Below are 57,671 nucleotides of genomic sequence, written 5' to 3' on the forward strand. Positions count from 1 at the left end.
GGACCGCACCCACCCCCACTACGCATGTTGGCCCGCCACTGGGGGGGGCCGCCCCTCCTCATGAGATCAACGGGAGATCAACCGCGGCAGGACGCGCCTGCCGCCGTGATCACAGCGCGCGGACGCGCGAAGCCTGCGGGCCCTTGGGGCCCTGCACGACCTCGAACTCGACGTGCTGGTTCTCCTCCAGGCTGCGGAAGCCCGAGCTGTCGATCTCCGAGTAGTGCACGAAGACGTCCGGTCCGCCGTCGGCCTGGGCGATGAAGCCGAAGCCCTTCTCGGCGTTGAACCACTTGACGGTGCCCTGAGTCATTGCTGCTCCTTACAGGGGCTGGGTGAGGACTCGCACCGTGCGAGATCCCCGGCCGGTTAACGACGCGGCTGCTCCAGTTCCCTGGAAGACAAGCTTCGCGCCCGCAACATCGTTCTCTGCGAGCATGCGACTGACACAAACACACACATAAAACTACGACCACCTGCTACAACCGAGCCGCTGCCGGATTCATTCCCGCCCGCAGGATCAATGTTCGCGCCAACTTGATCCGTACACCCACACCCGGGTCAGACCGACAGGCCGTGGGTCCAGGCGCCGGCGAGCATGGTAGCGTACACCGGCATGTCGCGCAGGCTCCGGGCGTCCGCGGTGAGCGGGTCGGTGTCGGTCACCACCAGGTCCGCCCGGTCGCCGACCCGGATCAGCCGGCGACCCTGGGCGGATCCGGCGAGAGCGGCCGCCACCGGTATCCGCTGCTCCGGATGCCAGGCCGGGCGCTCGTCGCCGGTCCGGGTCACGGCGGAGGCGATGGTCAGCCAGGGGTCGAGCGGCGCCACGGGGGCGTCGGAGCCCAGTTCCAGGACGGCTCCGGCGGCGAGCAGGTCGGCGAAGGCGTAGGCCCGGTGGGTCCGTCCCGCCCAGTGACGGTCGGCGACATCCCGGTCCTCCACGGCGTGGGTGGGCTGGATCCCGACGGTGACGCCCAGCTCGGCGAAGCGCGGGATGTCCTTGGGGGCGAGCAGCTGGCCGTGCTCGATCCGGCCGTGGCAGCGCACCGCCTCGAAGGCGTCGAGGGCCATCTCGTTGGCGCGGTCCCCGATCGCGTGGACGGCGGGGACCAGTCCGTGGGAGGAGGCCCGGCGCAGCAGGGAGACCAGTTGCCGAGGAGTCAGCTCCTCCAGTCCGTGGGAGCCGGGGTCGCCCGGGACCGAGCCCGGATACGCCTCGTGGCACAGCGCGGTGCGGGTGTTGAGCGAGCCGTCGGTGAGCAGCTTGAACGGTCCGACCTCCAGCAGCCCTCCGGGAGTGTCCAGTATCCGGCCGGTCCGCAACCCGCCGCTGATCGCCGCCTCCAGGTGCGCGGGCCAGATGGCGGCCGCCACCCGCAGAGGCACGGTCCCGCCGGCCATCCGGCGGGTCCAGTCCGCGATGTTGTCGGCGTACTCGAAGTCGACGATGCCGGTGATCCCCCGCGCGGCCGCGGCGGTGCAGGCGTCCCGCACCCATTGGTCCGTCAACTCCGCCGGCGCGGAGGGCAGTTTGACCATGGCCTCGATGCACTCCTGCTCGCGCAGCAGGCCGGTGGGGTGGTCGCCGCGTTCCACCAGCGCGAGTCCGGCCGAGTTGAGCCAGGCGGAGTGCAGGTCCATGCCGATCAGCAACGCTGGGCGGTCCGGGACCACGGCGTCCAGCAGGTCCTTGTGCGGCGCGTCCGGCCACAGTCCGTCGCGGAAGCCGAAGCCGATCATCGCTTCGCCGGTCGGCAGGGCGGCGGCCCGTTCGCCCGCCGCCTGCGCCGCGGCCCGCGCCGAACCGGCTCCGGATACGTCCAGCCTGCGGCGCATTCCGGCCCACTGGACCATGTGTACGTGCGAGTCCCACAGGCCCGGCAGCAGGGTACGGCCGTCGAGGTCGAGGCTCTGTCCGTCGGCGCGGGGTGCCTCGCCCGGCGGGTGGACGGCCGTGACGAGGCCGTTCTCGATCCGGACGTCGCTCAGTGGCCCGCCCGCGCCGAGGTGGACCCGGCGCAGGGTGGTCGGCGGGGCGGTGGCGAGGGCGGCCGTCGTGGTGGTCGTCATCGCGGTGGTCACGGTGCTCACGGCTTCCTCCGGATGTCGCGCATGGCGCGGGCTAGGTCGGGATGGGCATACGGGTGGTCGGATTCGAGGACCTTGGTGAGCCGGATGACGGTGTCCTCGCGCTCGTCCTGGCTCAGCTCGGCCTTGACCGTCACGCGCGTGGCGGGCAGCCGGAATCCGGTGACGGCGGCGGCGATCCGGTGCGCGCAGGTGTCGACCCGGGCCGACCGCCACGGCTCGGGGCAGGGGTCCTCGAAGTGGTCGACAGTGGCGCACAGCACGTCGTAGGTGTCCGCCGGGTCGAGGACTTCGCGGCGGCCGTGGACGTGCGGGACGGGGAAGTTCCAGGTCGGGACGTGCGGTGTGGCCTCGTGCCAGACAGGCGAGAGGTAACCGTGCGGGCCCTGGGGTACGACGACGACCCCGTGGGAGCCGAGTTCGTGCGCCGCCGCGTCGGTCCGGGCGAGGTGGCCGAGCAGCGTGGGAGCGGCGCCCTGTTCTGCGTCGTCCACCAGAACGGGCAGGTGGGAGACGACCGGTCCGCGGTGTGCGGTGTGACTGATCAGGGTCGCCCGGGGACGGGCCCGCGCAAGATCACGGATCGCCCCGGGGCCGTCCACCCGGAAGATCTCCTGCTGCGGCATGTGCGCTGTTCCGTTCCGTCAGGTCTCACCGTGAGATCTCGCCGTCAGGTCACGCCGATGGATCTCATCGTCAGGTCACGCTGTCAGATCCCGCTTCAGACCTTTCGGTCAGGTCCCGGGGAAGTGGCAGGAAACCTGACGTCGGCCGTCGGTCGGCGGCACGGACAGCACCGGCCGGTGTCCGGCACACCGCTCCTGACTCTTCCATCAACACATGTGGAAGGCGCAACCGGCGGGTCGGGCTGGGAGGGTCACCCTGCGGCACGATGCGGCCGATGGCCCCGCGTCGGCGCGGATCCGGATCGGGTACGGCGAACGGCAGCGCCCGGCGTGTACGGGGGCGAGGGGCGAGGGGCGAGGGGCGAGCGTAGACGGTGTCCCGGTCGCCGTGCTCGACGATCCGCACGCGGTTCGGGATCTCGCACTCCACCACACACCGGCGCTTCACCGCGTGGAACAGGGCGGACTTCTGGCGGCGCCGGCTCGACGCCATGACCGAGGCGGCCGCCGAGCAAAAGGCCTGACCAAAGGCGCAAAACAGGCGTTCCGATCGCCAGGCGCACGACCCTGGACGCCCCACCCACGCTCGCTTAGAGTGACTCAGTAAGCGCTTTCTGCACGGTACATGCCATTGTCCGCAGAGCCCCCTTGCTCCTCCGTCCCAGCGAGTCACGCGACCAGTCCCGCCGGTGTGCCGCACGAGGAGCCGCCACGGGATTCGGCGCGGAAAGGTGATGTCCCGTGCCGCACACCGAGCCGCACAACGAGTCGAACCGGTGGACCCGGAAGTCGTTCCTGCGAGGCATGGCGGCCGCCGGCGCGGCCCCTCTCCTCCCGGCCGTGCTTCCCACGGCCGCCCATGCCGCGGAATCCGGCAGGGCCGCCTTCCCGCTGGTACGGGACGGTGCCGCGGTGGATCTGTTCGTGGACTCGGCGGACGACCCGGCCGTCGTCCGCGCGGCCGGCGACCTACAGGCCGACGTGGAACGGGTCAGCGGGGTGCGGCCGCGGCTGGTGCACACCGTGCCCGAGAAGTCCGCGTACGTGGTCCTGGTGGGCACCATCGGCGCGAGTCCGGTGATCGACCGGCTCATCGCCAGGGGCCGCCTGGACACCTCCGGCGTGGCGGGCCGCTGGGAGGCGTCGGTGACCCAGGTCGTGGACCGTCCGATGCCCGGGGTGCGCCGCGCCCTGGTGATCGCGGGGAGCGACCGGCGCGGCACGGTCTACGGCATCTACGACACCTCGGAACGGATCGGCGTCTCGCCCTGGTTCTGGTGGGCCGACGTGCCCGTGGCACACCAGGACACGGTGATGGTTCCGGACGGTCCGTTCAAGCGGCAGGAACCGTCCGTCCGTTACCGGGGCATCTTTGTCAACGACGAGCAGAACCTGACGACTTGGTCCCACCGCACGCAGGAGACCGACAAGAACATCGGCCCCGAGACGTACAAGAAGGTCTTCGAGCTGCTGCTCCGCCTGAAGGCCAACTACCTGTGGCCCGCCATGCATCCGTACTCCGACTTCTTCAACAAGCATCCGGAGAACGCCCAACTGGCCGACACGTACGGCATCGTGGTCGGCTCCAGCCACCCGGAGGCCCTGCTGCGCAACGGCGTGCACGAGTGGGCGCCGTGGGCGGCGGAACACCGGAACGCCGACGGGAGCCTGCCGGAGTACGACTACACGGTGAACCCGGACACCATCTCCGACTACTGGAGAGCCCGGGCGAGACAGAACGCCGCGTACGAGAGCAGTTGGACGCTCGGCATGCGCGGCCTGCACGACAGCGCGCTGGAGACGCGCCACGCGACCACGATTCCGGAGAAGGTCGTGGTGATGAACCAGATCATCTCGGACCAGCGCCGAATCCTCTCCGAGGAGGTCGGTACCGCGGCCGAGCCGCAGATCTTCATCCCGTACAAGGAGGTCCTGGACCTCTACAACAACGGCGTCCAGGTCCCCGACGACGTCACCCTGATCTGGCCGGACGACAACCACGGCAACATGCGCCAGCTGCCGGACGCGGCGGAACGGCGGCGCGCGGGCGGCAACGGGATCTATTACCACATCTCCTACTGGGGCCGCCCCAAGAGCTATCTCTGGCTGGACACCACCCAGTTGAGCAAGATCTGGCAGGAGCTGCGCCGGGCCTACGACCACCAGGTCGACCGGATGTGGATCATCAACGTGGGTGACATCAAGTCCATCGAGACCGGTCTGTCCTTCTGCATGGACATGGCCTGGGACGTGGACCGGTGGGACGCCGACAACGTCGAGGACTTCCTGGTCGAGTGGGCCGGGCGCCAGTTCGGGCGCCGCTACGGCACGGAGATCGCCGCCATCCGTACCGAGTACTACCGCCTGGCGGCGCAGCGGCGTCCGGAGTTCATCGACCGGGGCACCTTCTCCCTCGTGCAGCACGGCGACGAGGCGGGCCGTCGGATGGCCGCGTACCGGGACCTGCTGGAGCGCACCAGGGCGCTCGGCGCCAAACTGCCCGCGGCCTATCAGGACGCCTTCTACGAGCTGGTCCAATACCCGGTGCACGGCGCCTACTTGATGAACCTGAAGTTCGACTGGGCGGACCGCAACGCGCTCGCCATCCGGCAGGGGCGGGGCGCCGGGGCCAACCGTTTCGCGGACCTGTCCGACGCCGCCCACGCCGAGGAGGTGGCGATCACCAAGCGGTACAACACCGAGGTGGCGGGCGGGAAATGGGACGGGATCGTCAATCCGTACCCGTCACAGATTCCCAAGGCACCCGGCCGTCCGACCGTTGTCAGGGTCCCGTGGCAGGACACCTCGGGGCTCGCGGTGGCGGCCGAGGGGAACGAGACCGGGGCGGAACGCGCGCTCTCCTTCTCCTCGTACACCCGGGACCGGCGCTTCGTCGACGTGTTCAACACCGGTTTCCTGGCGCTGGACTGGAGCGCGGAGGCGAGCCATCCCTGGGTCCGGACGAGCACGGCGGGCGGCGCGCTCACCGATCAGACGCGGGTGTGGGTGGAGATCGACTGGGAGCAGGTTCCCGAGGGCCCGCACGACGCGACGGTCACCTTCACGGGCGCCGGGCAGACTCTGACGGTGCCCCTGCGGGTGCTCAACGACGGGGAACGGGCGCGGAGACGGGCCCGCGGTTACGTCGAGGCGCACGGCTGCGTCTCGATCGACGCGGCGCACTTCGACGGGCGGGTGTCGCGCAACGGCGCCCGCTGGCAGACCGTGCGAGGGCTCGGCCGACGCACGGCCGCCGTCCAGACTGTGCCGTCGACCGCGGCTCCCCTCACCGCCGACCTCGCCCCGCAGGGACCGGAGTTGCGGTACCGCGTGCTCTTCGTCAGTACCGGCACGTTCACGGTGACGGTCTTTCGCCTGCCCTCCCTCGATGAGCGCGGCAAGCGCCGGGTGGCCTTCGCCCTCGACGACCAGCCGGTCACCGTACTGTCCGGGCAGGCCGTCGCCACCGGAAACCGGGGCGACGCGTGGGCCCGCAACGTGGAAGAGGGCATCGAGAAACTCACCGGCACGGTGACCGTCACCGAGCCCGGCGAGCACGTCCTGCGGCTGCTCATGGTCGACGCGGCGATCGCCGTGGACCAGATCGTCGTCAACACCGGTGGCCTGCCAGCCAGTTACCTCGCTCCCCCGGAGAGCTACCACCCGTCCTTCAACCCGGATCCCGCGACGCCTCGGGACCAATGGTTCACAATCGATTCAGCGGAACTCGAGTAAAGACTGACCGCCAAAGTGATGGTTGGAATTTCATCGACAAACATCGTCCGCCTGTTTACCCCTCGAAGAGCTTGCGCGTGAGCTTCACCACGTTCGCAATGCAGGTCCTGCGCACTGAACTCACCTCCATCCGGAAGGCGGCAGACTACGAATAACCAAATGACAGTTCGGTGACGCCGGGCCATAATCCGAAATCGGCGTCGAAACGGGGGAAACGTCGTGCAGCAGATTCATGAGCATTTAGAAGTCCGAAGTCGGACAAGGAACGTGGGCACGCGGAGTGCCGCGAATCCGATCACCGCCTGCCATGCGGACATGGTCCGCGAGATACTGCGGCAGACGCTGGTCGAACTTCCGCCTTCGCACCGGAGCGTGCGGTTGACCGGCCGTTTCGCCACCGAAACGGTCACCCGACCCGACTCGGACCTGTCGCGCTTCGTGCGCACCGAGGTCCTCGGGCGCGGTCATGGTCTCCGGCTGCTGCTCACCGAGTCCACGTCCCTGGAACCGGGCGTCCGCCCCCGCCTGGCGCGCATCACGGCCGAGGGGGCGGAGATCCGCGTCTCCTCCGGGACACTGCCCGGTCTGGCCCTGCTGGCCACGGAACTGGCCATCGCCGACACGAAGCCCGGCCGGGACCGGCAGCCACAGGTCCTGGTCGTCCGCCGGGAAGCGACCACCGCGCTCTGCCGGTTCCAGCAGACGCTGTGGGACGAGGCCGCGGAACTCGTCCGGCCGCGTCACGCGGACCTCTCCGTGCGGCTGGACCCGGCCAAGTCACAGGTCCTGCGCATGCTCGGCTCCGGGATGAAGGACGACACCGCCGCGCGGCAGATGAACGTGTCCGTCCGCACCTACCGACGCCATGTCGCCGCCATCCTGAGGTCCTTGGGCGTCAACACCCGCTTCGAGGCGGGTCTCAGGGCCGCCGAACTGGGACTGCTGGACGCGGACCGGAGTACCCGGCAGGTCCCCGCGGCCGGTGGCGGCTTCCCGCCGGATCTTCTCTTCGAGGACGCTTGCTGATCCGCCCGGATCCCGCGCGGATACCGTCCCCCTCGGAACCGAACTCGCTCAGACCCCGAGGAAAGGACCGTGATGAGAGCTGACGACCTCGTGCCCCTGGGACGCACCGACCTTCGGGTCAGTCGTCTCGGACTGGGACTGGCCTCACTGGGCGGACTCTTCGCGCCCGTGTCGGAGGAGGCGGCAGCCGCCGTCCTCGACCGCGCCTGGCACCTGGGCGTACGGCTCTACGACACGGCACCCGTCTACGGCTACGGGCGCTCGGAGACCCGTACCGGTGCGGCTCTCACGAGAAGGCCCCGCGACGCGTACGTGCTCTGCACCAAGGTGGGCCGGCTCATCGAACCCGGCGGCCCCGACACCCAGCCGATCTGGGCCGATCCACCGGCGGGTGTGGGGCCGCGGCTGGACTACTCGTACGCCGGAGTGCTGCGCTGCGTCGAGGAGAGCCTGGAGCGTCTTGGACTCGACCGCATCGACGTGCTCCACATCCACGACCCCGACGAGGACTTCGCCACCGCCGTGGGTGAGGCGTACCGGGCGCTGGCCGACCTACGGGAACAGGGCACCGTCCGGGCGGTGTCGATCGGCGTCAACCATGCCCCGGTTGCCGCCAGGTTCCTGCGGGAGGCCGCTCCGCCCGGTCCTGACTGCGTCATGCTGGCCGGCCGCTACAACCTGCTCGACCAGACGGGCCTGGACGAGTTGCTGCCGTTGTGTGCCGAGCGAGCGACGGCCGTCATGGTGGCGGGGGTCTACCAGTCCGGGCTGCTCGCCGATCCGAGTCCGGACGCGCCGCACGGGTACGCCACGGTTCCCGCGCAACTGGCCGATCGGGTACGGGCGTTGCGGAAGGTGTGCCGGGCGTTCGACGTGCCGCCGCTGGCGGCGGCGGTGCAGTTCCCCTTCGGGCACCCGGCGGTCACGAGTGTGGTGGTCGGCGCCCGCGCTCCCGGAGAAGTGGCCGAGACCGTGAAGTTCTTCAACCACCCTGTCCCGCCGGACTTCTGGCCGGCCGTCAGGGCCGCGGGCCTGCTCTCCGAACGGGTCCCCACCCCGGACGCGAGGAGTTGAGCCGCAGAGGGGCCCCGAGTGAGCCCACGGTGCAGAATGACGGCATGGAACGTGTGACGGGCATCGGCGGCGTCTTCTTCCGGTCCGGCGCCCCCGAGGCGCTGGCCGACTGGTACGAGACCCACCTCGGCGTCGGGCGCCCACCGGAGACCTACGAGGAGCGGTCCTGGGAGACGGAGGCCGGGCCGACCGTGTTCGCGCCGCTGCCGAGCGGATCGGAACACTTCCGCGCGCCCGGACAGCAGTGGGCGATCAACTTCCGGGTGCGTGATCTCGACGCCATGGTGGCCCAGTTGCGGAGCGCGGGCATCCAGGCCGATGTCCATGAGCAGGACTACCCCAACGGCCGGTTCGCCGAACTCACCGACCCCGAGGGCACGCCGATCCAGCTCTGGGAACCCGCCGGAGCGGATTCCGTATGAGCCTGGACAGGACCGGCTCCCCGAAGGTACTGGTGATCGGGGCGACGGGAACGGTCGGCACCGCTGTGACCAGGGCGTTGGCGGCCTCCCATCAGGTGGTCGGGGTCTCGCGCGGTGGGCCCGTTCCGGTCGACCTGGAGGATCCGCCCTCCTTGGACGCGCTCTTCGCCGAGGTGCCGGACCTTGATGCGGTGGTGTGCTGCGCCGCCAACGGCCCGCTGATGGACCTGGAGACAGCGGCGGACGAGGAAATCACCGCCGGAGTGCGCGGCAAGTTGCTGGGCCAGGTGGCACTGGCCCAGCGAGCGGTGCGGCACCTGCGGGACGGCGGATCCATCACGTTGACCGGAGGCACCTTCGCCGCTCCGCCGGCCGGCGGATCGCTGGGGGCACTCATCAACTCCGGCCTGGAAGGCTTCGTCCGCAACGCGGCCGACGAACTGCCTCGGGGGCTGCGTATCAACCTCATCAGCCCTGGCTGGATCAGCGAGACCCTGCAGAGCATGGGCGCGGACGGGGCTGACGGCACGCCTGTCTCCGAGGTGGCCCAGGCGTATGTGAAGGCGGTGGAGGGCACCACGACAGGTCGGATCACACGTCCGTGACGGTCGCACGGGAGGTCCCACGGGACGGCCCGCCCCGGCGCCGCGCAGTCGGCAAGCCACGGACGAGCAAAAAGCGCCAGACCTCAGTCCGGATGCGCTTTTCGCGAGACAAGTCGGGTCCGTATCCGTACCGAACGGTGTCAACGGCCGAGCCGCAACAGCGGAAGGAGTGTCCAGGATGGATCCCTTCGCCGCCGTACCGCGTGCCCTCGCGGCAGAAATCACCGGGCACATGCGCAACACCCTTCAAGAGGTCTCCGAGGAGGTGGAGCGCGAAGTCCGCGACGGCGTACCGGAGTACTCACGTCCGTCCGACGACACCTATATGCGCACGCTCAGATCCGGTGTCGTGGGCGCCCTCGCCCTGTTCATCGACCGGATCGCCGAGCCCGGCCGTGACTGGGGCCGCGTCGCCCACACGTACGAGGAGATCGGCCGGGGCGAGGCGGTGGAGGGCCGCAGTCTGGACACCCTGCAGACCGCTCTGCGACTCGGTGGCCGGGTGGCGTGGCGGCGGATGGGGATGCTCGCGGACGAACTGCACCTTGAGCCGAACGTGGTGGCGGCGCTGGGCGAGGCGGCGATCCTGCACATGCACGAGATCGCCGAAGCCGCCTCGGCGGGCTACAGCGAGGAGCGGCTGCGCAACGACGGCGAACTGACCAGGCGCCGCAAGCGACTTCTCGATCTGCTGCTCACCGATCCGTTGGCCTCGCCCGAGGCCACACGGGAACTCGCGCATGCCGCCCGGTGGTCGATACCGCGGCGGGTCGCCGTCCTGGTTTTCGACGACTCCGCGCAGGACGACGACGACCGGCTGCTGCTGCCGGCCGGGGTGCTGGCCGACACCGACACCCGTCCGGCTCGCCTGCTGGTCCCCGATCCGGACCGGTCGGGCGCCTGGTCGGGACGTCCGCCGGTCCTCGCGCTGAGGGACAAGCCGACCGCGATCGGGCCGACGGTCCCGCTCGCCGAGGCCCCGGACTCGCTGCGCTGGGCGACCCGGGCCCTGGATCTCGTACGACGCAGGGTGCTGCCCCTGGAGAAGGGTGTCGTGCGGTGCTCCGATCATCTTCCGACGCTGCTCCTGTACGCCGACGAACCGCTGTTGCTCAGGCTCTCGCGCCGGATGCTCGTACCGCTCGGTGACGTTCAGACACCGCAGCGCGAACGGCTGGCCGAGACGCTGCTCGCATGGCTCCAGAGCGGCAACAGCGTCGCCGACGTCGCGACGCGACTGCACATCCATCCGCAGACGGTGCGCTATCGGATGCGCCAGTTGGAGAAGCTGTTCGGCGACCGTCTCCGCGACCCGCAGAGCCGATTCGAGCTCGAACTCGCTCTCCGGGCGGGGGCCGCGCCCGGTCAGCCGGGAGGCGGAGCCGTGAACGCGTCGGCCGGGCCGCCGCCACCCCCGCGACTGCGGTCCGCCGGCCCCTGACGTCGACGCGCGGCCGGGCGTCGTCTGTCGGACCGACGCCCGGCCCGCTCCGCCGCTGCTCCGAGCCGGTCTGCCGCGTGCCCGTACTCATTTTCGGAGAAAATTGCGGCCGCACACTGTCAATTCCTTCTCTAACGTCACACGCGCACGGCCACTTACGTTCTGGGGGAATCCCAATGGCAGCGCGGCCGCCTCCGCTTCGGGCGGCCGGCCGTGCACGACGTACAGAGGAATCCCCCATGCGTCAGTCCTCATCCCATGGTCGGCGACGACGACCTGCCGTACGCCTCTCGGTGGCGGCCGCGTTACTGGCCGGCGGCGGTGGCGTGGTCGCCCTCACCGCTCCGGGTGCATCGGCCGCCTGCTCCGACGTCGAAGTGGTGTCGGCCCGCGGCACATTCGAACCCGGAAATCTCGGCACGATCGTGGGTGACCGGGTGTTCTCCGCGCTGGAGAGGCGCCTCACCGGAAAGAACCTCACGAGCTACAAGGTCAACTATCCGGCGGACCTGAGCCTCACCTCGAACTCCCAGGGCAACACCGACCTGGTCAACCACGTGAAGAGCCAGGCGAGTTCCTGCCCGACTCAGAAGTTCATCCTGGTCGGCTATTCGCAGGGCGCGAACGTGGTGGACAACTCCATCGGCATCAGCAGCGCGGGCGCGACGGTCGGTGGCCCGATCGTCGCCACCCTGCCCAACGACGTCGAACCGAAGGTCGCCGCGGTGCTGCTCTTCGGGAATCCGATCAGGGCCCAGGGAAAGAGCGTCACCGGCGTATACGCGAACCGCACCATGGATCTCTGCGCGCAGGGCGACCCGGTCTGCGAAAGGGGTGGCAACAACACACTGGCCCACCTGAGTTACGGCAACAACGCCGACGAGGCGGCCCTCTTCGCCGCCGGAAAGGTCTGACGGCCCAGCTCCTGAAGCGGCACTCGAAGGGGCACTGAAGTGCCCGGCAGCCTTCACTGCCGGGCACTTCGCCGTTGCCGTCGTAAACGGTAGCCGAGGTTGGCCAGTCGCTTGCGGTCCTCTTCCGTCAGACCCTGGCTGTCCAGCGAGGGGGAAGAAGCCCCGGCCCGTCAGGCGGTCGCCGCGGCGCTCCGCTCTGCCCCGTCGCGGTGTATGGGTGTCCGCGAGCCGGTCAGTGGAAGGCCTGTCCCGCCCCGCCGGGCGGCGACGATTTCCGCCGCGATGGACAGGGCGGTCTCCTCGGGCGTTCGGGCGCCCAGGTCGAGGCCGATCGGCGCACGCAGTCGGGCCAACTCCTCGTCACTCAGGCCGGCTTCGCGCAGCCGCCGGTCGCGGTCCGTCTGGGTGCGGCGTGAGCCCATCGCGCCGACGAACGCGACCGGCATCCGCAGGGCGACCGTGAGCAGGGGGATGTCGAACTTGGCGTCGTGAGTGAGTACGCACACGACCGTGCGGGCGTCGGTCGCGGTGCGCCGTAGATAGCGGTGCGGCCAGTCGACCACGATGTCGTCGGCTTCGGGGAAGCGGGCCCGGGTGGCGAAGACGGGACGGGCGTCGCACACGGTGACGTGGTGGCCGAGGAACTTGCCGGCCCGCACCAGCGCCGCCGCGAAGTCGATCGCCCCGAAGACGATCATGCGGGGCGGCGACACGTTGGACTCGACGAGCAGCGTGAGACCGCCCGGGCACTGCGAGCGGTCCTCCGCGACCTCCAGGGTGCCGGTCCGGCCGGCGTCCAGCATGGCCCGGGCTTCGGCCGCCGCCGTCCGGTCCCGCTCCGCGTGATCGCCGAGAGTGCCTTCGTACGATCCGTCGGTACGTACAAGCAAGGCCCGGCCGAGGAGTTCGGCCGGCCCCCGGACGACCCGGGCGAGGGCCGCCGGATCGCCCAGGGCAGCGGCCGACAGCGCGGCCGCGAGTACGCTCCGCTCCGGCGCATTCGCGCGGACCGGCGTGACCATGATGTCGATCACCCCACCGCAGGTCAGCCCGACGGCGAAGGCGTCCTCGTCGCTGTAGCCGAACCGTTCGAGGACGGTCTCGCCGTCCTGGAGGGCCTGGACGCAGAGGTCGTACACCGCTCCTTCGACGCAGCCGCCGGAGACCGAGCCGATCACCGTGCCCGCGCTGTCGACGGCGAGGGCGGCGCCGGGGCCGCGCGGCGCGCTGCCGGTGACGGCCACGACGGTGGCGACAGCGAAGTCCCGGCCCTGCTCGGCCCAGCGATGCAGTTCCTCGGCGATGTCAAGCATCCCGGCCTCCCGTATCCGCCGCTCCCCCGCCCGCCATGAGGACGCGGTCGGGCCGGATGGGCAGGTGGCGGTGGCGTACGCCGGTCGCGTGCCAGACCGCGTTGGCGATCGCCGCCGCGGCGCCCACGATGCCGACCTCGCCGATGCCCTTGATCCCGACCGGGTCGTCCGGGTCCGGGTCGTCCACCCAGTCCGCCTCGATGAGCGGTACGTCGGCATGTGTGGCGACGTGATAGCCCGCGAGGTCGGCACCGACCAGGCCGCCCGATGCCTGGTCCCGGACGGCTTCTTCGTGCAGGGCCATGGAGATGCCCCAGGTCATGCCGCCGACGAACTGGTTGCGGGCCGTGAGCGGGTTGACGATCCGGCCCGCCGCGAAGATGCCGAGCATGCGGCGCACGCGGACCTCGCCGGTGGTGGTGTCGACGGCGACCTCGGCGAACTGCGCCCCGAAGGAATGCCGTTCTTTCGGGGCCAGGGCGCCGATGGCTTCGGCGGTGTCCGACCGCACCGTGATTCCCTCCGGCGGGATACCGGTGCTCAGGGCGAGCCGCTCCCGCAGTTCGTCAGCCGCGATCTTGATCGCCCAGCTCCAGGATCGGGTGCCCATCGAGCCACCGGCGATCATCGCCGGTCCGAAGTCGCTGTCTCCGATGTGTACTTGGACGCGGTCCGGTGTCACCTCCAGCGCGTCGGCGGCGAGCAGGGTGAGCGCGGTGCGGGCCCCGGTTCCGATGTCCGAGGCACTGATCCGCACGGTGAAGGTGTCGTCCGCTTCTGCCGTCACGGCCGCCGTCGACGGCATGGCTCCCGCGGGAAAGGACGCCGCCGCCGTGCCGGTGCCGAGCAGCAGGCGCCCTTCCCGGCGCAGGCCGGGACGGGGATCCCGGTCCGCCCAGCCGAACCTGCGGGCGCCCTCCCTGAAGCAGGCGAGCAGGTTGCGGCCGCTGAACGGCAGCCCGGACACGGGCCCCCGCTCGGGCTCGTTGCGGGCGCGCAGCGCGATCGGGTCGATGCCGCACTTCTCGGCGAGTTCGTCGAGCGCCGACTCCAGCGCGAACGACCCCGGCGTCTCGCCGGGTGCCCGCATCCACGTCGGGGTCGGCACGTCGAGCCGTACGACCCGGTTGACCGTGTGGTGCGCATCGGCGTCGTACATCACCCGTGACGACACGGAGCCCGGCTCGACGAACTCGTGCACGGCCGAGGTGAGGCTCAGCGAGCGGTGCTCCAGCGCGCGCAGCCGTCCGTCGGCGCCGGCGCCGAGCCTGATCCGCTGCACCGTGGGGCTCCGGTAGCCGACGAGCGAGAACATCTGACGGCGGGTCATGACGACCCGGACCGGGCGCTGGAGGACGGTCGCGGCCATCACGGCCGCCACCTGATGCGCGCGGACCCCCTTGCTGCCGAAGCCACCGCCGACGTGTTCTGACCGCACCCGCACCGAGGCCGGGTCGAGCGAGAACAGCTTCGCGAGATCGCCCACGACCCAGGTGGCGCCCTGGTTGGAGTCGACGACGTCGAGTCGGCCGCTGTCCCAGTGGGCCGTCGCCGCATGCGGCTCCATCGGGCTGTGGTGCTCTTGCGGCGTGGTGTACTCCGCGTCCAGGACGACGGCGGACGCGGCGAGTTCGGACTCCAGGTTCCCCTTCCCCGTCACCGCCGGCGGCAGGTGGCCGTCCAGCGGGTACGTGTCCGGGCGTCCGCCGGAGAAGGCGACGTCGTGCGGCTCCTCCTCATAGGTCACGACCAGCGCTTCGGCGGCCTCCCTGGCCTGCTCGGACGTCTCGGCGACGACCAGCGCCACAGGCCAGCCCGCGAACGGAACCCGGTCGTGCTGGAAGAGGGCGACGGTCGGATCCGGCGGGGCACCCAGCATGCCGATGTAGTCGCTGTCGACCCGCGGGGCGTTCTGGTGGTGCAGGACGGTGAGCACGCCCGGCATCCCGAGGACGGGAGCGTCCTCCACCGACCGGATGCGGCCGCGGGCGACGGTGGACAACACCAGCCAGCCGTGGGCGAGTTCGGTGAAGGGGATGTCTCCCGAGTAGCGGGCCGTTCCGGTGATCTTGTCCCGGCCTTCCACTCGGGTGTGCGCGGTGCCGACAGAGGCCTTGATGGGCGTGGTGGTCGTCATCGGGTGGCCTCCTCGGTGAGTTCGGTCAGCACGGCCACCACGAGGTTGCGCATCAGTGTCACCTTGTATCCGTTGTCGCGCAGGGGTTCGGCAGCCGCCAGTTCGGCGTCCGCGGCGGCGGCGAACGCTTCGGCGTCGGCCGGTGCCCCGGTCAGCATCCGTTCGGCCGTCCGGGCCCGCCACGGCCGGGACGCGACCGCCCCGAACGCCAGACGCACCTCGCGTACGACACCGTCGCGGACATCCAGCGCGGCGGCGAGCGAGCCGATCGCGAACGCGTACGAGGCGCGCTCGCGCACCTTCCGGTACCGGGAGTGAGCGGCGACCGGGGCCGGGGGCAGGGTGACGCCGGTGATCAGCGCCCCCGGCGGCAGGGCGGTCTCGATGTGCGGGGTGTCACCCACCGGCAGATGGAACTCCGCCAGCGGCAGCTCCCCCGGCCCGTCCGCTGTTTCGTAGCGGACGACGGCGTCGAAGGCGGTGAGTGCGACGGCCAGGTCCGAGGGGTGGGTGGCCACGCAGTGCGTGGAGGCGCCCAGGATCGCGTGGTTGCGGTGCTCGCCCTCGATGGCGGCACAACCGCTGCCGGGGACACGCTTGTTGCAGGGTTTGGTCACATCGGCGAAGTAGCCGCAGCGGGTGCGCTGGAGCAGATTCCCGCCGACCGTGGCCATGTTGCGCAACTGCCCGGACGCACCGGCCAGCACCGCCTGCGTCAACGCCGGGTAGCGGCGGCGGACTTCGGGATGCGCGGCGAGGTCGCTGTTGGTGACGGTCGCGCCGATGCGCAGGCCGCCGTCCGCCGTCGACTCGATGCGGTCCAGGGGTAATTCGCGGATATCGATGAGCCGGGCGGGCCGTTCGACGCCGGTCTTCATCAGGTCGACGAGATTGGTGCCGCCGCCGAGGAAGCGCGCGTCCGGGTCCGCATCGAGCAGCGCGACCGCGCTGGACACGTCGATCGCGCGCTGATATCCGAACTCCCTCATGCCGCCCTGCCTTCCTGAGTGCGTCCCGAGAGTGCGCGACTTCGGGTCTGCCCCTCGACCGCGGCCGCGCGGGCGACCGCCTGGACGATGGATACGTACGCGCCGCAGCGGCACAGGTTGCCGCTCATCCGCTCGCGGATCTCGTCGGCGCTCAGTGGCGACGGCTCGGCCTCGGGCCGGACGTCGTCGGTGACGGCGCTCGGCCAGCCCGCGGCGTGTTCCTCGATCACCGCGACGGCCGAACAGATCTGCCCCGGCGTGCAGTAGCCGCACTGGAGGCCGTCGAGATCGAGGAACGCCTGCTGCACCGGATGCAACCGCTCGCCGTCGGCCACGCCTTCGATGGTGGTGACCTCGCGGCCCTCGGCCGCCACCGCCAACTGCAGGCAGGCCACGGCCCGGCGGCCGTCGAGCAGGACCGTACAGGCACCGCACTGGCCCTGGTCGCAGCCCTTCTTGGTGCCGGTCAGATCGAGCCGCTCGCGCAGCGCGTCGAGCAGCGTGGTGCGGTGGTCGACGGGCAGCGTGTGCTTCTCGCCGTTGATGTTCAAGGTGATGACGCTGGACGTCGTCGTCGACGACGGGGCTGGGGCTTGGGCCACGATCAGCCTTCTTTCGCGAATCCGGAGTACATGGAGGGGATCCGGCAGGGCTGCCGGATCAGAAGAGGCGCTTCGGCCGCATCCGCCGCTATAGTGGACTCTAAGCGGACAACTGTCCGCTACTGGGAAAACCTAACGGACAGCTGTCCGCTTAGCAAGACCGGGTTTGGCCACGAGCCCGCCAGGAGGACGAGTGCGGCAGAAGAAGGACGTACCCCTGCGCTCGGACGCGCAACGAAACCGCGAGCGCATCCTGGAGGTGGCACTGGCCGAGCTGACACGCTCCGCGGACGCCCCGCTGAGCGTGATCGCCAAGAAGGCGGGTGTCGGGCAGGGAACGTTCTACCGCAACTTCCCCAACCGCGAGGCACTCGTACTGGAGATCTACCGCCACGAGATGCAGCAGGTCGCCGATACCGCGGCCCAGTTGCTCAGGACCCGGGAACCCGACCAGGCTCTGCGCGAGTGGATGGACCGCCTTGCCCAGTTCGCCATGACCAAGGCCGGTATGGCGGACGCCATCCGCCAGGCCACCGGCGCACCGGGGACCCCGGCCAAACCGGGACACGCCCCGGTGACCGCAGCCGCCGAACTCCTGCTCCGCGCCAGCGAGGAGGCGGGCACCATCCGTCCGGGGCTGACCGGGGACGACTTCCTCCTCGCCATCGCCGGCCTCTGGCAGATTGATCCCCACGGGGACTGGCAACCACGCGCCGACCGACTGCTGGACCTCGTCATGGACGGACTGCGCGTGGGAGCACCTGGACCGCCTCGCGGTGGGCAGGCATGAGCACTGTTTGAGCAGGAGTTGCGGTTACCACGCTGCCCAGGTGCTGGAAAGGTCTGTCGGAGCCCCGACGCAGCACCTGTCACCGGCACAGCGCCAACACGCGTGCCCGGTAATTCCTGGAGATGAGACGAGTTGAGCACCATCGAAACGCGCGACGCCATCGGAGCCGCACCTCCGACCTCGTCCGAGGCCACGCTGATGACTCAGCTGCTGGCGGGCTTCCAGGTCTCCCAAGCGCTGTACGTCATTGCCAAGTTGGACGTCGCCACCAAGCTCGCGGAGGGGTCCCGGCCCATCGGGCGCCTCGCGGAGGAGACCGGCGCCGACGAGGACGCGCTGCGGCGCCTCCTGCGCACACTCGCACCGCTCGGCCTGTTCCGCCACGGCGAGCACGACACGGTCGAGGTGACGTCGTTCGGCGAGCTGCTGTCAGCATCGCACCCTGCCTCGCTGCGGGACGCTGCCCTGTACTGGATGGAGACGCACTACCAGCCGTTCAACGATCTGCTGGGCACTGTCCGGACAGGGAAGCCGGCCGCCGAGATCCTGTACGGGAAACCCTTCTTCGAGTGGCTGGCCGAGGACTCTGAGCGCGCCGCGCTGCTGACCGGCGCCATGGCGAACGTGACGGGCGGCCTGCGGGCCGGGATGTTCGACGGGTACACCCTGCCCGAGGGGCGGCTCGTGGCGGACGTCGGCGGCGCCGACGGCACCGTCATGGCCGAACTGCTCGGCCGCGACACGGACCGTCACGGCGTTGTCTTCGACCTGCCGCACGTCGTGTCCGACGCACACGAGACGCTGCGGGCACGGGGCCTCGCGGACCGTGTCGAGGTCGTCGGGGGCGACTTCTTCGACGCTGTGCCGACCGCCGACGTCTACGTACTGTCCTACATCCTGCACGACTGGGACGACGCGTCGTGCGGCAAGCTGCTCGGTTCGATCGCGCGGGCCGCGAACCCCGGAGCCCGGCTCGTGGTGATCGAGGCCGTTCTGCCGGCGGGAGACGCGCCGCATCTCGCCAAGATGATCGACCTGACGATGCTGGCCATGCTGACGGGCCGTGAACGCACTGCGGACGAGTACGAAACACTCCTCGGCGACGCGGGATTCACGCTCGACCGCATCCTGCCGACACCTTCACCTTTTTCGGTGATCGAGGCGACACTGCGCTGAGGCAACTCCGCGCCACGGGCACTCGCAAGCCGGCGCCAGGCGCCGGGTACCAGCCACGGGTGAGCACAACATTGAGCACCTGGTGACGTGTTGCCCGGGTGATCACTCTTGCCAGACTCCGACCACGTCTCCCTGCACCTTCCCCCGTGCATGTTCCGCCGGACGGCGGCGAGCCCGTCCACCTCGTGGGTGACACCTACACCACGCTGCTGAGGGCGACGCAGACCAACGGCGAATCACCGCGGGGACGCGGAAAGGTGGGCCCTCCACTCAACGAGGTCGACATGAAGGCGATGGCCGCAGTCGCCGACAAGTACGGATTCACCTTCGACTGATTCGACTGACGCCGTATGCGATGCGGCTCATTACAGGCCCGCACAGACTCGGGGGGCGGAACCACTCCTTTCCGCCCCCCGGGTCTGTTTCTGTCTCGCCGGGCTCGCGCTTTTCGAAGTGAGCAGGTTCTGGACAGTTTCTGAATAGGACCGCCATCGGCTTACGGCGTCAACTGCGGGTGCGCCGCCTGGAATTGGCACCCGCCTGCTCCTATACAGTTGCCGGAATGTGAACCGGTCCGGCGTACCCGATCCTGGCCGGGCCACAGCTCTCGCACCATGAAAAGAGGAGAGACAACGGCATGGCGAAGGAAGTTTCCGCCTCTGGCGGTCTGCTGGCCGACAAGCTGGCACATGCCCGGATGCGGATGTTCGTCGGCCGGGAAGATGAAATCGCCCTTTTCCGTGGCGCGTTGGACGGTAGGCCCGGTTCACCCCTGGTCATCGTGATGCACGGGCCCGGAGGCATCGGGAAGAGCGCTCTGCTGCACCGGTTCGCCGCGGAGGCACGCTCCATGGGCCGGCCCGTGGTGAACATCGACGCCTCCATGACCGACCCCTCCCCGACCGCCTTCGAGGAAGCGGCGGCAGAGGTCTTCGCCGTGGAACGCCCTGTCCTGCTGGTGGACGGCTTCGAGCGCTACCGGGACATGGAGGACTGGCTTCGCGACCGGTTCCTGCCCCGGTTACCGACGGGCGTGCTGGTCGTGCTCGCCGGCCGGCTGCCGCCCGATCCCCTCTGGAAGGCCGACCTCGGGTGGAGCGAGGTGCTTCAGGTCGCCCCCCTAAAGGAACTGGGCCCCAAGGAGTCGGCAGCGCTGCTCGCCTCGCAGGGCGCCGACCCGACGCTGCACGCCGAGCTCCTCGCTTTCGCCGCGGGCCATCCGCTCGCTCTGCGGCTGGCCGCCGAGGTAGCCGCGCACGAGACGAATGACAACGTTGTTTGGACCCCCTCACGTACCGTCGTCGAACAGTTGCTGTCGCATCTCGTCGGAGAGATCCCGTCTCCCGTACACCGGCGTGCCCTTGAGGTGTGCGGCCATGCGCTGGACACCACGGAGGACCTGCTGCGTGCCGTCCTGCCCGGCGAGGACGCCACCGAACTGTTCGCCTGGCTGCGTCAGTTGCCTTTCATACGCTCGGGCCGTTTCGGTGTGTACCCGCACGACGTGATCCGCGACTCGCTGGACAGCGACTTCCGCTGGCGCGATTCGGAGCGGTACAAAGCCATGCACCGCACGGTGCGCCGCCATCTCGTAGACCGCATCCACAACGCCCCCGAGAAGGAGGCGCTGCGCGCCACGGGCGCGTACAACTACATTATTTCCAGAGCGGAATGGATCAGGAAGTACCACGGCGGCCGGGACGAGAGCGGTGCCTACGAAGTGCCGCTGCGTCCGGACGACATCGACGACCTGATAGCGCTGACACACAAGACCGAGGGCGAAGAGAGCGCCAGGACCGTCGCCTTCTGGCTCAGGCGTCAGCCGGAGGCATTCCGGGTGCACCGCCGGTACAGCTCGGGAGAACTACTGGGTTTCATGGCCTGGTTACGGATCGACGCGCTCGACGACGATATCCGGGACGCCGACCCCGTCGTGGCGGAGGCATGGCAGTCCGTGTCCGCGACGGCTCCTGTGCGGCAGGGTGAGCACCTCGGTGTGGCACGCTTCATGATTCACCCGGCTACCCATCAACGCCCCTCCCGCTCATGGGATCTGGTGCACATCCGCATCATCTTCGAGCTGCTGCGGGCGAGGAACTGCGCCTGGTCCTGCGTCGTCATCACGCGGCCGGACTTCTGGGAGCCGCTCATGACGTACATGGATCACTTCCAACTGCCGCGCGACGCCACGGACACGGACTCAGATACAGATACAGATACAGACCCCGGTTACAGGCTGTTCTGCCACGACTGGCGCGCGGTGCACGTGGACGAATGGGCGGAGGGCATCGACGCACAACTGCTCAGCGGACCGCCGGGCAAGCCGGCCGACGAGCCGAGTACCCGGGTCAGGCCCCTGACCCGGGAGGAGTCGGACGCCGCGGTCCGTGATGCGCTGCGGTCCTGGCTCGACCCCGACGGATTCGTGGACAACCCCTTGTTGCGCTGCCGACTGGTGAAAGCACACGGTGGTGACGACCCCGTGGAGGCCCTGCGGGAGGTGATCGGCAAAGCCGTACAGCGACTGGAGGCCAATCCGCGTACGCGGCACCTGCATGCGGTACTCACGATGACGTTCCAGTCGTCGTCCACTCAGGAAGCCGTGGCACGACGGTTGAACATGGCGTTCAGCACCTATCGCAGGCACTTGGCACGGGCGGTCGACGAGGTGCGCGAGCGGGTGTGGCAGTGGGAGACACGGGGCCGCATTCCGGATTAGCCGCCGAAGCCCGTGTGCGTGGTGCCGCCCACTCGGGCGGCGGGCACGGCCTCACCGCTCTGTCGGCAGGTCCCGGCCGGCTGACAGGTCGCGGCTGACCGGAACGATCGGCGTCCCGCTCAGTTCATGACTCCACAGCACATCGCTGATCCGCTTCACCGCGGCCGTCAGATGCCGGCGGTAGGTGCTGAAGGACATCCCGAGGCGCCTGGCCACCGCTTCCTGGGTCGGCGCGGCCTTGCTGTACGTCGCCACGACGGCGCGGTGGCGCTTTTCCCCGGCACGCTCTTCCAGCACGGTGTCGATGGCCCGCAGGAGCACATCGTGGAGGCTCTGGCCGTGCTCCGCGACCAGGTGGATACGGTTGAGGGGATTGGCCGCAAGCTCGCCCGGCCACCACAGCGCGCGGAGGGCGTCCCGTACAGCGGCGTCGAACTCCGGCCGGGACAGCACGACGTGTTCCTCCCGCTCCCGCTCCCGCGGAGTTCGGCCCGGAGACGTGAGGGCGGCCGCACCCTCCTGCAGAGCGGCGTTCCTTCCCTCCACCCACGCCATCGCGGACTGGACACGCCAGTCCTGGGCGAACAGGCAGTACCTGTGGTCGCCGATCACGGGCCTGGCGTCGGCCGGCACCATGTCGCTGTCCTCGAGATAGCCGTTCCAGAACCCGTCGTCCCGCATCACCACGATCGACCAGGCGAGACGGTCGGCCCGGATGATCTGCCCCATCGCGCGCCACATCACCAGGTTCATGGAGGCCGAGGGCCGCTGGTACGCACGCGGGTCCACCTGGAAGCGTGCGATGGCCATGTGCTCGCCCGCTCGCAGGGGAGCACCGGCCTCCGCGTGGGCCCAGGCGGCGGCCACCACCGGATCGACGTCCGCCCCTTCCGGCCCGCTGAGCTCCAGCCAGGCCGAACAGGCAACGATGTCATCGGACCGGTTCGAGCGGTAGACGCTGAACGCTTCGGGCTGCCGGTCCAGCCAGAAGCGGGCGATCGCGGCGGACTCGGCACCCTCCGCCTCGTCTACCAGCTCCACCACGCGGCTCTCGTCGGCAGGAGAACAGGGGGCCACCCGCACCGCGCCATCGGAATGCCACACAAGGGTGTCGGTGATCGAACCGGCGGCCCGTTCCAGGTACACCAGGGACTGCATGGCCTGGAGCACCTGTGCAGCGGGCACCTCCCGGACCCGGCCGAGCAGATACTGGTGCATCCGTCGGCGCAGCGCGGCGAAACCGTCCGGGTCACGCCAGCGGAGATCGGCTGCCAGCACCTCGCGCACCACATCGTGCGGAAAGAGCCCGGCCGCGGTGGATTCGATGAACGGCTGGGCGCGCAGCCAGGCGAACACTTCCGCGGCGGGCTCGCCCATCATCGCCCGGAGCAGAGCCTCGGAGGTGACATCGGCCTGGGCGCACACCTCGAGCGCCGTGCGATGGTGCCGGCTCGGCGGATCGCCCACGAGCTGCGGCAGCAGCGTCGCGATCACGTCCCGGCCAGGTGACCAGTCGTCCGCCCGAGGCGTCCCGTCCGTCTTCTGCTGGACGGCGACCGCCGCCGCCAGCGAGAGGGCCAGCGGATTGCCGCCGGTGAAGGACAGCAGTGTCTGGTGTGCACTGGCCGGAACGCCGCGTTCCCGCAGGAAGGCGGCCGCGTCGTCGCGGGCCAGGTTCCGCAGCGGCACCACCTTCATCAGGTCCGCCCATCCCGGGTCGGCGACCCAGCGCGGATCCGGGGCCGCCCGTCCGGCGACGATCGCGATCGCGCCCAGCGGCAGCCGCGGCAGGAAGTTCTCCCACAACCAGTGCTCCAGGCCCTGGCAGTGCTCGAAGGTGTCGACCAGGAGCACCGATTCCGGCTCGCCGATCGCCTTTCCCGCGGCCTCCTCGAAGTCCTCCGGCGTCGCGGAGACCGTACGGCCGTCCACCTCGACCACTAATCGCCCCGCCTCCCGCGCCTCCCGCGCGAACCGCCTCAGGAGCGTGGACTTGCCGATCCCGCCGGGCCCATGAAGGTAGAGCACGGGCGAACCGCCGGGGTCGCCCGCCAGCGAGGACCGGAACAGTGCCAGCTCCGCCACCCGTCCGGCGAAAGCCCGGTCTCGCGCCGCGACCACGAGGTCGCCCAACGAGCCACCGTCCCCTATATGCATGAGCCCCTCATAAACCGAAACGAACCTTGCACGGCCGATCACCTTACGTCGTACACCTCGGCCCAATCGAAGAGTTGAGACGCGCGTCGAAGCGGCTTTGGTTCACTCCGTGGGCGAACCGAGCTGTCTGCGCGACCGAGTGTCACGGCGTCGGAGCGGTCGGTGTGCGGACCGCGGTCTCCGGGGCGGAAAGCGCGCCGGTCCGGGTCGTCGGGCAGCGGGATCACAGGGGGAGATGGTGCGGCTTGGGGCAGCAGGAGGTGGAACGGTTCAGCCGCGGGTGGTGACCTTGGCGCCTCCGAAGACCAGGCCCTTGGTCAGTGGCCGGTCCATGAACGCCTTCGGGAAGATCGGCTCAGGAGCACTGGCCGCGTTCAACCGCTCCAGGTGCTCCGCGGTCAGGACCACATCGAGGGCGGCGATGTTCTTCTCGGCCTGGGCGAGCGTGCGGGCGCCGATGATGGGCGAGGTCACCGCCGGGTTGGCGAGCGTCCAGGCGAGCGCCACCTGCGCCGGCTCGGCGCGTAGGTCGGCGGCCACTTCGCGCACCACGTCGGCGACGGCGAGCGAGCGTTCCGTCAGGTTGCCGGAGGCTTCGATGACCCCCTTGCGGGAACCGGACGCGGTGCCCTGGCCGTTGCCGCCGGCCAGGTCGTCCCGGCTGTACTTGCCGGTCAGAACGCCGCCGCCCAGCGCCGACCACGGCACGACGCCCATCCCCTTGCTCTCGGCCATGGGAATCAGCTCGTGCTCGACCGTGCGCTGGATGAGGCTGTACTCGATCTGAAGGGCGATGAACGGCGACCAGTTCAGGAGGTCGGCCATGGTCTGCATCTCGGAGATGCGCCAGGCCGGCGTGTTGCAGATACCGACGTAGACGACCTTGCCGCTGGTCACGAGGTCGTCCAGGCCGCGCATGACCTCCTGGGAGGACGTGGTGAAGTCCCAGCCGTGCAGGTAGAGGAGATCGATACGGTCCGTCTCCAGCTGTCGCAGGCTGGTCTCCACCGACCGGATCATGTTGAGCCGGTGGTTGCCGCCGGAGTTGGGGTTGCCCGGCTCCAGGGCCATGGTGAACTTGGTGCCGAGTACGACCCGGTCACGACGGCCTTTGAGGAAGCGGCCCAGCAGGCGTTCGGCCGCTCCGTCGGTGTAGTTGACCGCGGTGTCCACGAAGTTGCCGCCCCGGTCGAGGTAGAGGTCGAAGATCGCGGCCGCTTCGTCGGGTCCGGCGCCCCAGCCCCATTCCTCACCGAAGGTCATGGTCCCCAGGGCGAGGGGTGAGACGCGCAGCCCTGAGCGGCCGAGAAGGCGGTAGTCGTCGAGGGAGGCTGTGTTCGGCATGTCGGCTGTCTCCTGTTGTGTGAAAAGGGCGGCGGCAGGGGGCCCGGCCACTCACGGGAACGTCGGACGGTGAGTCGGCGATGGCGGACTTCGCCCTCGCCGACGGCGGCCGCCCCGTCGGGCATGTACAGATCAGTCGTTGTCGGGATAGTCGGCGCTGAGGGTCACGTCGTGCCACGTGGTGAAGTCGGTCCGCAGCCCGTCGAGCCTGGCCAGCGCGACGTCGAGGGCCACCTTGCCCAGGAGCAGTCGCAGCGGTGGGTTCTCCGCGCCGACGGCGTCGATGATCGCGGAGGCGGCGCGTTCGGGGTCTCCCGGCTGGTGGCCGTAGGTGTCCAGGGTGCTCTTGCGCCGTGCTCCCGCGGTCGCCGCGTAGTCCTCGATCCGGATCGAGGACTGACGCATGGACGGGCCGGACCAGTTGGTGCGGAAGGCTCCGGGTTCGACGATGGTGACGTTGATGCCCAGCGGGGCGACTTCGGCGGCGAGCGACTCGGAGAGGCCTTCGACGGCGAACTTCGTGGCGTGGTAATAACCGGTGGCGCCGAAGGCGGCGAGGCCGCCGAGGGACGAGATGTTGACGATGTGGCCGCCGCGCCGCTCGCGCATGCCCGGCAGTACGGCCCGGGTGACGTCCACGAGGCCGAAGACGTTGGTGTCGAAGAGGGCGCGGACCTGGTCGTCCTCCCCCTCTTCCAGGGCGGCGAGGTATCCGTATCCGGCGTTGTTGACCAGGATGTCGATGGGGCCGAGGGCCGTGGTGGCCGCCTTGACGGCAGCGGTGATCTGGGCGCTGTCGGTCACGTCGAGGGCAAGGGCCAGGGCCCGGTCCTCGTGGCCGGAGACGATGTCCGCCACCGTTCGCGGATCGCGGGCGGTGACCACGGCCTTCCAGCCGCGTTCGAGCACAGCGGTGGCCAGGGCACGGCCCAGACCTGTGGAGCAGCCCGTGATGAACCAGACGGGCGCGGTGTTGGCAGACATGGGTGACATGTCCCTTCGTGGGGAGGGCTGTCCGTGGGGATGGCTGTTTGTGGAAGCGTCGTGCCGAGGTTGGTGCGTGGTGTGGGTGGCGCCGGCTCACCGAGGCCGCGCGGGTGCCTCTCGGCACCTGCGGGCATGGCCGATGGAGCGCCGTGGGGGCGCGCTCGGGGAGGGAGCGACGGGATGGCGGTGGGGCGGGCCGTTCAGGCGTCGCCGGCAGGGTGGTCCGCCGACTGCGCCGACTCCGCCGTTTCCCGGGTCTTCGTGGCGGTCAGGCTGCCCAGCAGGGACAGCGCGTGTTCGGAGGGGCTGCCGGGTTCGGCCTGGTAGACGACCAGTTGCTGCCCCGGCGCACTGTTGACGGTCAACGACTCGTAGTCCAGGGTGAGTTCGCCGACGACGGGGTGGTGGAACCGCTTCGTCTCCCGCCTCTTCCGACGGATGTCGTGGCGTGCCCACAGCCTGCGGAAGACGGCACTCTTGAGGGACAGTTCGCCCACCACCTCGATCAGTTGGGGATCGTCGAAGTCCGCGCCCGCCGCCTCACGCAGCCCGGCCACCGTGTTGACGGCGACCCGGTCCCAGTCCGGGTAGAAGTCCCGGGCATCGGGATCGAGGAAGACCAGGCGCATCAGGTCCCCGCTGTAGGTGTGGCCGGCGAACAGTGCCTCGCCGAGCGGGTTGTGGGCCCGGACCGTCATACAGCGGTCCAGGATCACGGCCGGGGTGCTCGGCCAGTTGTCCAGCATCCGCAGCAGACCCGGGCCGAGCCGGGGGCCGCGCGTGCTCCGGCGCCCCTTGGCGGGCAGCGGCCGGGCCAGCTGGTGCAGGTGGGCGATCGCGTCGCCGTCCAGCGTCAGGGCACCCGCCAGGGCGTCGAGCACCTGTACGGAGGGGTTACGCTCCCGCCCCTGTTCGAGACGTACGTAGTAGTCGGTGCTGAGCCCTGCCAGCATGGCCACTTCCTCCCGGCGCAGACCCGGGACCCGGCGCCGGTCGCCGGCGGGCATGCCCAGATCCTCGGGCCGCACCAGTCCACGGCGGGCTCGGAGGAACTGTCCAAGGAGGTTGTCGCTGTCCATGATTCGACGGTAGCCCCGTATGTGTGGCGCAGGGTGGCCCTGATACTCCCAGGCTCGCTCGGTTCCGCAAGGGGGTCAGAGGGAGTGGAGCTGGGCGAGTGTCTGCCTCAACTCGTCCCTCAGCGTGCGCCCGGCGGCCTCGGCGTCCGACCGCACGACAGCGTCCACCAGCGCGGCGTGGCCCTCGTCGCCGTGGTTCGGGTCACCGGAACGCAGTCCTAGAAGCTCCACGAGATCGATCAGCCCTTGTCGCAGCGCAGGCACGAACTCGGTGAACAAGGCCGTCAGTACCGGATTGTGGGCCGCGGCGACCACCGCCGCGTGCAGGGCGATGTCGGCGTCGACGAACTCCTCGTCGCTTCCGGTCGCGGCGTCACGGCGCTTGGCCAAGGCGGCGTCGAGGGCGGCGAGATCGTCGTCGGTGCGGCGTTGCGCGGCCAGCTCAGCGGCTTCGACCTCCAAGAGCATGCGCACTTCGTAGACGTCGGTGATGGCTGCCTGACGGAGCCGTGCGGACCAGTCCTCCTTGGGCCGGGTCGCGATGACGAACACACCGGAGCCCTGGCGCGCCTGGACCAGCCCTGCCCCGGCCAGCGCGCGGAGTGCCTCGCGGACGGTTGACCGTCCTACGCCGAGGGACTTGGCCAGGGAGGTCTCGCCGGGAAGTTTCGTGCCAACGGCCCAGTCGCCCCCGGAGATCTGCTCGCGCAGGCGCTCGGCGGCCTGCTCCACCAACGGCGACGGCCGCAAGGCGCCAAGTGACATGTGACATCCACCTTCCTGAACTCCTCAGGTTGTCTGAGGAGTTGAATGGCCGTTACTGTACCCGGCATGCCGCTGCGCGATCTTCTTCTCCTCGTCTGCCGCTGCGGGGCCTGACGCGACCGGCCCCCCGCAGCGGGTGTCGGGCTGCGCCGGTCACCGGATGACCGACTGAAAGAAGTTCCGCCCTCATGGCTTCCCCCTTCGAGACCATGGCGTTTCCCACCCTGCGCACTCCGTCCGGTGACATCCCGGCGGACGCGCCAGGATGGAACCCTCAGCGCCCGAGCGCGATGCCGCACCACCGATACCGGCCCGCGGATGCGCGGGTCGCCCTGCCCCTGACCGACCGGACCTGGCCGGCGCGCCGACTCCAGCAGGCTCCGCTGTGGGTACCGGTCGACCTGCGGGACGGCAACCAGGCGCTGGCCGAACCGATGGACACCGAGCGCAAGCGCCGGATGTTCGACCTCCTGGTCACGATGGGCTTCAAGGAGATCGAGGTCGGCTACCCCTCCGCCAGCCAGACCGACTTCGACTTCGTACGGCACCTGGCGCGCAGTGGCGCCGTACCCGACGACGTGACCATCTCCGTCTTCACGGCGGCCCGCCCGGACCTGATCGACCGGACCGTCGCCTCCGTCGAAGGGCTTCCCCGCACGGTCGTCCACCTCTACACCGCCACCGCGCCCACGTGGCGGGACGTGGTCCTGGGCCGCTCCCGCACCGAGGTCCACGCGCTGATCCGGGACGCCGCCACTCACCTGATGCGGCGCGCGGAGGAACAGCCGGGTGCCGACATCCGGTTCGAGTTCTCCCCGGAGGTCTTCAACCTCACGGAACCGGACTTCGTCCTGGAGGTGTGCAACGGCCTGACCGCACTGTGGGAAGCGAGCCCGGACCGACCGGTGATCCACAACCTGCCGGCCACGGTGGAGATCGCCACCCCCAACGTGTACGCCGACCAGATCGAGTACATGGACCGCCACCTGGCACACCGCGGGTCCGTGATCCTTTCGGTGCACCCGCACAACGACCGTGGCACCGGAGTCGCCTGCGCCGAACTCGCCGTGCTGGCCGGGGCGCAGCGCGTGGAGGGCTGCCTGTTCGGCAACGGCGAGCGGACCGGGAACGTCGACCTCGTCACCCTGGCCCTGAACCTGTACGCACAGGGCGTGAACCCCATGATCGATTTCTCCGACATCGACGCGGTACGCGAGGTGGTGGAGCACTGCAACCGGCTGCCGGTCCACCCGCGCCACCCCTATGGCGGCGATCTCGTGCACACAGCCTTCTCCGGCACACACCAGGACGCCATCGCCAAGGGCCTGGCCCAGCACGCAAAGCAGGCCGCCGAGACGGGGCTCTCCGTCGAACAGGCGCCATGGGCGGTGCCGTATCTGCCCATCGACCCGGGCGACATCGGGCGCACGTACGAAGAAGTCATCCGCATCAACTCCCAGTCCGGCAAGGGAGGTGTCGCCCACCTGCTCCACACCCACCACGGCCTGGACCTGCCCCAGGCGATGCGTCCGGACGTCTCCCGTACGGTGCAGCAGGTCACCGACGCCACCGGGCGGGAGCTCTCCTCCAAAGACCTGTGGGAGCTCTTCCGCACCACCTACATCGTCCCGGCTCAGGACGGTGACGTCACGCTGGTCGCCTGGAACACGGCGGAAACCGCTCCCGGCGAGCACCGGTTCAGCTGCACGCTGCGCACCGACGGGCAGGAGCGTTCCTGCCGGGGCACCGGGAACGGGCCGCTGTCCGCTCTCACCGATGCCCTCCGCACCGCGGGCATCACCGTCGACATCCTCGGCTACACCGAACACGCCACCGCCAGCGGTCCTGGCAGCCCCGCCGTCGCCTACGCCGAGTGCCGGGTGGACGGCGTCACCCGCTGGGGGGCCGGCTGGGACACCTCGGTCCTGACCTCGTCCGTCCACGCGGTCATGGCCGCCGTCAACCGAGCCCAGGAAGCCCGGTCGTGAACGCGGCCCCGGTCCTGCGGGTGAAGGACGTGGACGTGGTCCGCGAGGGCAAGGCGATTCTGCGCGAGGCGTCGCTGACCGTACAGGCCGGCGAACACTGGGCGCTGCTCGGCGCCAACGGCGCGGGCAAGAGCACCTTGCTCGCTCTCCTCGGAGCCCTCATCCACCCCACCCACGGCATCGTGGAAGTGCTGGGCCACCAGCTGGGACGGGTCGACCTGCGGCAACTGCGCTCCTACGTGGGCCACGTCGACCCCCGGCATCCGCTGAACTCGCCCCTCAAGGTCCAGGACGTCGTACTGACCGGACTGACCAACACCGTCGAGCGCGTTCCCCGTTGGCACCCGACGCCCGAGCAGGCTGCCATGGCCGACCGCCTCATCGGCCTGCTCGGCCTCGGTGACCGCCGCGAGGCACGCTGGCCGACCCTGTCCCAGGGCGAACGCGGCCGTACGCTGATCGCTCGGGCGCTCATGCCCAGTCCGCGACTGCTGCTCCTCGACGAGCCCGCGACCGGCTTGGATGTCGCCGGCCGCGAGCAGCTCATCGAACGGCTCGACACGCTTCAGGAAACCTATCCGGAGCTCGCATCGGTCCTGGTCACCCATCATTTGGAGGAACTTCCTCCGGGTACGACCCATGTGATGCTGCTACGTGACGGGCGTTGTCTGGCCCGCGGCCCGGCCGACGCGGTCCTGACGAGTGATCAGGTCAGCGAGTGCTTCGACCACCCCATCCGCCTGACCCGCGTCGACGGACGCTGGAGTGTGCGGGCCGGCCGCCCGGCCGGACCCCAGGTCGGCTGAGGGACGACCGGGCAGTCGACGGGAGGCGTCTCGCCCGACACGTGCCGCAGACATCCGGTCACCGGCCACCGGTCACCGGATGTCTGCGCCGGTGGTCGTCGGCGGCGGGTTGAGGTTCCGCGTCCGAACCCGTTCGACCAGCCCGTCCGGGAAGCGGATCTCCACGGCCCCGTCCGGCGTCGGAGTCGCCCAGGCGTCGGTACGCAGGGTGTGGAGGTCCCCGTACACGTCAGGGTCCGCGGTGAGAACGACCAGTGTCACGAGCAGCCGCGTGCCGCCGGGATACCGGTCCAGCGTGAGCAGGGGCGTCGCCGAGTGGTCGCCGTAGGCGTTGTGGCCGTGGGCGTGTGTCACGGTGCCGCGGGCCGGGATGCCGTGGTCGTCCCAGCCCAGCAGGCCCACGAGGGCGCTGGTCAGGCCGTCGGGTCGGCGGGTCAGTGCCCAGCCCGCTCCGGTCCTCCCGGTGGGCGTGCTGTCGCAGGCGACCGCCCAGCCGCCTTCGCGCACTCGGACGCCGGCCGGGGCGTGCACCCGGTGCACGCGCACCTCCCAGGGGCCGTGCACGACACTGACCGTGGTGATACTCGGCTCTGTGCCGTCGCCGTCCACCGCGAGCGGGGTGTGCCACGAGGCCGCCTGCCGGCCGTGGACGTACAGCGGATGGATGCGGCCCCTGCGGGACGCACCCGAACTGTCCAGCAGCGCGATGTGGTTGTCGGGGCCCGGCGACGCGTCGTCGGGCGGGGTCTCCGGCGCGGCCGCGCTGGAGTACGCGAACCGGGTGTAGTGCGGGTTGTCCTGAGGTGGAAAGGGCGGGGGCGGCAAGCGGTCGCTGCCGTGGTTGACCAGCCGCACGATGCCGTCGGCGGCGGTGGAGTGCAGCAGCCACCCGGGGGCGGGCAGGGCCAGGCATCGGTCCGCGGTGTCGACGGGGCCGGGTTCCTCGGGTGCCGTCCACACCGGATGGTCCGCGGGCAGCAGCAGTCCGAGGAACGCCTTGCTGGCCCAGTACGGGGACGCGGGGCCCGAGTACCGCTGGGTGACGGGGAGAAAGGGCCGGTACCAGCCCAGGCTCAACAGCCCCTGCCCGTCCGGCACTCCGTGGTCGGCGAAGTGCTTCAGGGCGCCGGAGGCCAGGCGGCGCGTACGACCCGGTGGCAGCGAGGTGGCGTCGGCCAGGGCGCCGGCCCAGAGCGGGGCGGCGGCGGCGAAGCGGTAGGTGAGCGACCGGCCCTGGTGGACGGGGGCGCCGTCGGAGCCGAAGAAGTACTGGTGGGTGTCGAGGAACTCGCGCAGGCGGGCGCGGTGCGTCGCCACGAGGCCGCGGTCGGCGCGGGGCCCTGCGATGCGGGCCCACAGGACCGGGTACAGGTGCAGTGCCCAGGCGTTGTAGTAGTCGAACTTCCGTCCGTCGCCGTCCGTGTACCAGCCGCCTCCGCGGTACCAGTCGTCGAGCCGTGCCAGACCGTCGTCGATTTCGGCGCGGCTGTGCGGGGCCCCCACGGAGGCGAGGAACTCCTCGGTGATGACCTGGAAGAGCCGCCAGTTGGAGTCGTTGGCGGTGGCTCCGACGAACCCGCCCAGCCAGGCCGCGGCGTTCTGCCGTACGGCGTCGGGCAGTTGGTCCCAGATCCAGGGGCGCGTCTCGTGCAGTGCGACGGCGATGGAGGCCGCTTCGACCATCGGCTGGCCGCGGTCGGTGATCGGGGGCCAGTGTTCCGGGTGGCCGGGGTCGGTGCCGGCGGCGAGACCGACCGTGTAGCGCTCGACCAGGTCGTGGACGACGGTGCTGCCGGGCCGGTCCGTGCCGCCCGCGCCGGCGATACGGAAGGCGGCGAGCAGGAAGGAGCGGGCGTAGCCCTCCAGACCGTCGGACCAGGACCCGGAGTGACTGGCCCGGCCGGGCAGCCGGTACTGGGCCAACTCCCTTGAGGCGTAAGGGAGCAGGCCGTCCAGGAGGCGGTCGGCCATCGCCTCCCAGTGCGCTCGGGTCCAGCCGGTGAGAGGTGAGTGTGCGGGGTCGGGGGGCGGCAGGTGGGAGGGGTGCGTCGGGTCGGGGAGCGACACGTGCGGCGCGGTCATACGGGGATGGGGTCCTTTGTCAGTCGGGGCGCCCCGGCGGGGGCGGCTGGACGCTGTCGCGTACGACGATGTGGGTGCCCAGCAGGTGGTGGGCACCCGCGGTGTACTCGGGATCGCGCAGGGCGAGGCGTACCGCGGCGCGGCCGAGTTCCTCGGCGGGGGTGCGGACGGTGGTAAGCGGGGGGTTGAAGTCCTCGGCGAGCGGGATGTCGTTGTAGCCGACCACCGAGATGTCGTCCGGGACGCGCAGGCCTGCGTCGGCGATGGCCCGCAGTACTCCGGCGGCGACCATGTCGTCGCCGGCGAACACCGCCGTGAAGTCCGGGCCGTCCTTGAGCAGTTCGGTCATCGCCCGGTGGCCGGCCGGCCGGCCGAGGCCGCAGTCGACGACGTGGGCGGCCTCGGGCGGCAGGCCGTGCTCGGTGAGCGCGGCCCGGTAGCCGGCGACCCGCGCGTCCAGGGTGGTGTTGCCGGGCAGTCCGCCCAGGAAGACGATCCGGCGGTGGCCCGCCGACAGCAGATGGCCGGTGATGGCACGGGCCCCGGCCTCGTTGTCGAACTCCACCACCAGGGCCGGGATGCCGGGCTCCGGCGCGGGCCGTCCGCACAGCACGAGACGGGCTCCGGCGGCGTCCAGGGCCTGCGCGTAGTGCGCGACGCGCTCCCGGTAGGCGTCGTCCTCCACGACCCCGCCGACCAGGATCACCAGCCGGGCGCCCTCCTCCCGCATCAGCTGCACGAACTCCAGCTCACGCTGCGGGTCCCCGCCGGTGGCCCCGACCAGACACAGCCAGCCGCGGGAGGCGGCCTCCGCCTCCACGCCCTCGGCGACATGCGCGTAGAAGGGGCTGGTGACCTGCCGCAGCACGACCGCGACCATCTTGCGGCCGCCACCCACCAGTGCACGCGCGTGCGCGTTGGCCACGTAGTCCAGATCGCGGGCCGCGCGCAGCACCCGGGTCCGGGTGGACGCCGGCACCGGATAGTTCCCGCTCAGCACGCGCGAGACGGTGGCCATGGACACCCCCGCCCGCTCGGCGACCTCGCGGATCGTCACCCGCCCCTTCGGCGCCATGTCGCTTCCCATCCCCCGTGTCTCCTTCCGGCCGTCCGTCGCCGCACGTCAGCTGTTGGCCGCGTGGTCCTCGGCGAATTCCTCGGCCATTCTGTCGCCGCCGCGGGTCCGCCACTTCTTCGCCGCGGCGTCGAGTTCGGAGAGCGGGAGGCGGCCCGCGATGATGCCGGTGGCGGCGTCGTCCATCAGGGCCTTGAGCGTGGTGCCCTGAGCGGTGTAGGTACGGGACTGGAGTCCCCAGGAAGCCTTGCGGATCGCTCGCGGTACGACCTTCTGCTGCCAGGCGTGCAGGGCGCGTACGGCGTCGGGCAGGCCCGGCACGAACAGCACCTGGGGGCCTTCGGCGAGGTACTTCAGCGGCAGGTTGGTGTTGTTCTCCACCTTGCCCAGTTCGTTGGCCTCGGGCGAGCCGTCCTTCGCCCGGGTGAAGTGGGTACCCTCCAGGCCGTAGTGGACGAGCTCCCACTCCTTGCTGCCGAAGGGCGCGGCGAGGTAGTCGAGGACCCGCAGCAGCAGTTCGATGCGCTCCTTCTTCGCCTTCTTCAGGATGGTGTAGCCGAAGGAGCGGCGGGCCGCGACGCTGCCGCCGGGCTCTCCGCCGACGCTGTACGGGATGGCCGCCGCCGGGGTGAACAGGCCCTTGGAGTCGAGGTACTTGGGCAGGTAGGCGCCGAAGCCGTCCTGCATGGAACCGACGGTCCCGTTGAGCCAGAGGGTGACCAGGTCGGGCTGGGAGAGCGAGGTGGCGTCGGGGTGGTAGGAGCCGTTCTTGCGCAGCTGGGCCTGGTAGGCGACGGACGCCTTGAAGCGCTCGTCGGTGTAACCGGGCAGGAAGGTGCCGTCCTTGTCCACGGCCCATTCCTGCGGTGCGTTGTGGGCGGCGGAGTGGAAGGCGCCGCCGAAGACGGAGCCGGTGGCGGCGCCGAGCGCGTACTTCTTGCCGCTCGTGCCTTTCCCGGCGACGGCGGCGAAGTCCTCGGAGGTCCAGCCCTCCTTCATCCCGGCGCCGGTGAAGAAGCCCTGGTTGAGCCAGAGGGTGGAGCCGGGCAGCGGGCGCTCGAGGGGGATGCCGTAGATACGGCCGCCGATGCGGCCCATGTCGCGCCAGGCGTGGGTGGGGATGTTGGCGAGGTTCGGGTACGTCTTGACCGCGTCGCCGGACAGGAACGGGGTGAGGTCCTCGGCCCGGCGCTGCACGAACTGGGCCTCGCGGGGCAGCACGAAGCCGGAGAAGATGTTGATGATGTCGGGCAGATCGCCGGCGTCACCGGCCATCACGGTCGCCATCTTCTTCTGGTAGTCGGTCTGCGAGACGATGGTGTACTCGATCTTCACGCCGAGTGCCTTCTCGACGGCGGTCCAGAACTTGTTGGCCGAGGCGGGCTTGGGCGGCGTGCCGAAGGACACCGACATGACCCTGATCGTGGAGCCGTCGCCGGGCTTGTCGGGGACGGCGGTCACCAGGTCGGACGGGTAGGCGGTGTAGCCGGCCTGGACGCCCGCCTCGGTGGGCGCGAGGTCCGGCTTCGGACCGGAGAACGGGACGTACACGGGCCAAGGGGCCAGTTTCTTGCCCGCGTTGGAGACGTCGCCGTCGCTCGATCCGCTGGAGCAGGCGGTGAGCGTGCCGGGGACGGCCAGCGCGGCGCCGCCGACGGCGATCGAGCGCAGCAGGGTGCGCCGGGACAGTGAGGACATGGGCAACCGACCTTTCGTAGCACGGCTCTTGACGATGAGTCAGTTCTGAGGAGTCAGTTCTTGGCGAAGAGTCAGCTCTTGATGGCGCCGGTGAGCACGCCCTTGGTGAAGTACTTCTGGAGGAAGGGATAGACGAGCAGGATCGGCACGGTGGCGATCACCAGGACCGCCATCTGCACGGTCTGCGGCGCGTTGACGGTGGCCTCGCCGACGGTCGTGTCGGTGAGCCCGGAACCGGCCACCACGTAGGTGCGCAGGACCTGTTGGAGCGGCCAGTGGTCGCTCTCCAGGTAGAGGGAGGCGTAGAACCAGGAGTTCCAGTACGCCACGGCGTAGAAGAGGCCGACGACGGCCAGTGCCGCCTTCGACAGCGGCAGCACGACCGACCACAGCACCCGCCAGTCCCCCGCCCCGTCGAGACGCGCCGCCTCGTACAGCTCCTCCGGGATCGCCTGGAAGAAGCCGCGCAGGACGACGAGGTTGAAGACGTTCACCAGCACGGGCAGGATCAATGAGCTGTAGGAGTCCAGCAGTCCGAGCTCCTTGACCACCAGGAAGCTGGGGATCATGCCGGGCGGGAAGAGGAACGTGAACAGGACCAGGATCAGGACGGGTTTGCCGCCGAAGACACCGGGGCGGGACAGGGCGTAGGCGAGGGTCACCGTGCAGGCGAGGCTGAGCAGGGTGCCGACGACGGTGACGCCCGCGCTGACGCCGAGGGCGTGGGTGACGATGCCGCCTTCGAGGATGTCCCGGTACGCCTTGAGGGTCGGGTCCGTCGGCCACAGCACCCAGCCGCCGTTGGCCACCACCTCGCGCTGGGAGGCGAGCGAGGTCGACAGGATCACCAGGAACGGCACGCAGACCAGCAGCACCACCGCGATCAGCGCGAGGACCTTGGCGACCTGCGTGGCGGGCTTCGGCTTCTCCATCCAGCCGGGCCGTGCATGGGCGCTCACTTGTAGACCCCCTGTTCGCCGAGACGGTGGGCGACCTTGTTGGCCGCGTAGACGAGCAGGGCGCCGATGACGCCCTTGAAGAGGCCCGCGGCGGCCGCGAATCCGTAGTCGCCGCCGACGATGCCCTGGTAGTACACGAAGGTGTCGATGATCTCGGCGGCCTGCGGTCCGACCGCGTCGCGCTGGAGCAGCATCTGCTCGAAGCCGACCGAGAGGATGTCGCCGAGCCGCATGATGAGCAGCAGCACGATCACCGGCCGGATGGCGGGCAGTGTGACGTGCCAGAAGCGCCGCCAGGGTCCGGCGCCGTCGATCGCGGCGGCCTCGTACTGCTGCTCGTCGACCTGGGAGAGCGCCGCGAGGAAGATGATCGTGCCCCAGCCGGCGTCCTTCCAGATGACCTGGGCGACGGTGAGCGGCTTGAAGGCGTCGGGGTTGCCGATGATGTCGACGGTGCTCAGTCCCGCGTCGCCGAGGTAGCCGTTCACCATGCCGGTGTCGCCGAGCACCTGCTGGAACAGGGCGACGACGATCACCCACGAGATGAAGTGCGGCAGATACGCCACGGACTGCACGAAGCGGCGGACGGTGCTCCAGGTGAGCGTGTGCAGGAGCAGGGCGAGCGCGAGCGGCACGGGGAAGTAGAAGACGATCTGGAGGAGCGCGATCCAGACGGTGTTGAGGACCGCGTCCCAGAACCCGGTGTCCTGGAACATCCGTTGGAAGTTGTCCAGGCCGACCCACGGACTGCCCCAGATGCCGTCGAAGGGCACGTAGTCCTTGAACGCGATGACGTTGCCGAGCAGCGCCCCGTAGTGGAACACGAGGAAGTACACGAGCCCGGGCACCATCAGCAGGAACAGCGTTCGGCCCCTGCGGGCGTGAAAACCTTTTCGCTTGGTCGGAGCGCCTGACGGACGACGGGAAGGGCGGCTCGCCGTCGGTTTCCTGGGGCGCTCGCGCAGCAGCGCTGCCACGCGGCCTCCTCGACTGTGGGTACGGAGTGAGGGGAAGTTAAAACGTTTTCAGTGCGCGGTCAACACTTCTGACACATCTCTGGTCAACGAGCGCCCCGCGGACGGCCGGCGCCGGCGCACACGCCCTCAACTCCCCTACCGGGACAGGCGGATCGGACCGCACGGCGCACCGGCCACGAGCGGTTCAGGTCACAACGCGCATGAGCGGCCCCCGAGATGCAGCCGCACGGCCGGGCGCCACAGCCGGAAAGCTCCCGCGTTCCGGCTGGTCAACCCTGGTTCTGGTGTTACTCCCAGACCACGACGTTGCGCCGCACCGGTACCGTCGCGGGACCGGTGGCGAACAGCTCGGGCGAGTGCGCCCGGATGCGCTCGATGTCACTGAAGACGGCCCGCAGGTGCGCACGCATGGCGGTGCGAGCAAGGGAAACGTTTCCACCGACCACCGCGTCGAAGATTTCGAGGTGCTGGGCGGCGAACACCGCCGGGGACACGTTCTCGTGCAGGCCGAGCCGCCTCGCCCGGTCCAGGTGCCCCTTGGCCGCGGCGACGGTGGTCCAGACGTTGCCATGACCGCTCAGCCGCATCAGACCCTGGTGGAACGCCTCGTCGAGGGCGAAGAACTCCTCCAGGCCGAGGTCCGCGCGCCGCTGGCGTTCCAGGTTGTCCCGCAGTTCCCCGACGACCGCCGGATCGAGCGGTGTGGGCAGGTCCTCCAGCGAGGCGAGCTCGACGGCCTCCCGCAGGAACTGGGCGTCGGCGACCTGCGCCGGGTCCACCCGGGACACGAACGACCCGATCTTCGGGAAGACCTGCACCAGGCCCTCCTGGGCCAGCAGGATCAGGCTCTCCCGCACCGGCGTGCGGCTGACACCCAGGGACGCGGCGAGTTCGTTCTCCGACAGGGCGGCGCCCGGGGCGAGTTCGAGGGTCAGGACCATCTGACGCAATTTCAGGTAGATCTCGCGCCGACTGGTCCGCCGCCCGTTCGATTGAGCCATACGCCCATCGTACGTAGTCGGCGGGCACGCTTTTGACCGGCGCCTTTGCCGACTCGCCGGGCATTCCCATGAGGTCCGGCCACCGGTCGGACACCCACGCGTCCGCGAGCGTCCGCGCAGGCGCACCGCCGAGTCGGCGGCGGACCCACAGGCGAAAACGGGGTGACAGGAGTCTTGCCCGAGCTGCGCGACAAGTGCTTGTATACAAGTACTGAACGACCGCACTGCAAGGCCGGAGGAACCCGGATGAACCGGCGACCCTTCGGTTCGTCGTAAGGAGCCCCTGTGAGCAAGATCGAGCGCGTCGAGCTGTTCGTCGCGTCTCCCGGCCGCACCTTCGTGACCCTGCGCATCACCACGACGGACGGCGTGACCGGACTCGGTGACGCCACACTCAACGGCCGCGAACTGGCCGTCGCGAGCTATCTGCGCGATCACGTGGTCCCGCTGCTGATCGGCCGGGATCCCGCCCGCATCGAGGACGTGTGGCAGTACCTCTACAAGGGTGCCTACTGGCGGCGCGGACCCGTCACCATGACGGCCATCGCCGCCGTCGACACCGCACTGTGGGACATCAAGGGCAAGGTCGCAGGACTGCCCGTCCACGACCTCCTCGGCGGCCGTTCCCGCAACGGCGTGCTGGTCTACTCGCACGCCAGCGGCACCGACGTACCCTCGCTCCTTGACGACGTCGAGCGCTATCTGGAGCTGGGCTACAAGGCCGTCCGGGCGCAGGCCGCGGTGCCCGACATCGGCGGCACCTACGGCGTCCGCAAGGGCAAGGTCTACGAGCCGGCCGCGACCGAGCTGCCCGACGAGCAGCCCTGGGACACCGAGGCCTACCTCGGTTTCGCGCCCACCTACCTGGAAGCGGTCCGGGAGCGTTTCGGCTTCGGCTTCCACCTCCTCCACGACGTCCATCACCGGCTCACCCCGATCGAGGCGGCCCGCTTCGGCAAGAGCGTCGAGAGCTGCCGGCTGTTCTGGATGGAGGACCCGACTCCGGCCGAGAACCAGGAGGCGTTCCGGCTCATTCGCCAACACACCACGACGCCGATCGCGGTCGGCGAGGTGATGAACTCGATCTGGGACGTCAAGGACCTGATCACCGAGCAGCTCATCGACTACGTACGCACCACCGTCGTGCACGCGGGCGGCATCACCCACCTGCGGCGGATCTTCGACCTCGCGGCGCTCTACCAGGTACGGACCGGTTCGCACGGCGCCACCGACCTCTCCCCCGTCAGCATGGCCGCCGCCGTGCACCTCGACATCGCCGTGCCGAACTTCGGTATCCAGGAGCACATGGGCCACCCCGACGAGACCGCCGAGGTGTTCCGCACCGGCGTCACGTTCGCCGACGGCATGCTCCACCCCTCCGAGGAGCCGGGCCTCGGCGTCGACTACGACGAGAAGGCGGCGGAACGGTTCCCCTACCAGCGGCGCTACCTCCCGGTCGCGCGCCGCCTCGACGGCTCGGTGCACGACTGGTGAGCACCGTCGCCCTTCCCGCACTCGACCGCGCGGCGCTCTCCCGGCTCACGCCCGAGCAGCGTCCCCAGGTCGACCCCGCCGAACTGCGCACCCGCGTCGTCCACTTCGGCCTCGGCGCCTTCCACCGGGCGCACCAGGCGGTCTACACCGAGCACGCCGCCGCCCGGTCCGGCGAGCCCTGGGGCATCACCGCCGTCGCGCCCCGGTCGGCGGAGACCGTGCGCGCCCTGCGGGACCAGGACTGCCTGTACTCGCTCACCGAACGCCGTCCGGAGGGCAGCGTCTCCCGCGTCGTCGGTGCGCTCACCGGCGCGCTGGCCATGGGTCCCGACGCCACGGCCGTCGACGCCCTGCTCGCCGACCCCGAGGTGACGGTGGTGACCCTGACCATCACGGAGAAGGGCTACCACCGCTCGCCCCGGACCGGCGGCCTTGACACCGCCGCGGCACCGGTCGCCGCCGACCTCGTGGCGGCCTCGGGCGGCCCCCTCACCACGGTGGTCGGACGCCTGGCCGCCGGGCTGGCCGCGCGGATGCGTGTGGGCGCGCCGCCGGTCAGTGTCGTGTCCTGCGACAACATGGCGGCCAACGGGGCCGTACTGAGCCGGGTAGTACGCGACTTCGTCCGTGCCTCCAGTTGGCCGGACCGCATGGAGATCCTGGACCGGATGTCCGAAGCCGTCGCCTTCCCCTCGACGGTCGTGGACCGGATCGTGCCCGCGGCCGGCGAGGCGGACCGGGCGGCGGCCGCCGCCGCGCTCGGCGTCCACGACGCCCTCCCCGTGACGGGTGAGCCGTACCGGCAGTGGGTCCTGGAGGACTCCTTCGCCGCGCCCCGACCGCCCTGGGAACTGGACGGCGCCCTGTTCGTCCCGGACGCCGTGCCCTACCAGCTCACCAAACTGCGGCTGCTCAACGGCTCCCACTCGGCCCTGGCCTACCTCGGCACGGCGGCCGGTCACACCACCATCGCCGACACCCTGGCGGCGGACTGGGGCGCGCGCCTCGTCCGGGCCCTGTGCACGGAGGTCGCCCCCACCCTCCCCGCGGGCGGCCCCGATCCGGGCTCGTACGCCTACGACCTCGTCGTACGCTTCCGCAACCCCGCGATGCGTCACCTGCTGCGGCAGATCGGCTCCGACGGATCACTGAAGATCACCGAGCGCTGGCTGCCCGCCCTCCGCACCCTTCGCGCACGCGGCACGAGCACCCCGGTCCTCGAACTCGCCCTCGCCGCCTGGGTGCACCACACCCGCCAGGCGGACGTGCTCACCGACCCCGCGGCCGACACGCTCACCGCCTGCTGGGGGCCGGCCGGCCGTCCCGTGGACACGGTCCGCGCACTCCTGCGTGTCCTCGGCGCGACCGACCTGGCGGACGAGGACGCCCTCACCGCCGCTGTCGCGGACCGGCTACCTGCCCTGCGGGCCGGCCGCGTCGAGATCTGAGCCCCGCTTCAGTCCCCGAACGCCTCCGTCCCCGACAGCCCCCGATAGTTCACGAGTTCACGAACAACGGAGTTCACCGATGAAGGACAGCGCCACAGCCGCTCAGCAGGCGCGCCCAGCCCAACGCAGCACCCGCGATCTCACCCGGGCCGCGGTCTCGGGCTGGCTCGGCACCGCCATGGAGTTCATGGACTTCCAGCTCTACTCGCTGGCCGCCGCGATCGTCTTCGACAAGATCTTCTTCCCGGACGTCAGCCCGGCGATCGGGCTGATCGCCGCGATGGCCACCTACGGCGTCGGTTACGTCGCCCGGCTCGCCGGTGCCGTCTACTTCGGCCGGATGGGCGACCGGATCGGCCGCAAGAGAGTCCTGTACCTCACGATCATGCTGATGGGCGTCTCCACCACCCTGATCGGCGCCCTGCCCACCTACGCCACGATCGGCATCCTCGCGCCCATCCTGCTCGTCGCGCTGCGCCTCATCCAGGGATTCGGAGCCGGCGCCGAGATCGCCGGCGCCACCGTGATGCTCGCCGAGTACGCACCCGTCAAGCGGCGCGGCCTGGTCGCCTCTCTCGCATCCCTCGGCACCAACTCCGGAACGCTGGCCGCCTCCGGCCTGTGGGCCATCCTGCTCGCCGTGCTCAGCGAGGACCAACTGCTCTCCTGGGGCTGGCGGCTGCCCTTCCTGCTGAGCTTCGCGCTCATGTTCTTCGCGGTATGGCTGCGCCGCGGCCTCAAGGAGAGCCCGGTCTTCGAGGAGCGCCCCGACGTCGTGGACGGCGTGGCCCTCTCCCGCGACGAGGTCGAGTCCGCCATCACCGCCGTCGACGCCGAGGGCCCGACCGGTGCCCCGGCGAGCGAGCAGGGCAGCGTCCTGGCGGCGGGCATCCGCCAGCGCAAGGGCAAGGCCTTCTTCCTCGCGCTGGGGCTGCGCTTCGGCCAGGCGGGCAACTCCGGTCTCGTCCAGACGTTCCTCGTCGGCTACATCGCCACCAACCTCGCGGTCGGCCGGTCCGTCCCCACGAGTGCGATCGTGTACGGCTCGCTCCTGGGCTTCGCCACCGTGCCGGCGGTCGGCATGCTGGGCGACCGCTACGGACGCCGGGCGATGTACCTCGCGCTCTCGCTGCTCACCACCGTCCTCGCCTTCCCGGTGATGCTCCTCATCACCTCCGGCTCGACTCCGGGGCTGATGATCGGCATGGTGCTCGGCCTGAACGTCGGAGTCCTCGGCCTGTTCTCGCTGGAGAGCGTGGCGATGGCGGAACTCTTCGGATCCCGCACCCGGTTCACCCAGCTCGCGCTCGCCAAGGAGATCGGCGGCATCCTCGCCACCGCGATCGGCCCGGTCCTCGCGGCGACGCTCACCGCCGTCACCGGCAGCTGGTGGCCCATCGCCGCGATGCTCATCGTCTACTCGCTCATCACCTTCGTCAGCGCGTTCCTCGCGCCCGAGACCCGCGGACGCGACCTGGTCCGGCTGGAGGACGCCGTATGAGGGCGGTCGTGGTGCACGGGCCCGGCGACGTACGCATCGACGAACGCGCCCGGCCGGTGCCGGGCCCCGGCGAGGTACTGCTGGCCCTGGAGTGGGGCGGGATCTGCGGATCCGACATCGCCTACTGGAAGAACGGGGCGTCCGGCACCGCCGCGCTCGCGCACCCCCTGGTGCTCGGTCACGAGGTCGCGGGACGGATCGCCGCGCTCGGCGCCGGAGTCACCGGCCTCGACGAAGGGCAGCCGGTCACCGTCCACCCGGCGCAACCGGTCGGCGACGACGTCCTGCCGGAGCGGATCGCCGGACGCACCAACCTCCATCCGCGCATCCGCTACTTCGGCTCGGCGGCCTTCGATCCGCACACCGACGGGGGGTTCAGCGAGTACCGGACGGTCGGCGCGGACCAGATCCGGCCGCTGCCCGACGGCGTCGACACCCTGCAGGGTGCCCTGGCCGAACCGCTGGCCGTCGCCCTGCACGCCGTCGGCCGGGTCCCCGACCTGCGCGGCCGGACCGTCCTGGTCAACGGCGCCGGACCCATCGGCTCCCTGGTCGCCGCCGCCGCCCGGCACCGCGGGGCGGGCACCGTCGTCGCCGCCGACCTGACCGCGTCCTCCCTCGCCGTCGCCCGCGCCATGGGCGCCGACGAGACACGCGACCTCTCCCTCTGCGAGAGCCTGCCCGAGGACGTGGACGTGGTCTTCGAGGCCTCCGGCGCGCCGTCCGCGCTCGGTCCGGTGCTGCGGGCCACGGCCCGCGGCGGGACCCTCGTCCAGGTCGGCAACCTGCCCGGCACCGCCGTGGCCGCCGCGCTCGGCGATCTGGTGACCCGCGAGATCACCTGGATCGGCTCCTACCGCTTCGTCGACGAGATCGACGACGCCCTGCGCGCCCTGCGGGACGGTCTCGACGTGACACCGCTGATCACCCACCGCTTTCCGCTGGAACGGGCCGAGGAGGCACTGGCCGTCGCCGCCGACCCTGGGAGCGGAAGCAGCAAGGTCATGCTGCGGCTGGCCGGCACCTGACGCCGGCCGACCTCATCCCCGTACGACGTACGCCGTACGTCAACACGTCAATACTCACCGCGCACGCCATCACGTACGCCATCAGACACCGTCCGCCAGGAGAATCCCGTGTCCTTGCCGCTCCCGTCCCACGTCGCCGACAGCCGCAAACAGGTGGCCGACGTCGTGTGTGTCGGCGAGACGATGGCCGTCCTCAGCCCGCCGGATGCCCGTCCGCTCGCCGAGCAGTCGACGCTCAGGATGGCCATCGGCGGTGCCGAGTCGAACGTCGCCTGCGGGCTGGCCGGTCTCGGGCACCGCGCCGCATGGCTGAGCCGGCTGGGCGACGATCCGTTCGCGCGCCGCATCCTGGCCGAACTGACCGCGCGGGGTGTGGATGTGACGGCCGTCGAGACCGACCCGGACCGGCCGACCGGGGTCTACTTCAAGGACCCCGGCCCGGACCGTACCCGCACCCACTACTACCGCGGCGGATCGGCCGCCACCCTGATGGGACCCGGCCTCGTCCGGCTGCCCGCGTTGCGCGGCGCCCGCATCGTGCACCTGTCGGGCGTCGCCGCGGCGCTCTCCGACAGCTGCGCCCGGCTGCTGGAGGCGGTACTCGTCGGCCGGCGTGTCGAAGGAGACGGCCGGTCCGCCGGAGGGCCAACCGTCTCGTTCGACGTCAACCACCGCCCCGCGCTCTGGCGCCGCGGTACCCCGGACGCCGCGCGGAACCTGCTGGCCCTCGCCCGCGCCGCCGACATCGTGTTCGTCGGGCGGGACGAGGCCGAGGCGCTGTGGGGCACCGCCCGGCCGGACGACATCGCGGAGCTGCTCGAACCGGCCCCGGTCGTGGTCGTCAAGGACGCCGAGCACGGAGCGACCTCCTACGCCGACGGCGCCCGGACGTTCGTCCCGGCGCTGCCCACCAAGGTGGTCGAACCGGTCGGCGCCGGTGACGCCTTCGCGGCCGGCTATCTGGCCGGCGTCCTGGAAGACCGCGACGCACGGTCCCGGCTGCGCCTCGGCCACGTCGCGGCCTCCGCGGCGCTGCGGACCAGGGACGATGTTCCCGTCATGCCGTCGCGTACGGAGACCGACCGCTACCTCGCCCTGAGTGACACCGCCTGGGCCACCGCGGCACCGCGATGAGCGCGGCGGTGGCGGTTCACGCCCACCGGCCGCCGTCTGCCCCCGTCCGTATCCGTATCCGTGTGCGTGTCCGTGTGCATCCGTCCACCCGTCCGGAGGAGAGCCCCTCTCATGAACACCGGCTCCCTGGGCGCCACTCCGCCGACCGGACCAACGGCCCAAGGTCGTCAACGGCGTGAGCAAGATCTCGGTATCACCCGTACCGCGAGCCGCTTCGGCCCTCGTGTAATCCGGATAATCCGGGGCACCCGCTGCCCGTGAGGTCCCTCGTCCGGAAGAAGAGACCGCACGGCAATGGATCACCTCTTCCAACTCTCCGATAACGTCACGGTATGAGCCATCCGCATCCAGAACTCAAAGCCGCCCCTCCCCTGCCCGATGGAGGGCTGCGGGTCGTCGCCCTGGGCGGCCTGGGTGAGATCGGCCGCAACATGACCGTCTTCGAGTACGCCGGGAAGCTGCTCATCGTCGACTGCGGCGTGCTGTTCCCCGAGGAGACCCAGCCCGGCGTGGACGTGATCCTGCCGGACTTCACCTCGATCCGGGACCGCCTGGACGACATCGTGGGCGTGGTGCTCACCCACGGGCACGAGGACCACATCGGGGGCGTGCCCTATCTGCTGCGTGAGCGGTCCGACATTCCCGTCGTGGGCTCGAAGCTGACGCTGGCGTTCCTGGAGGCCAAGCTCAAGGAGCACGGCATCCGGCCGCGCACGGTGCGGGTACGTGAGGGCGACCGGCGCAAGTTCGGGCCCTTCGACTGCGAGTTCGTCGCGGTCAACCACTCCATCCCGGACGGTCTCGCGGTCGCGATCCGCACCGGTGCCGGGATGGTGCTGCACACCGGCGACTTCAAGATGGACCAGTTCCCGCTGGACGACCGCATCACCGACCTGCGCGCCTTCGCCCGCCTCGGCGAGGAAGGAGTCGACCTCTTCCTGGTCGACTCCACCAACGCCGAAGTGCCCGGGTTCACCGTCTCCGAGCGCGAGTTGAACCCGGCGATCGAGCAGGTCCTGCGCACCGCGCCGCGCCGCGTGATCGTCTCCAGCTTCGCCAGCCATGTGCACCGCATCCAGCAGGTCCTCGACGCCGCGCACCAGCACGGCCGCAAGGTCGCCTTCGTGGGCCGATCCATGGTCCGCAACATGGGCATCGCCCGCGAACTGGGCTACCTCAAGGTCCCGTCCGGCCTGGTGGTGTCCATGAAGGAAATGGAGAAGCTGCCCGACCACAAGATCACCCTGGTCTGCACCGGGTCCCAGGGCGAGCCGATGGCGGCCCTGTCCCGGATGGCCAACCGCGACCACGTGATCCGCATCGGCAAGGGCGACACGGTCCTGCTCGCCAGCTCTCTCATCCCGGGCAACGAGAACGCCATCTACCGGGTGATCAACGGGCTGACCCGATGGGGCGCCAACGTCGTCCACAAGGGCAACGCCAAGGTGCACGTGTCCGGACACGCCAGCGCCGGTGAGCTCGTCTACTGCTACAACATCATCAAGCCCAAGCACGTCATGCCCGTCCACGGCGAATGGCGCCACCTGCGGGCCAACGGCGACCTCGCCATCCGCACCGGCGTCGATCCGGACCGGGTGGTCATCGCCGAGGACGGGGTCGTCGTCGACCTCGTCGACGGCCGCGCCTCGATCACCGGCAAGGTGCCCGCGGGCAACGTCTACGTGGACGGTATGGAGGTCGGCGGCGCCACCGAGGCCTCCCTCAAGGACCGTCTCACCCTCGCCAACGAAGGCGTGGTCACGGTGGTGGCCCTCGTCGACGCCGACACCGGCGCCCTCGCCGAGGCCCCCGACTTCCTGGCCCGCGGGTTCGTCCACGACGACACCACTTTCGAGCCCGTCATCCCGGTGATCGAGAAGACCCTGGCCACCGCGGCTCAGGAAGGGGTCGGCGACGCGCACCAGCTCGAACAGCTCATCGCTCGCGCCGTGGCGTCCTGGGCGTTCCGGACCTACCGCCGCAAGCCCCTCATCATCCCCGTCATCATCGACGCCTGAGCCGGGGACGACCGCCGGCCGCAGGCAGGGCATCGGCATGGCGGCGGAGCGAGAACCCCGATCGTGGCAGGCGGAGAAAGGTGCAAGGTGCAGGGATGAGCGCGCGCTTCGAGGAGATCGACTGGCGCCCGACACCGCTGGGGGACATCAGCCTCCGGCGCCGGCGGGATCCGGCATCGGGCGACGATGTGTACGAGGTGAAGCTCGGGGACGAGTTCCTGATGTCCAGCCTCTTCACCGCGGGCGAGATCGCGCTCACCCGGCTCGGCCTGGCGCAGCTGCCGGACGCCGATCTCGACGTCGCGGTGGGCGGGCTCGGTCTCGGTTACACCGCCCAGACCGCCCTGGACGACTCCCGGGTCCGCTCCCTGGTCGTGGTCGAGGCGCTCGGCGAGGTGATCGAGTGGCATCAGCGTCATCTGGTGCCGCTCAGCGCCCGTCTGTCATCGGACCCTCGCTGCCGGCTGGTCCAGGGCGACTTCTTCGCGGCGGTCGGCGATCCCGTCGGCCTCGATCCCCAGTCGCCGGGCCGCCGCTTCCACGCCGTTCTGCTGGACATCGACCACTCACCGCGCCACGTACTGAATTCACGTCATGCGGCGCTCTACCAGCCGCCGGGGCTCCAGGCTCTCGCCGGTCACCTGCACCCCGACGGGGTCTTCGCCCTGTGGTCCAACGACCCGCCGGACGCGGAGTTCACCGCCACGCTCGCGGAGGTCTTCGCCGCACCGGAAGCCCACGTCGTCGACTTCGACAACCCGCTCCAGGGCGGCACCTCCACCAACACCGTCTACGTCGCGCGGAAGAAGTAGGCAGGAGAAGGCGGGAGACGCAAGAAGGCGGCTGGTTCCGGTCAGGGCCGGTCAGGGCCGGTCAGGGCCGGTCAGGGCCGGTCAGAGGGGAGCGCCGCCGAACCCGATCTCGTTCCCTTCGGGATCGCGATAGATGGCCTTGCGCACGCCGTTCCCGTAGGTCTCCCGCTTCGTTGGTTCGATTCCTCGGTCGGCCATCTGGGTGACGCGTTTGTCGAAGTCGTCAACGAAGACGGTGTGCATGGCGTGGCCGGCACGCTCGGGCCGCCGCTCGACGACCACCGAACGATGTTCCGCGAGTTCCCACACGGCTTCCGTGTCGCTCGCGACGTACGTCGGCGGGGAGCCGAGCAGCCGTTCGTACCAGGCGAGCGCCGTCGCGTAGTCGCTGACAGGGATTCCTGCAAACAGGTCGACGGTCATGACGCCAGGCTAGGACGTGCGTCTTCGATCGGACAGGACGATCGGACAAGGCGAGGAAGTCGGTGTCAGAGCTCGCTCATCGAGTGCAGTTGGGCGAACTCCCCGGCGAGCATGCCCATCATGACGAGATCGCGGTGCCGGCCGGCGAGGAACACGTGGTCGCGGAGGCGGCCCTCCTCAAGGAATCCGAGCCGTCGGTGGAGTGCCAGCGATGCCTCGTTGTGGGCGAAGATCCGCGCTTCGCACTTGCGATACCGCTGCTCGGCGAACATGAAGCGCAGCAGCAGTACCACGGCCTCTGCCGCGTAGCCTTTGCGCCGGTGATCGGCGCCGATCGTGACCCCGTACTCGAACCAGCCCGCGCGCGGGTCGGCGCTGTGCGAGCCGACAGCACCGACTGCCTCTCCCGTGTCGACGGCCTCGATGACCAACTGGAAGCAGTCGTCGTCGGCCTTGGCAACGGCCTGCTCCTTGGCCCAGGCGCGATGGCCCTCGGCGGAACGAGGCGGCTGGAGCACGTCTCCCAGCCGCTCCTCGTCCTCGGCGAAGCGCCTGAACGCGGTCCAGTCGTCGGGTTCGATACCGCGCAGGCGTATCCGCTTGCCCGTCCAGAACGATGTCATGCGCCATTGGATCAAGCCGAGGCGTCCGGCGTCCAGGGCGGGCTCATGCAACCACCCCTGTTTTCAACGCCGTTCAGCTGCCCGAACCAGCTGGTCCTCCCAGATAGTCCTCGACGCGTTCGATCGGCCAGACCTCTCCGATCTTGTGTTTGATGTCGAAGAGGTTCGCCGCGTGGATGTCCGGGTCCCGGTCCCCCACCGCTTCCTCGACGACGACGGGGATGAACCCGTGCTGCATGGCGTCCAGGGCGGTGGCGCGGACGCAGCCGCTCGTGGACAGTCCGCCGATGAGCAGGGTGTCGATTCGGCCGGCGGTGAGGAAAGCGGCCAGCGCCGTACCGAAGAAGGCGCTCGGATACTGCTTTGTCACGGTCAGTTCGTCCGCGGCGGGAGCCAGCCCGTCGATGAACTCCCCGAAGGGGCTGCCCTCGATGAAGGCCCGCAGTGTGGGCACCTTGCGGAAGAAGATGCCGCCGTCGCTGCCGTCGGCCCGCAGCAGCACCCGCGTGATGATCACCGGAATCCCGGCCTGTCGTGCGGCGGCCAGCAGGGCTTTCATCGCCTCGACCGCCGGTTCGACTCCGGCGTAGAGAGGACAGTCCGGGTCGACATAGGCGCGGGCGGGGTCCACCAGGATCAGGGCCGGGGAGGTGCCGGGGGCGAGCTGCCCGGCGAACCCGGCACGCTCGTAGTCCTCCTGCTGGGAACCGGTCATGGCAGGGCCTTTCGACTGGTGGCGGGTTCGTGGTCGCCGGCGGTGGACTGACCGGCGGGCGTGGACCGGCCGACCGTCGTGGACGGGTCGGTGGCCGTGAACGGGTCGGTGGCTCCGGACGGATCGGCGGCACGGGGTGGCCGCAACGACGTGGGAAACGCCAGGCAGATCGCTGTCCCCGCCACGGCGATGCCTGTGAGGACGAACCCGGTGAGGCGGATGTTGGCGACGAACCGGCTCAGCTCGCCCGACGCGAGCACGTTGAGTGTGCCTTCGTACGCCGCCTGCCGGGCCGGCGCGCTCAGCCCGGTCGTGGTGACGGCGAGGGCGAGCGCCGTGCTGAGCAGATAGCCCACGTTCTGCAGGGTCGAACGAAGACCGTTGGCCACTCCGCGCCGGCCGGCGGGCACGCCGAGCATCAGCGCGCTCGTACTGGGCGTCATGAACAACCCGGTGCCGGCCCCCACGAGGAAGAGAAAGAACGGGGCCACCGCACGCGGCTGCGCGACCGTCGCGGACAGTGTCAGGGTGAAGCCCAGCAGTCCGCAGGCCGTCACCGCCATGCCCACGGTGGTCAGCGCACGCGGTGTGCAGCGGCCGAACAGCGAACCGGCGGCCGCCGAGGTGATCAGCGTGCCGACCGCGACCGGCGTCACCAGCACCCCCGCCTCCAGGGGTGTGGCCCCGCCGACCGCCTGCTCGTGCAGCGACGCCAGCAGCACCACGGCGTAGGTGCTGACCGCGTTGGCCAGCACTGCGGCGAACACCAGGGAGATCGCGGGCGTACGCAGCAGCGCCATGTCGACCAGCGGGTGCGGCCGCCGCTCCTGGACGACCACGAACACCGCGAACAGCGCGAGGGCGGCGCAGCCGCAGACCCACGGCAGCCATGCGGCATCCGTGGCCGTGGCGCCGGGCGTCATGGCGAGGACGAGAGCGGTCAGGACCGCGACCGACAGCGCGGCGCCGGGGAGGTCGAACGGTTCACGGACCCCGCCGGACCGCCGGGTCCGCGGGACCACCAGTGCCGACGCGACGAGCGCGATCAGCCCGATGGGCACGCAGACGACGAACAGGCCCCGCGGGCCCAGCAGTTCGGTCGCCGCGCCGCCGACCACCGGCCCGGCGATCTGGGCCACCGCGGCCACCGTCACGTTCCAGCCGAGAGCTCGGCCGAGGGTCTGGGCGGGGAACGTGTCCGTCAGCAGGGCGGTGTTGTTGGTGATCACGGCGGCGGCGCCGACCGCCTGCACGATCCGTGCCGCGATCAGGAACTCGGCTGTCGGGGACAGCGCCGCGAGTGCGGTCGCGGCGGTGAAGACGACGAGCCCGGCCAGATACAGCCTGCGGCGCCCGACGATGTCGGCGATCCGGCCGAAGACCAGGATCAGTGAGGTGGTGACCAGCATGTAGCCGAGGAGAATCCAGTCGGCCTGCCCGGGGCTCGCCTCCAGTTCCCGGGTGATCGTGGGCAGTGCGACGGTGAGGCCGCTCATGTTGAGGAACACGGCGACCACCCCCACCGCCATGGCGGCGAACACCCGCCAGGGGCGGCGGACGGCGGGCTCGGGCAGCACGGCCTTGGGAATCAGGCCGCGGCGGACCTGTCCGACCGGGACTTCATCAGCGGCTGGACGCGCGTACCGAAGTGTTCGATGCCTTCGAGGAAGTCGTCGAAGACCAGCATGATCCCCTTGGTTCCGGCGACCTCGGCGACCTCGTCGAGCATCTTCGCGACCGTCTCGTACGAGCCGACGAGTGTGCCCATGTTGAAGTTCACGGCGCCTTCGGGCAGCGAAATGGTCCTGGCGGTCGAGGAGCCGTCGGAGGTCGTGTCCGTGGCCGTCTCCCCCGCCATGTACGCCAACGCGGCGAGGTCGGCGTTGTCGTGGTAGTCCTGCCACTTCGCCTGGGCTGCCTCGTCGGTCTCGTCCGCGATGACCATGAACAGCGAGAGCGCTCCGACATCGCGGCCGGTCCTGTTCGCCTCGTCCACCAGCGTGGCCGTGGTGTCCGAGAGCGCGAGCGGGGTGTTCACACCGCTGCCCAGGATGAAGTTGTAGTCGGCGTGCTCGGCGGCGAACCTCATCCCGGTGTTGCTCTGCCCGGCGGCGACGATGCCGATGCGCCCGTCCGTCGGCCGGGGGGACAGCACGCAGTCGTCCATCTCGTAGAACTCGCCCTTGAAGTTGCTGACGCCCTCGCTCCACAGCTCCTTCATCACGGTGACGTACTCGACGGCACGGGCGTAGCGGTTGCCGAAGTGCTCGTCCCCGGGCCACAGGCCCATCTGGGAGTACTCGCCGGGCGCCCAGCCGGTGACGATGTTGACGCCGAACCGGCCGGGGGCGATCGAGTCGACCGTCACGGCCATGCGCGCGACCATCGCCGGCGGCAGCGCGAGGATCGGCGTGGAGGCGTACAACTTGATCCGGTCGGTCACGGCGGCCAGGCCCGCCATCAGCGTGAACGATTCAAGGTTGTGGTCCCAGAACTCGGTCTCGCCGCCGAACCCCTTGAGCTTGATCATCGACAGGGCGAAGTCGAGCCCGTGCTCCTCGGCCTTCTGCACGATGGCCTTGTTCAGCTCGAAGCTCGGCATGTACTGGGGAGCACTCTTCGATATGAGCCAGCCGTTGTTGCCGATGGGGATGAAGACGCCGATGTCCATGCCGCTCCTCAGCGGGTCGGGGATGTCTCGCGGGGTGCCGACGAGAGCGGGGTTGTCCGGGCCTGACGGGAAGTGACTTCGAATGTATGCAGCGGCCGTTACTGTCCCCCTCCCGTCCTGTGAACGGAGGATTGCCCGGGGTGGCGGGGCATTACACGGGAAAGGGTGTGTCGCACAGCGGCGCGGGGGCTGTGGCGCCGCGCCGGACGATACGACGGCTTGTGTAGGCCGCCCGTAAACGATCGCGCTCGTCACGGCTTGCCGATTATCGGTCGACGGACGGTGACGAGCGGGGCGCGGCTCATATCAGCCACGATCGTTTACACCCGATCCATGTCGAATTACGGCGTATTATCACCCAAAGTAAGCCCTCGGAATCTCCCGTGAAAGCCGGAGGTAACTCGGCCTGGAATCCGAGCCGTTGATCTCCCTGCGGCGCGGCCCGGAGTCGATCGTGAGAATCTTGCGAAGCACCGCTTCGGATGAGACGGGAAGGGTTAAATACGGCCTATGAACGCACGGCTGGCCCTGCTCAGCACGGTGGACCCCGGGGTCGCGGAAAGCGAGGTCTTCCGGCTGGCACTCCAGCATGCGGTGGGCGAGCTGGGCGCCCTGGGCGGAACCATGCATCTCCGCGGCCCCATGTCCGCACTGCGCCTGGTGTCCGCGACCGGTCTCCCGCCCGCCCTGACGCGCTCCTGGGAGATCCTCGACCAGGAGGGCCCGCTGGCCCCGGCCCGCGCCCTGCACCAGGGCAGTGGTGTGTGGGTGCCGCTGAAATCCGCCGGGCACACCGACCCCGCCGGGCCTTCTGGCGGCAGGGCGGAAGCCGCGGACATCACCTGGCCCGGCAGCGGCCTGGCCGCCGTTCCGGTGTTCAGCGGGGACCGCAGTATCGGCGCGCTCACCGTCCTGATGGGCGACCAGGGCGAGCCCACGCCCCGGCAGTGGGACTTCCTCCGGGCCGTCATCGCCTGGACCGAGGAACGCATGGCCCAGGCACCGCCGCCGTCCGGGCCCTCGCAGGCGGAGCTGAACGGTGACCGTGACCGCCTGCGGCAGGCGCTCAAGCAGGTCAGCGTCGGCTCGTGGGACTGGGACATCCGCAGCGGCGAGCTGATCTGGGACGAGGCGGCTCTGGAGCTCTACGGCACCAGGCCCGAGGACTACACCGCCAAGGTCGAGAACTGGATGAGGATCGTCCACCCCGACGACCTGGCGCCGACGCTGGCCGCGGTGCAGCAGGCGATCCGCGACCACACCCTGTTCAAGGCCGAGTACCGGGTACGCCGTCTTGACGGCACGTACGGCTGGACCCAGGCCCGCGGCACGGCGACGTACGACGAGGAGGGCGAACCCCTCCGGCTGATCGGCGTGGGATGGGAGAGCAACGAGTCCCGTTCCGCCCGGGACGCGCTCAGCCGGGCCCTGCGGCACATGAGTGACGGCTTCCTGGCGGCGGACGACGAGTGGCGGATCACCTTCGCCAACCTGGAGGCGGAGCGCACGCTGGGCTTCTCCGAGGAGGAGCTGTTCGGACGGCTCCTGTGGGAGCTGCCCTCCGCACGGCAGATCCCCGGCCTGGAGAGCCGTTGCCGGCAGGCCGCGGCCGAGGAGAAGTCCGCCAGTTTCGACGTGCACGTGCCGGACACCGGGCGCCGCTACCACGTGCGGCTGGTCCCGGGTCCCGACGGCCGCACCCTCTACTTCAGTGACGTCACCGAGAAACGGCGCCTGGAGGAGGAGCGGCTGGCGGCCGAGCGCGCCGCGACCGAGCGGGCGGCCCGGGTCGCCGAGCTGACCGCGGCGCTCGCCAAGGCGACGACCTCGCAGGACGTGGTGGCCGCGGTCGCCCGGCGGGTGCTGCCGCCGTTCGCCGCCACCGGACTGGTGGTACAGGCGGTTGAGGGCGACCGTCTGCACACCGTCGGATCCATGGGCTACCCGGACGACGTCCTCGACATGCTCGACAACAACCCGCGGACGCCGGGCGACCCTCTGTGGGACGCGATCCTGGCCGGGACACCGATGTTCCTGTCCTCCGTGGCGGAGTTCACCGCGCGCTACCCCGAGCGGGCCGGCCTGCCCGGCCGTGCCGGCAAGCAGGCGTGGGCGTTTCTGCCGCTGACCGCGTCCGGGCACACGTTCGGGGTCTGCGCGGTGACCTTCGACCGTCCGCGGCGGCTCACCGACGAGGAACGCGTCCTGCTGACCACGATCAGCGCCCTCGTCGCACAGGCGCTGGAACGGGCCCGGCTCTTCGACGCCGAGCACACCCGTTCCCGTGAACTCCAGCGCAGCCTGCTCCCCCGGGTCCTGCCCGACCTGCCCGAGTGCACGGCCGCCGCCCGCTACCTTCCCGCCGGTCAGGGCATGGACGTGGGCGGCGACTGGTACGACATCATCCCGCTCTCCGGTGGCCAGGTCGCCCTCGTCGTGGGCGACGTCATGGGGCACGGCCTGCCCGAGGCGGCCACCATGGGGCGCCTGCGTACGGCCGTCCACACCCTGGCCGATCTCGAACTGCCGCCCGACGAGATCATGAGCCACCTCAACGACATCGTGAGCGGCATGGGCGAGGAGTCGTACGTCACCTGCCTGTACGCGCTCTACGACTCCACCACCCAGATCTGCTCCATCGCCCGCGCCGGGCACCCGCCGCCGGCCCTGGTCCACCCCGACGGCACCGTGCACTTCCCGGAGCTGGCGGCGGACCCGCCGCTGGGCGCGGCGGAACCGCCGTTCGAGACGGTCGAGTTGCACGTCCCCGAGGGAAGTCTGCTCGTGCTGTACACCGACGGCCTGGTCGAGTCGGCGAAGCGCGAGATCGACGAGGGTATGGCGGAGCTGGCCCGGCTGCTGCGCACCGCCCACGAGGACGGCACCAGCGCGGACCTGGAGCGCCTCTGCGACACGCTGACGGCCGGGCTGCTCCCCGCCGAGCACCAGGCGGCCGACGACACGGCGTTCCTCGTCGCCCGCCTGCACGCTCTGACCAGCGACAGAATGGCCTCCTGGCCGCTCCCCGAGGATCCGAGAGCGGCGGGCCAGGCCCGCCGCCACGTCCGGGAGCAGCTCTCCACCTGGGGCCTGGACGACCTGACACCCACCACGGAACTCCTGGCCAGCGAACTGGTGGGCAACGTCGTACGCCACGCCAAGGGCCCGGTCAGCCTGCGTCTGCTGCATGGGGCCGAACTGATCTGTGAGGTCTTCGACGGCAGCCTGACGATGCCCCGCATCCGCCGCGCGACGGAGACCGACGAGGGAGGCCGCGGCCTGCAACTGGTCACGGCGCTCTCGCAACGCTGGGGCACGCGCTACACGACGACGGGTAAGTGCATCTGGACCGAGCAGGCCCTGCTCGGCCCGGACGGCCGCAAGGACCAGCCGTCCGATCCCCTGGACCTGATGTTCCTGAACACCGAGGGATTCGACGGAGACCTGGACGCCCTCCCTTTCGGGGACCAGGGCCCGTAAGGACGAAACGCTCCAAGGACACGACGACGGCTGAAGGCGGCGTGGCGACTGGCCGAAAAGGTGCCGTGTCTCGACGTCCCGTGCGAGTGATGTGATCGGATCGACGCCGCTGTTCACGCGCCCCCGACGAAAGGGAAGACCGCTGATGACCGCCATTCATGTGACGGTGTGGGACGAGACCGGCGGCGAGGGAGCTCCCGCGGTCTTCGCGCACAACATCTTCACCTGGGGCAGCGACGAGGCGTACGGGTTCGCGGCCCAGCGGCCGCTGGCCGACCGCCACCGCCTGCTGCTGGTGGACCGCCGTGGCTACGGCGACAGCCCCGACACGGACCGCAGCGACTTCGACACCGACGCCGACGACCTGGTGGAACTGCTGGAACAACAGGACGGCGGCGCGCATCTGGTCGGCCACGGCAACGGCGGTCTGGCGGCCATGCTCGCCGCCGGACGCCGCCCCGACCTCGTACGTTCCCTGACGCTGATCCAGCCGTCCGCGTTCTCCGCGGCCGCCGGTCACCCGGTGATCAAGGGCTTGCTGGACCGGGTGGGAGACGGTGCCGAAGTGCCGGAGTCCGTCACACCCGAGCAGTATCTGCGCGCTTCCACGGAAGGCATCGGGCTGGCCATGCCCGACCCCACTCCGCGGCGCCTTCGCGCCGTGGCCACCTCGATGCGCGAACGCCCGGTATGGGAGGCGACGGTTCCGCTGGAACCGCTGCGGGCCGCCTCGTGGCCGACGCTGGTGATCTGCGGGACCTGGCAGGACGCGCCGGAGCCGTACCGCACGTACGTGGGCGAGCCGCTGATCGCCTGCGCGGAGGCCGTGGCCGAAGCCGTCGACGCCCGTCTGCTGCGCGTGGCCGGCTACTACCCGCACACCCAGCAACCCGCCGCCGTCAACGCCGCCCTGCGAGAACTCTGGGAATAGCCGAGGGCAGGTGCACCGGAAAGCCTCAAAAGGCCCCTAGAAAAAGGGGGTTCGCCATGCCAAGAGTTCTCGTTGTGTGCGAGTCCTGGTTCACGTGTGCGGTCCGTCAGAAAGGCGGATCGGAGCTGTGATGCCCGGGAACGAGACCACTGGGGGCCTCGGCGCCGGAACACCCCACATCGCCGCGGCGCGGGGCGACTTCGCGCCGCTCGTGCTGATGCCGGGAGACCCGCGCCGTGCCCGGCGGATCGCCGAGACCTTCCTGGAGGACGCGCGGCAGGTCACCGACGTACGCGGCATCCTCGGCTACACCGGGGGCCACCGGGGCGTGCCGATGTCGGTGCTCGCCTCCGGCATCGGCATCCCCTCGGTGTCGATCTACGCGACGGAGCTTTTCCGCCACTACGGCGTGCGGCGGATCGCCCGCGTGGGAACGGCCGGCGCGATCCCGGGCTCGGTGGCCGTGCGGGACGTGGTGATCGCCTCCGCCGCGCACACCGACTCCAGCCTCAGCCGCCTCCACGTGGACGGCGTGACGCTCTCGCTCGCCCCGTCCTTCCGGCTGCTGCGCGCCGCCGCGGACGCCGCCGAACGAGAACCGCCGCGGGACGGCTCCGGCAACACAGGTGCACATAGGGCCGGTGTTCAGCAGCGACCACTTCTACCTGGACCGCCCCGCCGTCTTCGACGCGCTGGAGCGCCGGGGCACGCTCGCGGTCGAGATGGAGGCGGCGGGGCTGTACGCCGTGGCCGCCGCGGAGGGCGGCGAGGCCCTCGCCGTCCTGACCGCCTCCGACCATCTGCGCACCGGTGAG

General features: G+C 70.3%; 47 protein-coding genes and 1 pseudogene (1 of these 48 running past the window's edge). 25 read left to right on the forward strand and 23 right to left on the reverse strand.

Annotated features, from left to right (window positions below; all coding sequences use genetic code 11):
* Nucleotides 1-109: 109 nt before the first annotated feature.
* The 3 genes from AB0I18_RS20125 to AB0I18_RS20135 all read right to left on the reverse strand — a co-directional run bounded on the left by AB0I18_RS20125 (nucleotide 110) and on the right by AB0I18_RS20135 (nucleotide 2,717).
* The gene (locus AB0I18_RS20125; RefSeq protein WP_363106881.1) at nucleotides 110-313 is read right to left on the reverse strand and encodes a cold-shock protein; all 204 of its coding nucleotides are present in this window, start codon (nucleotides 311-313) and stop codon (nucleotides 110-112) included.
* Nucleotides 314-561: 248 nt separating this feature from the next.
* The gene (locus AB0I18_RS20130) at nucleotides 562-2,073 is read right to left on the reverse strand and encodes an amidohydrolase (protein ID WP_363106960.1); all 1,512 of its coding nucleotides are present in this window, start codon (nucleotides 2,071-2,073) and stop codon (nucleotides 562-564) included.
* 17 nt (nucleotides 2,074-2,090) lie between these two features.
* A complete protein-coding gene (locus tag AB0I18_RS20135) occupies nucleotides 2,091-2,717 on the reverse strand; it encodes an FMN-binding negative transcriptional regulator (protein ID WP_363106882.1) in 627 nt (208 codons plus the stop codon).
* Between the two features lie 374 nt (nucleotides 2,718-3,091).
* Here AB0I18_RS20135 and AB0I18_RS20140 point away from each other — a divergent pair, with 374 nt between their 5' ends.
* The 8 genes from AB0I18_RS20140 (at nucleotide 3,092) to AB0I18_RS20175 (ending at nucleotide 11,934) form a co-directional block, all read left to right on the forward strand.
* Nucleotides 3,092-3,241: a hypothetical protein gene (locus AB0I18_RS20140; RefSeq protein ID WP_363106883.1), complete on the forward strand. Its 150-nt coding sequence runs from the start codon at nucleotides 3,092-3,094 to the stop codon at nucleotides 3,239-3,241.
* 280 nt (nucleotides 3,242-3,521) lie between these two features.
* Complete coding sequence (locus AB0I18_RS20145; RefSeq protein WP_363106961.1) at nucleotides 3,522-6,452, forward strand: glycosyl hydrolase 115 family protein; 2,931 nt, start codon at nucleotides 3,522-3,524, stop codon at nucleotides 6,450-6,452.
* Nucleotides 6,453-6,767: 315 nt separating this feature from the next.
* Nucleotides 6,768-7,478: a LuxR C-terminal-related transcriptional regulator gene (locus AB0I18_RS20150; protein WP_363106884.1), complete on the forward strand. Its 711-nt coding sequence runs from the start codon at nucleotides 6,768-6,770 to the stop codon at nucleotides 7,476-7,478.
* Between the two features lie 72 nt (nucleotides 7,479-7,550).
* A complete protein-coding gene (locus AB0I18_RS20155) occupies nucleotides 7,551-8,552 on the forward strand; it encodes an aldo/keto reductase (RefSeq protein ID WP_363106885.1) in 1,002 nt (333 codons plus the stop codon).
* Nucleotides 8,553-8,596: 44 nt separating this feature from the next.
* On the forward strand, nucleotides 8,597-8,974 hold the full coding sequence (locus AB0I18_RS20160; protein ID WP_363106886.1) for a VOC family protein: 378 nt from the start codon (nucleotides 8,597-8,599) through the stop codon (nucleotides 8,972-8,974).
* Nucleotides 8,971-9,579 carry a short chain dehydrogenase gene (locus tag AB0I18_RS20165; protein ID WP_363106887.1) on the forward strand — a complete coding sequence of 203 codons (609 nt, stop codon included), beginning with the start codon at nucleotides 8,971-8,973 and terminating at the stop codon, nucleotides 9,577-9,579. The genes AB0I18_RS20160 and AB0I18_RS20165 overlap by 4 nt, the downstream gene beginning before the upstream one ends.
* Nucleotides 9,580-9,757: 178 nt before the next feature.
* A complete protein-coding gene (locus AB0I18_RS20170) occupies nucleotides 9,758-11,020 on the forward strand; it encodes a helix-turn-helix domain-containing protein (RefSeq protein ID WP_363106888.1) in 1,263 nt (420 codons plus the stop codon).
* Between the two features lie 239 nt (nucleotides 11,021-11,259).
* Nucleotides 11,260-11,934 carry a cutinase family protein gene (locus tag AB0I18_RS20175; protein WP_363106889.1) on the forward strand — a complete coding sequence of 225 codons (675 nt, stop codon included), beginning with the start codon at nucleotides 11,260-11,262 and terminating at the stop codon, nucleotides 11,932-11,934.
* Nucleotides 11,935-12,104: 170 nt separating this feature from the next.
* Here AB0I18_RS20175 and AB0I18_RS20180 read toward each other — a convergent pair whose 3' ends face one another.
* The 4 genes from AB0I18_RS20180 to AB0I18_RS20195 are packed head-to-tail and all read right to left on the reverse strand — an operon-like array spanning nucleotide 12,105 to nucleotide 16,975.
* Nucleotides 12,105-13,247 carry an XdhC/CoxI family protein gene (locus AB0I18_RS20180; protein WP_363106890.1) on the reverse strand — a complete coding sequence of 381 codons (1,143 nt, stop codon included), beginning with the start codon at nucleotides 13,245-13,247 and terminating at the stop codon, nucleotides 12,105-12,107.
* Nucleotides 13,240-15,384 (reverse strand): xanthine dehydrogenase family protein molybdopterin-binding subunit, encoded by a 2,145-nt coding sequence (locus AB0I18_RS20185; protein WP_363106891.1) that lies wholly within the window; start codon nucleotides 15,382-15,384, stop codon nucleotides 13,240-13,242. The genes AB0I18_RS20180 and AB0I18_RS20185 overlap by 8 nt, the downstream gene beginning before the upstream one ends.
* Entirely contained in the window at nucleotides 15,381-16,373 is a 993-nt protein-coding gene (locus tag AB0I18_RS20190; protein ID WP_363106892.1) for a xanthine dehydrogenase family protein subunit M, read from the reverse strand. The genes AB0I18_RS20185 and AB0I18_RS20190 overlap by 4 nt, the downstream gene beginning before the upstream one ends.
* Nucleotides 16,370-16,975, reverse strand: a complete 606-nt coding sequence (locus tag AB0I18_RS20195) for a 2Fe-2S iron-sulfur cluster-binding protein (protein ID WP_363106893.1) — start codon at nucleotides 16,973-16,975, stop codon at nucleotides 16,370-16,372. The genes AB0I18_RS20190 and AB0I18_RS20195 overlap by 4 nt, the downstream gene beginning before the upstream one ends.
* 193 nt (nucleotides 16,976-17,168) lie before the next feature.
* On the opposite strand from AB0I18_RS20195, the gene AB0I18_RS20200 reads away from it, so the two are divergent.
* The 4 genes from AB0I18_RS20200 to AB0I18_RS20215 all read left to right on the forward strand — a co-directional run bounded on the left by AB0I18_RS20200 (nucleotide 17,169) and on the right by AB0I18_RS20215 (nucleotide 21,660).
* On the forward strand, nucleotides 17,169-17,765 hold the full coding sequence (locus AB0I18_RS20200) for a TetR/AcrR family transcriptional regulator (protein ID WP_363106894.1): 597 nt from the start codon (nucleotides 17,169-17,171) through the stop codon (nucleotides 17,763-17,765).
* Between the two features lie 132 nt (nucleotides 17,766-17,897).
* On the forward strand, nucleotides 17,898-18,941 hold the full coding sequence (locus AB0I18_RS20205) for a methyltransferase (protein WP_363106895.1): 1,044 nt from the start codon (nucleotides 17,898-17,900) through the stop codon (nucleotides 18,939-18,941).
* A 146-nt stretch (nucleotides 18,942-19,087) separates the two neighbouring features.
* Nucleotides 19,088-19,276: a hypothetical protein gene (locus tag AB0I18_RS20210; protein ID WP_363106896.1), complete on the forward strand. Its 189-nt coding sequence runs from the start codon at nucleotides 19,088-19,090 to the stop codon at nucleotides 19,274-19,276.
* Between the two features lie 302 nt (nucleotides 19,277-19,578).
* Entirely contained in the window at nucleotides 19,579-21,660 is a 2,082-nt protein-coding gene (locus AB0I18_RS20215; protein ID WP_363106897.1) for an ATP-binding protein, read from the forward strand.
* 51 nt (nucleotides 21,661-21,711) lie between these two features.
* Here the strand turns inward: AB0I18_RS20215 and AB0I18_RS20220 are convergent, their stop codons facing one another.
* The 5 genes from AB0I18_RS20220 to AB0I18_RS20240 all read right to left on the reverse strand — a co-directional run bounded on the left by AB0I18_RS20220 (nucleotide 21,712) and on the right by AB0I18_RS20240 (nucleotide 27,992).
* Nucleotides 21,712-23,817, reverse strand: a complete 2,106-nt coding sequence (locus AB0I18_RS20220) for an ATP-binding protein (RefSeq protein ID WP_363106898.1) — start codon at nucleotides 23,815-23,817, stop codon at nucleotides 21,712-21,714.
* A gap of 270 nt (nucleotides 23,818-24,087) precedes the next feature.
* Nucleotides 24,088-25,161: an aldo/keto reductase gene (locus AB0I18_RS20225; protein ID WP_363106899.1), complete on the reverse strand. Its 1,074-nt coding sequence runs from the start codon at nucleotides 25,159-25,161 to the stop codon at nucleotides 24,088-24,090.
* 132 nt (nucleotides 25,162-25,293) lie between these two features.
* Nucleotides 25,294-26,145, reverse strand: a complete 852-nt coding sequence (locus AB0I18_RS20230; RefSeq protein ID WP_363106900.1) for an oxidoreductase — start codon at nucleotides 26,143-26,145, stop codon at nucleotides 25,294-25,296.
* Nucleotides 26,146-26,348: 203 nt separating this feature from the next.
* Nucleotides 26,349-27,227, reverse strand: coding sequence for a helix-turn-helix transcriptional regulator (locus AB0I18_RS20235; protein WP_363106901.1), 879 nt, complete (start codon nucleotides 27,225-27,227; stop codon nucleotides 26,349-26,351).
* Between the two features lie 75 nt (nucleotides 27,228-27,302).
* Entirely contained in the window at nucleotides 27,303-27,992 is a 690-nt protein-coding gene (locus tag AB0I18_RS20240; RefSeq protein WP_363106902.1) for an FCD domain-containing protein, read from the reverse strand.
* 188 nt (nucleotides 27,993-28,180) lie between these two features.
* Between AB0I18_RS20240 and leuA the strand changes: the two genes are divergently transcribed.
* A complete protein-coding gene (gene leuA, locus AB0I18_RS20245; RefSeq protein WP_363106903.1) occupies nucleotides 28,181-29,980 on the forward strand; it encodes a 2-isopropylmalate synthase in 1,800 nt (599 codons plus the stop codon).
* Nucleotides 29,977-30,786: an ATP-binding cassette domain-containing protein gene (locus tag AB0I18_RS20250; protein ID WP_363106904.1), complete on the forward strand. Its 810-nt coding sequence runs from the start codon at nucleotides 29,977-29,979 to the stop codon at nucleotides 30,784-30,786. Before leuA ends, AB0I18_RS20250 begins: the two co-directional genes overlap by 4 nt.
* Nucleotides 30,787-30,858: 72 nt before the next feature.
* Here AB0I18_RS20250 and AB0I18_RS20255 read toward each other — a convergent pair whose 3' ends face one another.
* From AB0I18_RS20255 to AB0I18_RS20280, 6 genes are all read right to left on the reverse strand, one after another.
* A complete protein-coding gene (locus tag AB0I18_RS20255) occupies nucleotides 30,859-32,868 on the reverse strand; it encodes a DUF2264 domain-containing protein (RefSeq protein WP_363106905.1) in 2,010 nt (669 codons plus the stop codon).
* 19 nt (nucleotides 32,869-32,887) lie between these two features.
* On the reverse strand, nucleotides 32,888-33,943 hold the full coding sequence (locus tag AB0I18_RS20260; protein ID WP_363106962.1) for a LacI family DNA-binding transcriptional regulator: 1,056 nt from the start codon (nucleotides 33,941-33,943) through the stop codon (nucleotides 32,888-32,890).
* Between the two features lie 48 nt (nucleotides 33,944-33,991).
* Complete coding sequence (locus AB0I18_RS20265; protein ID WP_363106906.1) at nucleotides 33,992-35,641, reverse strand: sugar ABC transporter substrate-binding protein; 1,650 nt, start codon at nucleotides 35,639-35,641, stop codon at nucleotides 33,992-33,994.
* A 71-nt stretch (nucleotides 35,642-35,712) separates the two neighbouring features.
* Complete coding sequence (locus AB0I18_RS20270; RefSeq protein WP_363106907.1) at nucleotides 35,713-36,600, reverse strand: carbohydrate ABC transporter permease; 888 nt, start codon at nucleotides 36,598-36,600, stop codon at nucleotides 35,713-35,715.
* Entirely contained in the window at nucleotides 36,597-37,451 is an 855-nt protein-coding gene (locus tag AB0I18_RS20275; protein ID WP_363106908.1) for an ABC transporter permease subunit, read from the reverse strand. The genes AB0I18_RS20270 and AB0I18_RS20275 overlap by 4 nt, the downstream gene beginning before the upstream one ends.
* A 413-nt stretch (nucleotides 37,452-37,864) precedes the next feature.
* Nucleotides 37,865-38,578 (reverse strand): GntR family transcriptional regulator, encoded by a 714-nt coding sequence (locus AB0I18_RS20280; protein ID WP_363106909.1) that lies wholly within the window; start codon nucleotides 38,576-38,578, stop codon nucleotides 37,865-37,867.
* A gap of 285 nt (nucleotides 38,579-38,863) precedes the next feature.
* Here AB0I18_RS20280 and manD point away from each other — a divergent pair, with 285 nt between their 5' ends.
* From manD to AB0I18_RS20315, 7 genes are all read left to right on the forward strand, one after another.
* Nucleotides 38,864-40,072: a D-mannonate dehydratase ManD gene (gene manD, locus AB0I18_RS20285; RefSeq protein ID WP_363106910.1), complete on the forward strand. Its 1,209-nt coding sequence runs from the start codon at nucleotides 38,864-38,866 to the stop codon at nucleotides 40,070-40,072.
* Nucleotides 40,069-41,520, forward strand: coding sequence for a mannitol dehydrogenase family protein (locus AB0I18_RS20290; protein ID WP_363106911.1), 1,452 nt, complete (start codon nucleotides 40,069-40,071; stop codon nucleotides 41,518-41,520). Before manD ends, AB0I18_RS20290 begins: the two co-directional genes overlap by 4 nt.
* A gap of 79 nt (nucleotides 41,521-41,599) precedes the next feature.
* The gene (locus AB0I18_RS20295; protein ID WP_363106912.1) at nucleotides 41,600-43,021 is read left to right on the forward strand and encodes an MFS transporter; all 1,422 of its coding nucleotides are present in this window, start codon (nucleotides 41,600-41,602) and stop codon (nucleotides 43,019-43,021) included.
* Nucleotides 43,018-44,049 (forward strand): L-idonate 5-dehydrogenase, encoded by a 1,032-nt coding sequence (locus AB0I18_RS20300; protein WP_363106913.1) that lies wholly within the window; start codon nucleotides 43,018-43,020, stop codon nucleotides 44,047-44,049. The genes AB0I18_RS20295 and AB0I18_RS20300 overlap by 4 nt, the downstream gene beginning before the upstream one ends.
* A 108-nt stretch (nucleotides 44,050-44,157) precedes the next feature.
* A complete protein-coding gene (locus tag AB0I18_RS20305; protein ID WP_363106914.1) occupies nucleotides 44,158-45,183 on the forward strand; it encodes a sugar kinase in 1,026 nt (341 codons plus the stop codon).
* A gap of 332 nt (nucleotides 45,184-45,515) precedes the next feature.
* The gene (locus AB0I18_RS20310; RefSeq protein ID WP_363106915.1) at nucleotides 45,516-47,201 is read left to right on the forward strand and encodes a ribonuclease J; all 1,686 of its coding nucleotides are present in this window, start codon (nucleotides 45,516-45,518) and stop codon (nucleotides 47,199-47,201) included.
* 95 nt (nucleotides 47,202-47,296) lie between these two features.
* The gene (locus AB0I18_RS20315; protein WP_363106916.1) at nucleotides 47,297-48,013 is read left to right on the forward strand and encodes a spermidine synthase; all 717 of its coding nucleotides are present in this window, start codon (nucleotides 47,297-47,299) and stop codon (nucleotides 48,011-48,013) included.
* 81 nt (nucleotides 48,014-48,094) lie between these two features.
* Here the strand turns inward: AB0I18_RS20315 and AB0I18_RS20320 are convergent, their stop codons facing one another.
* The 5 genes from AB0I18_RS20320 to rutA all read right to left on the reverse strand — a co-directional run bounded on the left by AB0I18_RS20320 (nucleotide 48,095) and on the right by rutA (nucleotide 52,445).
* Nucleotides 48,095-48,436: a VOC family protein gene (locus AB0I18_RS20320; protein WP_363106917.1), complete on the reverse strand. Its 342-nt coding sequence runs from the start codon at nucleotides 48,434-48,436 to the stop codon at nucleotides 48,095-48,097.
* A 65-nt stretch (nucleotides 48,437-48,501) separates the two neighbouring features.
* Nucleotides 48,502-49,059, reverse strand: a complete 558-nt coding sequence (locus tag AB0I18_RS20325; protein WP_363106918.1) for a GNAT family protein — start codon at nucleotides 49,057-49,059, stop codon at nucleotides 48,502-48,504.
* Between the two features lie 73 nt (nucleotides 49,060-49,132).
* Entirely contained in the window at nucleotides 49,133-49,774 is a 642-nt protein-coding gene (locus AB0I18_RS20330) for an isochorismatase family protein (protein ID WP_363106919.1), read from the reverse strand.
* A complete protein-coding gene (locus tag AB0I18_RS20335; RefSeq protein WP_363106920.1) occupies nucleotides 49,771-51,351 on the reverse strand; it encodes an MFS transporter in 1,581 nt (526 codons plus the stop codon). Before AB0I18_RS20335 ends, AB0I18_RS20330 begins: the two co-directional genes overlap by 4 nt.
* A gap of 11 nt (nucleotides 51,352-51,362) precedes the next feature.
* Nucleotides 51,363-52,445, reverse strand: coding sequence for a pyrimidine utilization protein A (rutA, locus tag AB0I18_RS20340; protein ID WP_363106921.1), 1,083 nt, complete (start codon nucleotides 52,443-52,445; stop codon nucleotides 51,363-51,365).
* Between the two features lie 510 nt (nucleotides 52,446-52,955).
* On the opposite strand from rutA, the gene AB0I18_RS20345 reads away from it, so the two are divergent.
* The 4 genes and pseudogenes from AB0I18_RS20345 to AB0I18_RS20360 form a co-directional block, all read left to right on the forward strand.
* Nucleotides 52,956-55,925, forward strand: a complete 2,970-nt coding sequence (locus tag AB0I18_RS20345) for a SpoIIE family protein phosphatase (RefSeq protein WP_363106922.1) — start codon at nucleotides 52,956-52,958, stop codon at nucleotides 55,923-55,925.
* Between the two features lie 145 nt (nucleotides 55,926-56,070).
* On the forward strand, nucleotides 56,071-56,856 hold the full coding sequence (locus tag AB0I18_RS20350; protein ID WP_363106923.1) for an alpha/beta hydrolase: 786 nt from the start codon (nucleotides 56,071-56,073) through the stop codon (nucleotides 56,854-56,856).
* Nucleotides 56,857-57,073: 217 nt separating this feature from the next.
* Nucleotides 57,074-57,397 (forward strand): annotated as a pseudogene (gene deoD / locus AB0I18_RS20355) (purine-nucleoside phosphorylase); the annotation flags it as partial.
* Nucleotides 57,398-57,497: 100 nt separating this feature from the next.
* A protein-coding gene (locus AB0I18_RS20360; protein ID WP_363106924.1) for a hypothetical protein crosses the window boundary here: on the forward strand, nucleotides 57,498-57,671 show its 5' portion. The gene runs 81 nt beyond the window's last position; 174 of the gene's 255 nt are visible here — the first part of the coding sequence; it begins with the start codon at nucleotides 57,498-57,500; its stop codon lies beyond the right edge, outside the window.

The sequence above is a fragment of the Streptomyces sp. NPDC050704 genome (assembly GCF_040654355.1).
In the GTDB taxonomy this organism is placed as follows: domain Bacteria; phylum Actinomycetota; class Actinomycetes; order Streptomycetales; family Streptomycetaceae; genus Streptomyces.

Coding starts and splice junctions, on each gene's coding strand:
- AB0I18_RS20265 (WP_363106906.1), bottom strand. CDS start 35,641: ATGTCCTCACTGTCCCGGCGCACCCTGCTGCGCTCGATCGCCGTCGGC.
- AB0I18_RS20135 (WP_363106882.1), bottom strand. CDS start 2,717: ATGCCGCAGCAGGAGATCTTCCGGGTGGACGGCCCCGGGGCGATCCGT.
- AB0I18_RS20320 (WP_363106917.1), bottom strand. CDS start 48,436: ATGACCGTCGACCTGTTTGCAGGAATCCCTGTCAGCGACTACGCGACG.
- AB0I18_RS20125 (WP_363106881.1), bottom strand. CDS start 313: ATGACTCAGGGCACCGTCAAGTGGTTCAACGCCGAGAAGGGCTTCGGC.
- AB0I18_RS20160 (WP_363106886.1), top strand. CDS start 8,597: ATGGAACGTGTGACGGGCATCGGCGGCGTCTTCTTCCGGTCCGGCGCC.
- AB0I18_RS20350 (WP_363106923.1), top strand. CDS start 56,071: ATGACCGCCATTCATGTGACGGTGTGGGACGAGACCGGCGGCGAGGGA.
- AB0I18_RS20295 (WP_363106912.1), top strand. CDS start 41,600: ATGAAGGACAGCGCCACAGCCGCTCAGCAGGCGCGCCCAGCCCAACGC.
- AB0I18_RS20325 (WP_363106918.1), bottom strand. CDS start 49,059: ATGACATCGTTCTGGACGGGCAAGCGGATACGCCTGCGCGGTATCGAA.
- AB0I18_RS20260 (WP_363106962.1), bottom strand. CDS start 33,943: ATGGCGCCGAAGGGGCGGGTGACGATCCGCGAGGTCGCCGAGCGGGCG.
- AB0I18_RS20220 (WP_363106898.1), bottom strand. CDS start 23,817: ATGCATATAGGGGACGGTGGCTCGTTGGGCGACCTCGTGGTCGCGGCG.
- AB0I18_RS20165 (WP_363106887.1), top strand. CDS start 8,971: ATGAGCCTGGACAGGACCGGCTCCCCGAAGGTACTGGTGATCGGGGCG.
- AB0I18_RS20345 (WP_363106922.1), top strand. CDS start 52,956: ATGAACGCACGGCTGGCCCTGCTCAGCACGGTGGACCCCGGGGTCGCG.
- AB0I18_RS20315 (WP_363106916.1), top strand. CDS start 47,297: ATGAGCGCGCGCTTCGAGGAGATCGACTGGCGCCCGACACCGCTGGGG.
- AB0I18_RS20185 (WP_363106891.1), bottom strand. CDS start 15,384: ATGACGACCACCACGCCCATCAAGGCCTCTGTCGGCACCGCGCACACC.
- AB0I18_RS20240 (WP_363106902.1), bottom strand. CDS start 27,992: ATGTCACTTGGCGCCTTGCGGCCGTCGCCGTTGGTGGAGCAGGCCGCC.
- leuA (WP_363106903.1), top strand. CDS start 28,181: ATGGCTTCCCCCTTCGAGACCATGGCGTTTCCCACCCTGCGCACTCCG.
- AB0I18_RS20180 (WP_363106890.1), bottom strand. CDS start 13,247: ATGCTTGACATCGCCGAGGAACTGCATCGCTGGGCCGAGCAGGGCCGG.
- AB0I18_RS20235 (WP_363106901.1), bottom strand. CDS start 27,227: ATGGACAGCGACAACCTCCTTGGACAGTTCCTCCGAGCCCGCCGTGGA.
- AB0I18_RS20310 (WP_363106915.1), top strand. CDS start 45,516: ATGAGCCATCCGCATCCAGAACTCAAAGCCGCCCCTCCCCTGCCCGAT.
- AB0I18_RS20155 (WP_363106885.1), top strand. CDS start 7,551: ATGAGAGCTGACGACCTCGTGCCCCTGGGACGCACCGACCTTCGGGTC.
- AB0I18_RS20130 (WP_363106960.1), bottom strand. CDS start 2,073: ATGACGACCACCACGACGGCCGCCCTCGCCACCGCCCCGCCGACCACC.
- AB0I18_RS20175 (WP_363106889.1), top strand. CDS start 11,260: ATGCGTCAGTCCTCATCCCATGGTCGGCGACGACGACCTGCCGTACGC.
- AB0I18_RS20300 (WP_363106913.1), top strand. CDS start 43,018: ATGAGGGCGGTCGTGGTGCACGGGCCCGGCGACGTACGCATCGACGAA.
- AB0I18_RS20280 (WP_363106909.1), bottom strand. CDS start 38,578: ATGGCTCAATCGAACGGGCGGCGGACCAGTCGGCGCGAGATCTACCTG.
- AB0I18_RS20190 (WP_363106892.1), bottom strand. CDS start 16,373: ATGAGGGAGTTCGGATATCAGCGCGCGATCGACGTGTCCAGCGCGGTC.
- AB0I18_RS20275 (WP_363106908.1), bottom strand. CDS start 37,451: ATGGTGCCCGGGCTCGTGTACTTCCTCGTGTTCCACTACGGGGCGCTG.
- rutA (WP_363106921.1), bottom strand. CDS start 52,445: ATGGACATCGGCGTCTTCATCCCCATCGGCAACAACGGCTGGCTCATA.
- AB0I18_RS20230 (WP_363106900.1), bottom strand. CDS start 26,145: ATGTCTGCCAACACCGCGCCCGTCTGGTTCATCACGGGCTGCTCCACA.
- AB0I18_RS20330 (WP_363106919.1), bottom strand. CDS start 49,774: ATGACCGGTTCCCAGCAGGAGGACTACGAGCGTGCCGGGTTCGCCGGG.
- AB0I18_RS20145 (WP_363106961.1), top strand. CDS start 3,522: ATGGCGGCCGCCGGCGCGGCCCCTCTCCTCCCGGCCGTGCTTCCCACG.
- AB0I18_RS20170 (WP_363106888.1), top strand. CDS start 9,758: ATGGATCCCTTCGCCGCCGTACCGCGTGCCCTCGCGGCAGAAATCACC.
- AB0I18_RS20150 (WP_363106884.1), top strand. CDS start 6,768: ATGGTCCGCGAGATACTGCGGCAGACGCTGGTCGAACTTCCGCCTTCG.
- AB0I18_RS20225 (WP_363106899.1), bottom strand. CDS start 25,161: ATGCCGAACACAGCCTCCCTCGACGACTACCGCCTTCTCGGCCGCTCA.
- AB0I18_RS20255 (WP_363106905.1), bottom strand. CDS start 32,868: ATGACCGCGCCGCACGTGTCGCTCCCCGACCCGACGCACCCCTCCCAC.
- AB0I18_RS20215 (WP_363106897.1), top strand. CDS start 19,579: ATGGCGAAGGAAGTTTCCGCCTCTGGCGGTCTGCTGGCCGACAAGCTG.